Source organism: Nonomuraea sp. AD125B (genome assembly GCF_041402765.1).
In the GTDB taxonomy this organism is placed as follows: domain Bacteria; phylum Actinomycetota; class Actinomycetes; order Streptosporangiales; family Streptosporangiaceae; genus Nonomuraea; species Nonomuraea bangladeshensis.
Genome location: NZ_JBGLOU010000017.1, coordinates 113536 through 168686, shown reverse-complemented (window position 1 = coordinate 168686; position 55151 = coordinate 113536). Strand labels below are relative to the sequence as shown.

Annotated in this window: 53 protein-coding genes and 4 tRNA genes (2 of these 57 only partly in view); 31 read left to right on the top strand and 26 right to left on the bottom strand. The window is 73.5% G+C overall.

The window, feature by feature from the left end; all coding sequences use genetic code 11:
- The 6 genes in view from ACBR40_RS37245 to ACBR40_RS37220 are tightly spaced (at most 52 nt apart) and all read left to right on the top strand, a layout consistent with a single transcriptional unit that may run on beyond the window.
- Positions 1-643: the 3' portion of an ADP-ribosylglycohydrolase family protein gene (locus ACBR40_RS37245; RefSeq protein WP_371251747.1), read on the top strand. Its footprint begins 356 nt before the window's first position; the window shows 643 of its 999 coding nt (coding positions 357-999); its start codon lies off the left edge, out of view; the stop codon is at positions 641-643.
- A gap of 5 nt (positions 644-648) precedes the next feature.
- Positions 649-1614, top strand: a complete 966-nt coding sequence (locus tag ACBR40_RS37240; protein WP_371251746.1) for an ADP-ribosylglycohydrolase family protein — start codon at positions 649-651, stop codon at positions 1612-1614.
- On the top strand, positions 1611-2750 hold the full coding sequence (locus tag ACBR40_RS37235) for an ADP-ribosylglycohydrolase family protein (RefSeq protein ID WP_344218181.1): 1140 nt from the start codon (positions 1611-1613) through the stop codon (positions 2748-2750). The genes ACBR40_RS37240 and ACBR40_RS37235 overlap by 4 nt, the downstream gene beginning before the upstream one ends.
- Positions 2747-4084, top strand: a complete 1338-nt coding sequence (locus ACBR40_RS37230) for an ADP-ribosylglycohydrolase family protein (RefSeq protein ID WP_371251745.1) — start codon at positions 2747-2749, stop codon at positions 4082-4084. Before ACBR40_RS37235 ends, ACBR40_RS37230 begins: the two co-directional genes overlap by 4 nt.
- Positions 4081-4965: a ribokinase gene (gene rbsK / locus ACBR40_RS37225; RefSeq protein ID WP_371251744.1), complete on the top strand. Its 885-nt coding sequence runs from the start codon at positions 4081-4083 to the stop codon at positions 4963-4965. The genes ACBR40_RS37230 and rbsK overlap by 4 nt, the downstream gene beginning before the upstream one ends.
- Before the next feature lie 52 nt (positions 4966-5017).
- Positions 5018-5230 carry a hypothetical protein gene (locus ACBR40_RS37220; RefSeq protein WP_344218175.1) on the top strand — a complete coding sequence of 71 codons (213 nt, stop codon included), beginning with the start codon at positions 5018-5020 and terminating at the stop codon, positions 5228-5230.
- Positions 5231-5246: 16 nt separating this feature from the next.
- Here ACBR40_RS37220 and ACBR40_RS37215 read toward each other — a convergent pair whose 3' ends face one another.
- Complete coding sequence (locus ACBR40_RS37215) at positions 5247-5939, bottom strand: FCD domain-containing protein (RefSeq protein WP_344218173.1); 693 nt, start codon at positions 5937-5939, stop codon at positions 5247-5249.
- Positions 5940-6120: 181 nt separating this feature from the next.
- Here ACBR40_RS37215 and ACBR40_RS37210 point away from each other — a divergent pair, with 181 nt between their 5' ends.
- Positions 6121-7872, top strand: a complete 1752-nt coding sequence (locus ACBR40_RS37210) for a 2-isopropylmalate synthase (RefSeq protein ID WP_371251743.1) — start codon at positions 6121-6123, stop codon at positions 7870-7872.
- Here the strand turns inward: ACBR40_RS37210 and ACBR40_RS37205 are convergent.
- Both ACBR40_RS37205 and pyrF read right to left on the bottom strand, forming a co-directional pair.
- Positions 7832-8263, bottom strand: coding sequence for an SRPBCC family protein (locus ACBR40_RS37205; RefSeq protein ID WP_344218169.1), 432 nt, complete (start codon positions 8261-8263; stop codon positions 7832-7834). The two genes, ACBR40_RS37210 and ACBR40_RS37205, sit on opposite strands and share 41 nt — an antisense overlap.
- Positions 8260-9084 carry an orotidine-5'-phosphate decarboxylase gene (gene pyrF / locus ACBR40_RS37200; protein WP_344218167.1) on the bottom strand — a complete coding sequence of 275 codons (825 nt, stop codon included), beginning with the start codon at positions 9082-9084 and terminating at the stop codon, positions 8260-8262. Before pyrF ends, ACBR40_RS37205 begins: the two co-directional genes overlap by 4 nt.
- A gap of 121 nt (positions 9085-9205) precedes the next feature.
- Between pyrF and ACBR40_RS37195 the strand changes: the two genes are divergently transcribed.
- Together ACBR40_RS37195 and ACBR40_RS37190 are read left to right on the top strand one after the other, a co-directional pair.
- The gene (locus ACBR40_RS37195; RefSeq protein ID WP_344218165.1) at positions 9206-9682 is read left to right on the top strand and encodes a DUF2283 domain-containing protein; all 477 of its coding nucleotides are present in this window, start codon (positions 9206-9208) and stop codon (positions 9680-9682) included.
- 34 nt (positions 9683-9716) lie between these two features.
- Positions 9717-10511, top strand: a complete 795-nt coding sequence (locus ACBR40_RS37190; protein WP_371251742.1) for an HAD family hydrolase — start codon at positions 9717-9719, stop codon at positions 10509-10511.
- A gap of 3 nt (positions 10512-10514) precedes the next feature.
- Here the strand turns inward: ACBR40_RS37190 and ACBR40_RS37185 are convergent, their stop codons facing one another.
- The gene (locus ACBR40_RS37185; protein ID WP_371251741.1) at positions 10515-10862 is read right to left on the bottom strand and encodes a winged helix-turn-helix transcriptional regulator; all 348 of its coding nucleotides are present in this window, start codon (positions 10860-10862) and stop codon (positions 10515-10517) included.
- Between the two features lie 95 nt (positions 10863-10957).
- Between ACBR40_RS37185 and ACBR40_RS37180 the strand changes: the two genes are divergently transcribed.
- Both ACBR40_RS37180 and ACBR40_RS37175 read left to right on the top strand, forming a co-directional pair.
- Positions 10958-11599 carry an NAD(P)-binding domain-containing protein gene (locus ACBR40_RS37180; RefSeq protein ID WP_364444996.1) on the top strand — a complete coding sequence of 214 codons (642 nt, stop codon included), beginning with the start codon at positions 10958-10960 and terminating at the stop codon, positions 11597-11599.
- Positions 11600-11689: 90 nt separating this feature from the next.
- Complete coding sequence (locus ACBR40_RS37175; RefSeq protein WP_371251740.1) at positions 11690-12064, top strand: hypothetical protein; 375 nt, start codon at positions 11690-11692, stop codon at positions 12062-12064.
- Positions 12065-12072: 8 nt separating this feature from the next.
- Here ACBR40_RS37175 and ACBR40_RS37170 read toward each other — a convergent pair whose 3' ends face one another.
- The gene (locus tag ACBR40_RS37170) at positions 12073-12729 is read right to left on the bottom strand and encodes an endonuclease V (protein ID WP_371251739.1); all 657 of its coding nucleotides are present in this window, start codon (positions 12727-12729) and stop codon (positions 12073-12075) included.
- A gap of 118 nt (positions 12730-12847) precedes the next feature.
- On the opposite strand from ACBR40_RS37170, the gene ACBR40_RS37165 reads away from it, so the two are divergent.
- On the top strand, positions 12848-13588 hold the full coding sequence (locus ACBR40_RS37165) for a sulfite exporter TauE/SafE family protein (RefSeq protein ID WP_344218153.1): 741 nt from the start codon (positions 12848-12850) through the stop codon (positions 13586-13588).
- Here ACBR40_RS37165 and ACBR40_RS37160 read toward each other — a convergent pair.
- The 12 genes from ACBR40_RS37160 to ACBR40_RS37105 form a co-directional block, all read right to left on the bottom strand.
- The gene (locus ACBR40_RS37160) at positions 13557-14321 is read right to left on the bottom strand and encodes a type 1 glutamine amidotransferase (RefSeq protein WP_344218151.1); all 765 of its coding nucleotides are present in this window, start codon (positions 14319-14321) and stop codon (positions 13557-13559) included. The genes ACBR40_RS37165 and ACBR40_RS37160 overlap by 32 nt on opposite strands.
- A 30-nt stretch (positions 14322-14351) precedes the next feature.
- A complete protein-coding gene (locus ACBR40_RS37155; protein WP_371251738.1) occupies positions 14352-14852 on the bottom strand; it encodes a hypothetical protein in 501 nt (166 codons plus the stop codon).
- Positions 14853-14926: 74 nt separating this feature from the next.
- Complete coding sequence (locus tag ACBR40_RS37150; protein ID WP_371251737.1) at positions 14927-15691, bottom strand: chitosanase; 765 nt, start codon at positions 15689-15691, stop codon at positions 14927-14929.
- 62 nt (positions 15692-15753) lie between these two features.
- Positions 15754-16380, bottom strand: a complete 627-nt coding sequence (locus ACBR40_RS37145; protein ID WP_371251736.1) for an FMN reductase — start codon at positions 16378-16380, stop codon at positions 15754-15756.
- 22 nt (positions 16381-16402) lie between these two features.
- Positions 16403-17503 carry an LLM class flavin-dependent oxidoreductase gene (locus tag ACBR40_RS37140; protein ID WP_344218143.1) on the bottom strand — a complete coding sequence of 367 codons (1101 nt, stop codon included), beginning with the start codon at positions 17501-17503 and terminating at the stop codon, positions 16403-16405.
- An 80-nt stretch (positions 17504-17583) separates the two neighbouring features.
- The gene (locus ACBR40_RS37135; protein ID WP_364445010.1) at positions 17584-18234 is read right to left on the bottom strand and encodes an NAD(P)H-binding protein; all 651 of its coding nucleotides are present in this window, start codon (positions 18232-18234) and stop codon (positions 17584-17586) included.
- A 124-nt stretch (positions 18235-18358) separates the two neighbouring features.
- Positions 18359-19105 carry an IclR family transcriptional regulator gene (locus ACBR40_RS37130; protein WP_371251735.1) on the bottom strand — a complete coding sequence of 249 codons (747 nt, stop codon included), beginning with the start codon at positions 19103-19105 and terminating at the stop codon, positions 18359-18361.
- Between the two features lie 115 nt (positions 19106-19220).
- Positions 19221-19655, bottom strand: coding sequence for a nuclear transport factor 2 family protein (locus ACBR40_RS37125; RefSeq protein ID WP_344218137.1), 435 nt, complete (start codon positions 19653-19655; stop codon positions 19221-19223).
- Positions 19656-19912: 257 nt separating this feature from the next.
- Positions 19913-19987: transfer RNA gene (locus ACBR40_RS37120), tRNA-Val, on the bottom strand.
- A 5-nt stretch (positions 19988-19992) separates the two neighbouring features.
- Positions 19993-20063, bottom strand: a tRNA-Cys gene (locus ACBR40_RS37115).
- Positions 20064-20078: 15 nt separating this feature from the next.
- A tRNA-Gly gene (locus tag ACBR40_RS37110) sits at positions 20079-20150 on the bottom strand.
- 96 nt (positions 20151-20246) lie between these two features.
- Positions 20247-21428, bottom strand: a complete 1182-nt coding sequence (locus ACBR40_RS37105) for a hypothetical protein (RefSeq protein ID WP_371251734.1) — start codon at positions 21426-21428, stop codon at positions 20247-20249.
- 112 nt (positions 21429-21540) lie between these two features.
- On the opposite strand from ACBR40_RS37105, the gene ACBR40_RS37100 reads away from it, so the two are divergent.
- The 3 genes from ACBR40_RS37100 (at position 21541) to hutH (ending at position 24459) form a co-directional block, all read left to right on the top strand.
- Positions 21541-22092: a hemerythrin domain-containing protein gene (locus tag ACBR40_RS37100; protein ID WP_344218133.1), complete on the top strand. Its 552-nt coding sequence runs from the start codon at positions 21541-21543 to the stop codon at positions 22090-22092.
- Between the two features lie 92 nt (positions 22093-22184).
- The gene (locus ACBR40_RS37095; protein ID WP_371251733.1) at positions 22185-22892 is read left to right on the top strand and encodes an ArsR/SmtB family transcription factor; all 708 of its coding nucleotides are present in this window, start codon (positions 22185-22187) and stop codon (positions 22890-22892) included.
- Between the two features lie 16 nt (positions 22893-22908).
- Positions 22909-24459, top strand: coding sequence for a histidine ammonia-lyase (gene hutH, locus ACBR40_RS37090; protein ID WP_344218129.1), 1551 nt, complete (start codon positions 22909-22911; stop codon positions 24457-24459).
- Here hutH and ACBR40_RS37085 read toward each other — a convergent pair.
- Positions 24440-25630: an NAD(P)-binding domain-containing protein gene (locus ACBR40_RS37085; protein WP_371251732.1), complete on the bottom strand. Its 1191-nt coding sequence runs from the start codon at positions 25628-25630 to the stop codon at positions 24440-24442. The two genes, hutH and ACBR40_RS37085, sit on opposite strands and share 20 nt — an antisense overlap.
- A 58-nt stretch (positions 25631-25688) precedes the next feature.
- Here ACBR40_RS37085 and ACBR40_RS37080 point away from each other — a divergent pair, with 58 nt between their 5' ends.
- The 3 genes from ACBR40_RS37080 to ACBR40_RS37070 are packed head-to-tail and all read left to right on the top strand — an operon-like array spanning position 25689 to position 28413.
- Positions 25689-26606 carry a LysR family transcriptional regulator gene (locus ACBR40_RS37080; RefSeq protein ID WP_344218125.1) on the top strand — a complete coding sequence of 306 codons (918 nt, stop codon included), beginning with the start codon at positions 25689-25691 and terminating at the stop codon, positions 26604-26606.
- Positions 26576-27586 carry a chorismate-binding protein gene (locus tag ACBR40_RS37075; RefSeq protein WP_344218123.1) on the top strand — a complete coding sequence of 337 codons (1011 nt, stop codon included), beginning with the start codon at positions 26576-26578 and terminating at the stop codon, positions 27584-27586. Before ACBR40_RS37080 ends, ACBR40_RS37075 begins: the two co-directional genes overlap by 31 nt.
- On the top strand, positions 27583-28413 hold the full coding sequence (locus ACBR40_RS37070; RefSeq protein WP_344218121.1) for an aminotransferase class IV: 831 nt from the start codon (positions 27583-27585) through the stop codon (positions 28411-28413). The genes ACBR40_RS37075 and ACBR40_RS37070 overlap by 4 nt, the downstream gene beginning before the upstream one ends.
- 56 nt (positions 28414-28469) lie before the next feature.
- On the opposite strand, the gene ACBR40_RS37065 is transcribed toward ACBR40_RS37070, so the two are convergent.
- Positions 28470-29858 (bottom strand): hypothetical protein, encoded by a 1389-nt coding sequence (locus ACBR40_RS37065; protein WP_344218119.1) that lies wholly within the window; start codon positions 29856-29858, stop codon positions 28470-28472.
- A 90-nt stretch (positions 29859-29948) separates the two neighbouring features.
- On the opposite strand from ACBR40_RS37065, the gene ACBR40_RS37060 reads away from it, so the two are divergent.
- Positions 29949-30581, top strand: coding sequence for a DUF305 domain-containing protein (locus ACBR40_RS37060; RefSeq protein WP_371251731.1), 633 nt, complete (start codon positions 29949-29951; stop codon positions 30579-30581).
- 68 nt (positions 30582-30649) lie between these two features.
- On the opposite strand, the gene ACBR40_RS37055 is transcribed toward ACBR40_RS37060, so the two are convergent.
- On the bottom strand, positions 30650-31066 hold the full coding sequence (locus ACBR40_RS37055; RefSeq protein WP_020547189.1) for an SsgA family sporulation/cell division regulator: 417 nt from the start codon (positions 31064-31066) through the stop codon (positions 30650-30652).
- Between the two features lie 483 nt (positions 31067-31549).
- Between ACBR40_RS37055 and ACBR40_RS37050 the strand changes: the two genes are divergently transcribed.
- Positions 31550-31624 (top strand) — tRNA-Val (locus ACBR40_RS37050).
- Positions 31625-31871: 247 nt separating this feature from the next.
- On the opposite strand, the gene ACBR40_RS37045 is transcribed toward ACBR40_RS37050, so the two are convergent.
- The 3 genes from ACBR40_RS37045 to ACBR40_RS37035 form a co-directional block, all read right to left on the bottom strand.
- A complete protein-coding gene (locus ACBR40_RS37045) occupies positions 31872-35153 on the bottom strand; it encodes a BTAD domain-containing putative transcriptional regulator (RefSeq protein WP_371251730.1) in 3282 nt (1093 codons plus the stop codon).
- 119 nt (positions 35154-35272) lie between these two features.
- Entirely contained in the window at positions 35273-36694 is a 1422-nt protein-coding gene (locus tag ACBR40_RS37040) for a flavin-containing monooxygenase (protein ID WP_371251729.1), read from the bottom strand.
- 290 nt (positions 36695-36984) lie between these two features.
- A complete protein-coding gene (locus ACBR40_RS37035; protein ID WP_371251728.1) occupies positions 36985-40164 on the bottom strand; it encodes a S8 family serine peptidase in 3180 nt (1059 codons plus the stop codon).
- A 143-nt stretch (positions 40165-40307) separates the two neighbouring features.
- Between ACBR40_RS37035 and ACBR40_RS37030 the strand changes: the two genes are divergently transcribed.
- The 8 genes from ACBR40_RS37030 (at position 40308) to ACBR40_RS36995 (ending at position 48163) form a co-directional block, all read left to right on the top strand.
- Positions 40308-40886, top strand: a complete 579-nt coding sequence (locus ACBR40_RS37030) for an RNA polymerase sigma factor (RefSeq protein WP_371251727.1) — start codon at positions 40308-40310, stop codon at positions 40884-40886.
- Positions 40883-41755, top strand: a complete 873-nt coding sequence (locus ACBR40_RS37025; protein ID WP_371251726.1) for a hypothetical protein — start codon at positions 40883-40885, stop codon at positions 41753-41755. Before ACBR40_RS37030 ends, ACBR40_RS37025 begins: the two co-directional genes overlap by 4 nt.
- Before the next feature lie 108 nt (positions 41756-41863).
- Positions 41864-42421, top strand: coding sequence for a hypothetical protein (locus ACBR40_RS37020; RefSeq protein WP_371251725.1), 558 nt, complete (start codon positions 41864-41866; stop codon positions 42419-42421).
- Positions 42418-43368 (top strand): phosphotransferase enzyme family protein, encoded by a 951-nt coding sequence (locus ACBR40_RS37015; protein WP_371251724.1) that lies wholly within the window; start codon positions 42418-42420, stop codon positions 43366-43368. Before ACBR40_RS37020 ends, ACBR40_RS37015 begins: the two co-directional genes overlap by 4 nt.
- A gap of 56 nt (positions 43369-43424) precedes the next feature.
- Entirely contained in the window at positions 43425-44981 is a 1557-nt protein-coding gene (locus ACBR40_RS37010) for a phospholipase D family protein (protein ID WP_371251723.1), read from the top strand.
- 15 nt (positions 44982-44996) lie between these two features.
- Positions 44997-45743, top strand: coding sequence for an SDR family NAD(P)-dependent oxidoreductase (locus ACBR40_RS37005; protein ID WP_371251722.1), 747 nt, complete (start codon positions 44997-44999; stop codon positions 45741-45743).
- A 107-nt stretch (positions 45744-45850) separates the two neighbouring features.
- A complete protein-coding gene (locus ACBR40_RS37000) occupies positions 45851-46714 on the top strand; it encodes a hypothetical protein (RefSeq protein ID WP_371251721.1) in 864 nt (287 codons plus the stop codon).
- Positions 46715-46891: 177 nt separating this feature from the next.
- Positions 46892-48163 (top strand): hypothetical protein, encoded by a 1272-nt coding sequence (locus tag ACBR40_RS36995; protein WP_371251720.1) that lies wholly within the window; start codon positions 46892-46894, stop codon positions 48161-48163.
- A 17-nt stretch (positions 48164-48180) separates the two neighbouring features.
- Here the strand turns inward: ACBR40_RS36995 and ACBR40_RS36990 are convergent, their stop codons facing one another.
- The gene (locus tag ACBR40_RS36990) at positions 48181-48753 is read right to left on the bottom strand and encodes a sigma-70 family RNA polymerase sigma factor (protein ID WP_344218403.1); all 573 of its coding nucleotides are present in this window, start codon (positions 48751-48753) and stop codon (positions 48181-48183) included.
- Positions 48754-48941: 188 nt separating this feature from the next.
- Between ACBR40_RS36990 and ACBR40_RS36985 the strand changes: the two genes are divergently transcribed.
- Genes ACBR40_RS36985 through ACBR40_RS36975 form a run of 3 tightly spaced genes read left to right on the top strand, consistent with a single transcriptional unit; the run spans position 48942 to position 54206 of the window.
- The gene (locus ACBR40_RS36985) at positions 48942-49652 is read left to right on the top strand and encodes a Crp/Fnr family transcriptional regulator (protein WP_344218405.1); all 711 of its coding nucleotides are present in this window, start codon (positions 48942-48944) and stop codon (positions 49650-49652) included.
- A 22-nt stretch (positions 49653-49674) separates the two neighbouring features.
- On the top strand, positions 49675-51006 hold the full coding sequence (locus ACBR40_RS36980) for an oxygenase MpaB family protein (RefSeq protein ID WP_371251719.1): 1332 nt from the start codon (positions 49675-49677) through the stop codon (positions 51004-51006).
- Positions 51003-54206: an AAA family ATPase gene (locus ACBR40_RS36975; RefSeq protein ID WP_371251718.1), complete on the top strand. Its 3204-nt coding sequence runs from the start codon at positions 51003-51005 to the stop codon at positions 54204-54206. The genes ACBR40_RS36980 and ACBR40_RS36975 overlap by 4 nt, the downstream gene beginning before the upstream one ends.
- 8 nt (positions 54207-54214) lie before the next feature.
- Here ACBR40_RS36975 and ACBR40_RS36970 read toward each other — a convergent pair whose 3' ends face one another.
- Together ACBR40_RS36970 and ACBR40_RS36965 are read right to left on the bottom strand one after the other, a co-directional pair.
- Complete coding sequence (locus ACBR40_RS36970) at positions 54215-54610, bottom strand: hypothetical protein (protein ID WP_364445043.1); 396 nt, start codon at positions 54608-54610, stop codon at positions 54215-54217.
- 123 nt (positions 54611-54733) lie between these two features.
- Positions 54734-55151 carry the 3' end of an alpha-hydroxy acid oxidase gene (locus tag ACBR40_RS36965; protein WP_371251717.1) on the bottom strand. 749 nt of this gene lie beyond the right edge of the window, so 418 of the gene's 1167 nt are visible here — the last part of the coding sequence; its start codon lies off the right edge, out of view; it ends in the stop codon at positions 54734-54736.

Below are 55151 nucleotides of genomic sequence, written 5' to 3'. Positions count from 1 at the left end.
CTGGTCCGACGGGCTGGCCATGCGCGCCGCCCCGTACGGGATCTTCTGCCCCGGCGACCCGGCCGAGGCGGCCCGGCTGGTGGAGCAGGACGGGCTGGTGAGCGGGTCAGGCGAGGGCATCATCGGCGGCCGCGCGGTCGCGGGGGCCGTGGCCGCCGCGATGAGCGGCGCCGGGCCCGAGGACGTCGTGGACGCCGCGCTCGCGGTGATCCCCGGCGACTCGTGGACCGCCAGGAACATCCGCCGCGCCCGCGCGGTCCTTCGCGACGCGGCGCCCGACGATCTCGAAACGGCGCTGCACGAGGCCGTCGTCGTCCGGCACTACCCGTGGACCGACCTCGCCCCGGAGGCCGTCGCGCTCGCGCTGGCCGCCTTCCTGGCGGGCGGCGGCGAGGTGGAGGCGGCGGTGACGTTCGGAGTGAGCCTCGGACGGGACGCCGACACCATCGGGGCCATCGCCGGGGCCGTCAGCGGCGCGCGGCAGGGCGAGAGCGGCGTGCCCGCCCGCTGGGCGGCCAGGATCGGGCCGGTGACCGGCAAGTGCCTGCCCGTCGTGGCGGGACGGCACGTGCTGGACACCGCCGATGAACTCGCCGACGAACTCGTCGGTCTGCTGACCGGCGAATGCGCGGAAGGACGGTGACCGACATGTCGGGGGACAGGATCAGAGGAGCCGTCGCCGGGCTCGCCGTCGGTGACGCCGCGGGCTGGCCCGCGAGCCGGCACCGCGCGGCCCTGCACGCGCCCTGGAGCAGGCGGCTCCACCGGGAGCTCGACGCCTTCGCCGAGGAGCACCGGGTCACGACGCTGCCGGTGCCGTTCGCGCTCAACCAGCCGACCGCGCCGCTCGCCGTCGGCCCGTCCGACGACGCCGAATGGCTCGCCTGGACGCTGCTCACCGCCGACCGGCCGCGCGCCGCGGCCTTCCGCGAGCTGATCGGCAAGGACCTGCGGGCGCGCGTCTCGGTGCGGACCGCGCTCGACAACCTGGAGCGGGGCGTCGAGCCGCCCGCGTCCGGGCACGACAACCCGCACCACTTCGACGACGCCGCCGCGGTCCGGGCCGTCGCGTTCGGGGTCCTGGGGAGGGACCCGTCCGACGACGCCCAGGTCACCAACGCCGGGGACGGCGTGCTCGGCGCGCGGGCGATGGCCGCCGCCATGACCGCGGCCGTGGCCACCGGCGACGTGACGCGGGCGGTGCGGGCGGCGCTGGACGTGCTGCCCGAGGGCACCGCGATCGGGCACAACGCCCGTCTCGCGCTGCGCGCCGCCGAGCGGGCGGGCGAGGCGTTCGCCGCCGTGCCCGCACTGGACGCGGCGCTGCTCGACCACGTCTACAGCTACGGCGTGGGCGCCGCGCAGACGGTGCCCGCGGCGCTGGCGCTGGCCGCGGCCTCCGGGGGCGACCTGACCAGGGCCGTGCCCGCGGCGGCGTGCCTGGCCGCGCTGGCCGACTCGGCGCCGGCGCTGACCGGCGCGCTCACGGGGGCCTGCGGCGGCTTCGAGGCGATCCCGGAGGGGTGGACCGCCTCGGCCCGTACGCTGGCAGGCTGTTGCCTGCCGGAACTGGCGGGCCAGGATCTGATGGAACTGACGAAAGGACTCGCATGACGCCGCTTGAGGACAGGGCGACCGGCTGCGTGGCGGGGGCGGCGGTCGGCGACGCGCTGGGCGGCGCCACCGAGGGCTGGACCCCCGAGCAGATCGTCGAGCGTTACGGCGGGCGTGTGGAGGGGATCGTGCCGCCGTACAACGACGACTGGCGCAACGCCCGGCCGATCGCGCCGTACCACAAGGGCGACGGCCACATCACCGACGACACCCTCATGACGCACGCGCTGATCCGCGTCTACGAGAAGGCCGGCCGCCACCTCGACGCCTACGCGATGGCCGAGCACCTGGTGCCCGAGCTGATGGGCGAGCGGCGCTGGATCCCCGAGCTGGAGGCCGAGGCGCTGCCGCTGCAGCGGATCTTCCTGGCCGAGAAGTGGATCGTGGCCCGGCTGCACTACGGCCACGCCGACCCGCGCGAGGCCGGCGTCGGCAACATCGTCAACTGCGGCGCCGCCATGTACGTCGCCCCCGTCGGCATCGTCAACGCCGCCGACCCCGACGCCGCCTACGCCGAGGCGATCGACCTCACCGGCGCCCACCAGTCCAGCTACGGCCGCGAGGCCGCGGGCGTCATGGCCGCCGCCGTGGCCGAGGCCATGCGGCCCGGCGCCACCGCCGACTCCGTGGTGTCCGCCTGCCTGCGCCTGGCCAAGGACGGCACCAGGGCCGCCATCGAGGCGGTCTGCGAGGCCGCCGCCGGGCTCGGGCACTGGGAGGGCTCGTTCGAGACGCTGCGGGCCGCCGTGCGCCCCTACGACACGGTCGCCGACACCTACCGCGACCAGGGCCTCGGCGCGCGGCGGCCGAGCCGCGTGCACAGCATCGAGGAGCTGCCGCTGGCGCTCGGCATGCTGGTGATCGCCAAGGGCGACTACCGCGAGACCGTGCTGGGCGGCGTCAACTACGGGCGCGACGCCGACTCCATCGCCTCCATGGGCGGCGCCATCGCGGGCGCGCTCGGCGGGCTCGCGGCGGTGCCGGCGGAGTGGGTGGAGCAGGTGGGGGCGGCGAGCCGTACGGACCTGGTGGCTCCCGGCCGCGCCATCGCGGCGGTCGCGCGCCGGGTGCGCGCGGGCGACCAGGAGCGGCGGCGGGCCGCCGAGGCCGCCTTCGCCGAGCTGGACCACCCGTGATCCGCCTCACCTGGGTGCAGCCGGAGGACCTGGTCGGGCACGAGCTGCGCCAGGCCGCCGAGGACGGCCGCGACCCCGCCCGGGTGCGCGCCGTCGCGGAACGCTGGCACGCGGCGGGCGGTCATGACGCCCCGCCGCGCGCCGGCGCGTCCGAGGCGGGCGCGGCGCGGCTGCGCGGCCTGGCCGAGGAGCTGCTGGACGAGCTGGCCGCCCTGCCGTCGCCCCTGGAGGAGCCGTCGGAGCTGGCCGACATCGCCGCCGCCTGCCCCGACTGGCCGGCCGCCCGCCCTGGCGGCACGGCCGACCCGGAGCGGGTGCTGGCGGCCTGGCGGGGCCGGGCGGCCGGGTGCGTGCTCGGCAAGCCCGTGGAGAAGATCCCGCGCGCGGGCATCAGGGAGATCGCCGAGGCCACCGGCAACTGGCCGATCCGCGGCTGGTTCACCGCCCGCGGCCTGCCGGAGGACGTCGCGCGCCGCTGGCCGTGGAACCGCCGCAGCGCCGTCAACTCCCTCGCCGAGAACATCGACGGCATCCCCGAGGACGACGACCTCAACTATCCGCTGCTCGCGCTGTCGGTGCTGGAGCGCCACGGCCGCGGCTTCACCACCGAGGACGTGGCCCGGCTGTGGCTGGACGAGCTGCCGGCCGGGCGCACGTTCACGGCTGAGCGGGTGGCGTACCGCAACCTGCTGGACGGCGTCGAGCCGCCCGCGACGGCCACCCGGCGCAACCCGTTCCGCGAGTGGATCGGCGCGTTCATCAGGACGGACGTCTACGGATGGGTCAACCCGGGTGATCCGGCCACGGCCGCCGAGTACGCCTGGCGCGACGCCCGACTCACCCACACCGCGAACGGGATCTACGGGGCGATGTTCGCCGCCGCGATGTGCGCGGCCTCGCTGACCGCCGGTTCGCCGGAGGAGGTCGTCGAGGCGGGCCTGTCCGTCGTGCCGCCGGGCTCGCGCCTGCACCGCGCCGTGCGCGAGGCCGTCGCGGACGCCGTCCGTGAGCCGGACTTCGAGCGCGTCGTGGACCGGCTGCACGAGCGGCACGGCGCGCTCCACTGGGTGCACACCATCCACAACGCGGCCCTGGTCGCCGCGACCCTCGTCCACGGGCGGGGCGACTTCACCGCCACGATCGCCGGAGCCGTCGCCGGCGGCTGGGACACCGACTCGGCGGGCGCCACCGCCGGCTCGATCTGCGGCGCGCTCGCCGGGGACGTCCCGGAGCGGTGGCGCATCCGCGACAGCCTGGCCAGCAGCCTGACCGGGTTCGACGGAGTGAGCCTCGGTGAGCTGGCCCGGCGTACTCAGGAGATGATGCAGGCATGATCTCGGTTTTCGGCAGCGCCAACATGGACCTCGTCGCCTACGTCGCCCAGGCCCCCGCCCGCGGCGAGACGGTCACCGGCCACCGCTTCCGCACCGTGCCCGGCGGCAAGGGCGCCAACCAGGCCGTCGCCGCCGCGCGGGCCGGGGCGGAGGTGGCCTTCCTCGGGGCGGTCGGCGACGACGGGTTCGGCGCCGAGATGCGCGCCGCGCTGGCCGCCGCCGGGGTGGACGTGCGCGGCCTGCGCCAGGTGCCGGGACCGAGCGGCATCGCGCACATCGTCGTGGACGACGACGGCGGCAACTCCATCATCGTGGTCCCGGGCGCGAACGGCACCGTCACCGGCCCCTCGGAGGCCGACCTCGCGGCCATCGCCGGGTCGCGGGCGCTGCTGCTCCAGCTCGAACTGCCGCTGCCCGCCGTCGTGGCCGCCGCCGAGGCCGGGCGGGCCGCCGGCGTCCCGGTCGTCCTCACGCCCGCGCCCGCGCAGCCGCTGCCCGGCGAGCTGCTCGACGCGGTCACGCTGATCGTCCCGAACGAGCACGAGGCCGCCGCCATCACCGGCGCGAGCGGCCCGGACGCCGCCCTGGACGCCCTGCTGGAGCGGGTCGAGGAGGCTGTCATCACGCTCGGCGGCGCGGGCGCGCTCTACGGGTCGCGTTCGGGGGAGCGGCTGCGGGTGCCGGCCGTCGAGGTCAAGGCGGTGGACACCACGGCGGCAGGCGACACGTTCGTGGGGGCGCTGGCGGTGGCCCGCGCCGAAGGCCGGCCCATGGCCGACGCCCTCCGCTTCGCCACGGCGGCGGCGGCGCTGTCGGTGCTGCGCGAGGGCGCCAGCACCTCGATGCCGCACCGGCACGAGATCGAGGACTTCCTGGCCTGACGACGCGCCGCCGCGAAGCGGTGGAGCGGCGATACGGGGGAAGAGGAAGGGCATGAGCGAGATGCCCTATGAGCTGCCGGAAGCCGTCGGCGGCGTTGACGGGGAGAGCGACGTGGTGGCCGAACGCTCCGGCTGCGTCACCCGGCACAACCGCCGTCCGGTCTCCGCCGACATGCCCCAGGACCTCGATCCGCCGCATCCGTACGAGGAGCCGGAGGAGAACGAGGAGGACGTCACCCGCCCCGACATCGGCCCCACCGGCTGACCCGCTCCCAGCGGGCTCAGGCGCGGGCGCGCAGGTGGGCGAGCGTCCGCTCCAGCTCGGCCTGCAGGACGGCCTCGGCGGCGGGCCCGTCGCCGCGCCGGACGGCGTCCACCAGGGCGGCGTGCGAGTCGTGCCCGGGGTCGGGGTCGTGCTCGCGCAGGCCGAGCAGCTCCACCAGATCGATCAGCCGCTCCCGCAGCGCCGGGGCGAACTCCGCGAACAGGTCCGTCAGCACCGGGTTCCCCGCCGCCGCCACGACCGCCGCGTGCAACGCGATGTCGGCGTCCACGAATCCGGCGTCACTCCCGGTGGCGGCGGCGTGCCGGGCCGCGAGCGCGGCCTCCAGCGCCGCCACGTCCTCCTCGGTGCGCCGCTCGGCGGCCAGGCGCGCCGCGCGGGTCTCGACCATGACGCGGACCTCGTACACGTCGGTGATGGCGGCGCGGCGCAGCCGGGCCGGCCAGTCCTCGGCCGGCTCGGTGGCGATGACGTAGACGCCCGAGCCCTGCCGGGCCTGCACGAGGCCGGCGCCGGCGAGCGCCCGCAGCGCCTCCCTGACCGTGGAGCGGCCGACACCGAGCGCCTTGGCGAGGGCGTTCTCGCCGGGCAGGCGGGTGCCTACCGGCCACTCGCCCTGGGTGATCTGCTCCCGCAGGTGCTCGGTGGCCTGTTCGACGAGCGGGCTGGGGCGGAGCGAGCCGAGGGGCATCGGAAAGAACCTCTCAGGTTGTCTGAGGACCTGTGGTGTGGTTAGTCTAGCGCCCATGACGTCGTACGGTCTCCTCCTCGGCCGCCGCGGCGGGGCCTGACCGGACCGGCACCCCGTCGCGGTGGCCCGATCGTGCCGGTCTTTCCCCACCGGAGACGGACGACAAGGAATCCCGACCGCCATGTACCCATGGAACCGGCAGCGCCCCAGCGGCATGCCCTCCCACCGCTACCGCCCCGCCCACGAGCGCGTCGAGGTCCCCCTCGCCGCCGACCGCTCCTGGCCCGCCCGCCGCCTCGCGCACGCCCCGCTCTGGGTGCCCGTCGACCTGCGCGACGGCAACCAGGCCCTGGCCGAGCCGATGGACCCGGCCCGCAAGCGCACGATGTTCGCGCTGCTGACGCGCATGGGGTTCAAGGAGATCGAGGTCGGCTACCCGTCCTCCAGCCGGCTCGACTTCGACTTCGTCCGCGAGCTGGCCGCGCCGGGCGCGCTGCCCGAGGACGTGACGCCCGTGGTGTTCACCGCGGCCCGCGCGGACCTCATCGAGCGCACCTTCGCCGCCATGGAGGGCCTGCCGCGCGCGGTCGTCCACCTCTACACCGCCACCGCGCCCACCTGGCGCGAGGTCGTGCTCGGCCACGACCGGCGCGAGCTGCGCGCCCTGATCATGGAGGCCGCCGGGCAGATCGCCCGGCTCGCCGACGGCCTGCCCGGCGTGCGCTTCGAGTTCTCGCCGGAGGTCTTCAACCTCACCGAGCCGGACTACGCGCTGGAGGTGTGCAACGACCTGACCGCCCTGTGGGACGCCTCGCCGGACCGCCCGGTGATCCACAACCTGCCGGCCACGGTCGAGATCTCCACCCCGAACGTGTACGCCGACCAGATCGAGCACATGCACCGCCACCTCGACCGCAGGGACGCGGTGATCCTCTCCGTGCACCCGCACAACGACCGCGGCACCGGCGTGGCCTGCGCCGAGCTGGCCCTGCTGGCGGGGGCGCAGCGGGTGGAGGGCTGCCTGTTCGGCAACGGCGAGCGCACCGGCAACGTCGACCTGGTCACGCTCGCGCTCAACCTGCACACCCAGGGCGTCGACCCGATGATCGACTTCTCCGACCTCGACGGGATCAGGCGCGTGGTCGAGCACTGCAACCGCCTGCCGGTGCCCGACCGCCACCCGTACGCGGGCGACCTCGTCCACACCGCCTTCTCCGGCACCCACCAGGACGCCATCGGCAAGGGCCTGGCCCACCACGCCAAGCGCGCCGCCGAGCTGGGCGTGCCGCCGGAGCAGGCGCCGTGGGAGGTGCCGTACCTGCCGATCGACCCGGCCGACGTGGGCCGCGGCTACCAGGCGGTCATCCGGGTCAACAGCCAGTCGGGCAAGGGCGGCATCGCCTACCTGCTGCGCAGCAGGTACGGCCTGGAGCTGCCACGCCGCCTGCAGATCGACTTCGCGGCCGTCGTGCAGCGGGCCACGGACGGCAGCGGCGAGGAGATCACCGCCGAGGAGCTGTGGGAGCTCTTCCGCGCCGCCTACGTCGCCCCGGGCGAGCCCGGCGCGCTCGCCGACTGGACCACGGCCCCGGCCGGGCCGGGCGAGCACGTCTTCACCGGCACGCTGCGCTCCGGCCGTCGCCTGCACGGCACCGGCAACGGCCCGCTGTCGGCCCTCACGGCCGCCCTGGCCGCCGACGGGCTCGACGTGGAGATCCTCCACTACGCCGAGCACGCGCTCGGCACGGACGCGGCCAGCGAGGCCGTGGCCTACGTCGAGGCGCGCGTCGCGGGCCGGACGCGCTGGGGCGTGGCGCTGGACACCTCGGTGCTGACCGCGTCGGTGCACGCGGTGCTGTCCGCGGTCAACGCCGCCCTGGCGGGCGACGGGGTCAGCCCGGAGGCTCCAGCTCGCAGCGGCGCTTCAGGCTGAGCGCCTCCGTACGGACGTAGCGGCGGGTGCGGGCGCCGGTCAGCAGGGCGAGGACCGGCGCCAGCAGCCCGCTGCGGCTGATCGACAGCTCGACGGCGGCCCCGCCGCGCGCGGCCGCCTCCACGACGTGCCCGGCCGCGATCGTCACGCCCGCGGCCACCGTCTCCCAGACGAACGAGCGGCCAGGGGTGAGCGCCGTCACCATCCAGTCGAGGGCCGGCATGCCGGGCTGCTCGATGCGCACCCGGCTGCCGGCGCCGAACGGCTCGTCGTCCAGCAGGCGCACGCTCGTCATCGTCGGCGTGAACTCCGGCCAGCGGGTCACGTCCGCCATCGTCCGCCACACCAGCTCGGCGGAGGCGTCCACGGCCACGCGGGTGCGGAAGGTCATCTCCTGCCCGCCGCCTCGGGCGTCAGGTGGGCCGCGCACTCGTCCCGGTAGTGCAGGACCCGGCCGCGCAGCCGCTTCGGGTCGGCCAGCACCGCCCGCGAGACCGACGGCAGGACGGCGTGCCGCACCGGCGCGAACAGCCGCGCCACGTCGGCCGGACTCGCGCCCTGCGCGCCCACCCCGGGGACCAGGATCGGCCCGTTGAGGTCGGTCAGCGGATGCTCCACCTCGGTCAGCGTGGCGCCCATCACCAGCCCCACCGGCCCGAACGGCGTCGCCCCCGCGTTCGCCGCGGTCGCGCCCGCGACGACCTGCCCGGCCACCAGCCGCTGCAGCTCCGCCGACTCCGGGTTGGAGGTGCGGGCCAGCACGAACACGCCCGCGTCGTTGGCCACCGCCGAGGCGATCGCGCCCGTCAGCGAGCCGAACCCGAGGTAGGGGCTCAGCGTCACGGCGTCGGCGGCCAGCGGGCTGCCCCGGTCGAGGTACGCCTCGGCGTAGGCGGTCATCGTGCTCGCGATGTCGCCCCGCTTGACGTCCAGCAGCACGAGCGTGCCCGCCTCGCGGAGGTCGGCGATGGCGCGTTCCAGCACGGCGACGCCCCGGCTGCCCCATCGCTCGAAGAACGCCGACTGCGGCTTGACCACGGCCGCCACCTCCGCCACGGTCTCGACGACCGTCCGGCTGAAGCGTTCGAGCCCGGACGGCGAGTCGTCCAGCCCCCAGGCGTCCAGCAGGGCCGGGCTCGGATCGATGCCGACGCACAGCGGCCCGCACGCGTCGAGCCTGGCTCGCAGGCGTGCCCCGAACGACTCGTTCATGGTGAACCCCTTCGCACGGTTATGCGGCGACCCTACGGGACGGGCCGCTCGGGTGAACAGGAGACCGACCGTTCCCGTTCACCAGTCTTCCGCCGGCGGCGGCAGGGGTAAGGCAGCAAGCATGTACGAGATCGCCCACCGGGTGCTGGCGCTGCGCAGCGATCCGCCCCGTGACGTGGTCGTCACGGTAGGCATGCCGTACGAGGAGCCGACGGGGGAGTGGTCGTGCCCCTACCGCATCGACGGGCTCGACGGATGGGAGCACGAGAGGAAGGTCACGGGACCCGACTCGCTGGGCGCGGCCGAGCTGGCGCTGGCCATGGTGCGGGCCGCGGTCACCGGCTCCCACGAGGCCAGGGAAGGTCTGCTGAACTGGGACGACGTCTCGCCGGGGCCGCGGGCGCAGACCGTCTGGGTCACCTGGGACAAGGAGCACGACCTCGCCTACATCGCGATGAAACGCGAGATCCTGCCCGGCGAGGCCACCCGGCAGGTGGTGGCGGAGGACGCCGTGCTCGACTACGGGGAGAAGGGGCGGCTGATCGGCGTGGAGCTGATGAACGCCGCCGCCCGGCTGCCGTCGGAGATGCGCCTGTGAGCCGTCCTGATCAGGGGGGCTACGGTTACATGCCGTGAACTCTCCCCGTATCGTCGCCACCGACCTCGACGGCACCCTGCTGACCTCCGACCGCACCGTCTCGCCCCGCACCAGGGACGCGCTCCGGCTGGCCCGCGAGGCCGGGGCCGTGATCGTCTTCGTCACCGCCAGGCCGCCGCGGGGCGTGCGCGAGATCGCCGAGCAGGCGGGGGTCACGGGCACGGCGATCTGCAGCAACGGGGCCATCGTTTACGACCTGGACACCGACGAGATCACCGAGAGCCTGCCCCTCGATCCCGGCGTCGCGAGGCGCGCCGCGCTCGCCCTGGCCGAGGCGCTGCCGGGCGTCGGGCTCGCCGTCGAGACGGGCCGGGGCGTGCTGGCCGAGGCCGCCTACACCCGGCGCGTCCCCGAGGACATGCCGTTCTACCGCGAGGTCGTCTCGGTCATGGAGGAGGCGGAGCCCTTCGTCAAGCTGCTCGCCCACTCGCCGGCGCACACCGCCGACGAGATGATCGCCGCCGTGCTGGCGACCATGAAGGGCCTGGCCGAGGTCACCCAGTCGGGCGACGGCGGGCTCGTCGAGGTCAGCGCGCCGGGGGTGACCAAGGCCGCCGCCCTGGACCGCGTCTGCCGGGCGCACGGCGTGCCGGCGGGCGAGGTGGTGGCCTTCGGCGACATGCCGAACGACCTGGCGGTCCTGACGTACGCGGGCCAGGGGTACGCGATGGCCAACGCGCACCGGACGGTGCTCGCGTCGGTGCCGCGCCGCACCCTCTCCAACGACGAGCACGGCGTCGCGGCGGTGCTGGAACGCCTGTACGGCTGACGCTCACGGGGTCGCGTCGCTCCAGCGGTCCTGGGCCCGCATGACCTCGTCGGCGTGCGCGAAGGCCCACTCGCCGACCGCCCCCACCGGGCCGAGCAGGCTGCGGCCGAGCTCGGTCAGCTCGTACTCGACGCGCGGCGGCGCCTCGGCGTAGGCGTGCCGGGTGACGAGACCGTTGTACTCCAGGCGGCGCAGCGTCTCGGTGAGCACCTTCGTGCTGATGCCGCCGATCTCCTCGCGCAGCCGTCCCGGGCGGCGCGGGCCGTGCCGCAGGGACCACAGCACGACGGCGTTCCAGGTGTTGCCGAGCAGGTCGAACGCCAGCCGGGCTTGGCAGTCGGCGAGGAACAACGCGGACCCTCCCGTCGTCAGGCACCGAACGGTGTGTATCGGGCTTTCTAGTGTGCTCCCACCGGAGGAAACCCTTTCACAGGAGGAGGACGTACGTGCGCATCGGGATCCTGGGCGCGGGTGGGATGGCGGACGCGCTCGGCACGCAGTGGGCCGGGGCGGGGCACGAGATCATGATCAGCGGCAGGGACGCGGCGGCGACCGCCGCCCGCGCCGCCCGGAGCGGGTTCCGGGCGGGGAGCTGGGCCGAGGCGGCCGCGTTCGGTGAGGTCGTGGTGGTGGCGGTGCGGGAGGCGGGGCTCGTGGACGTGCTGACCGCCTGCGGCGGCGCGCTGCGCGGCAAGCCGCTCGTCGACGTCACCAACGCGGCCGACCCGTCCGCCTACGACCCGGCCCGCTCGCCGGCCCTGCTCATCGGCAGGCTCAGCGGCGGCCACGTGGTCAAGGCGTTCAACCTGTGCAACGTGGACGTGTGGCGGATGACGCCGCCGGTGTTCGGCGGGCGGCCGCTCGCCGTGCCGCTGTGCGGGGACGACCCGGCGGCGCTGGCGGCGGCCCGCACGCTGGTGTCCGTCCTCGGCTGCACCCCGCTGGACGGCGGCGGCCTCGCCCGGGTGACGCAGCTCGAGGCAACGGCGGCGTTCATGATCGGGCTGTGGTTCGGCGGCGCGGACGCCCAGGCCGTGCTGCCCCCGCTGGAGCAGTCCGGCACCCACGGCGTACGCCCCGGGGCGTAGCGGTGACCACCACCCACGGCGGATGCCCGGCTGCTCTCCTCGGATGATCCTGGTGGTCACGTGTCGGCGGGAGTTCGAAGGAGAGTGTCCGTGGTGACCACGCAGGTGACCGTGAGGAACGGGTACGTGACCGCGTTCCGGGCCGTGACGGTGCTGAACACGCTGGCCGTGCTCGCGCAGGGGGTGACGGCCGGGCAGCTCCTCAGCGGGGGCGGCGCGGGCCTGCACGCGTCGGGGGCGCTGGCCGTGCACGTGCTGGGCCTCGCCCAGCTCGTCGCCGCCGTGCTGCTGTGGCGGCCGGGACGCGGCGCGGGCCGGCCGGCCCTGGTGGCGCTGGGGGTGCTGCTGCTCGGGTTCGTGCAGTCGATGCTGGGCGGGACGGGGGCGGTGGCCGGGCACGTGCCGCTCGGGATGGCGCTGCTCGGCCTCAGCGTGTGGCTGCTCGTCGCCGCCTGGCGCCGCTGACCCGGAGTTCAGGGGTGGCGGGCGAGGTGGTCGGCGCGGCGGATCGGCTCGGGGAGGCGGTAGCGGGGGGCCAGGCGGAGGACCTGGGCGGTGACGGTGTCCAGGGAGACCCGGTGGCCCTGGGAGACGTACACCGGCTTGACGCCCGGCCGGGTGCGCAGGGCGCGGCCCACCACGGCGCCGTCGTAGGTGATCGACGTCCAGTCGCCCCGCTCCGGCCCCGGCGGCTCGTGCGTCCCGACGAACGGCGTCTTGCCCACCCCCAGCGCGGGCAGCCCGGTCAGCACGCCGAGATGGCAGGCCAGCCCGAACCCGCGCGGGTGCGCCAGGCCGTACCCGTCGCAGACCAGCAGGTCGGGCGTGACGGTGAGCCGTTCGAGTGCCTCGACGAGCGCGGGCAGCTCGCGGAAGGCGAACAGCCCCGGCACGTAAGGGAAGGCCGCCTTCCCGTGCGCCAAGACCTGCTCGGCCACGGCGAGCGTGCCGGCGTCCATGACGACCACGGCGGCCGTCAGCTCGCCGTCGCCGTGGTAGTGCACGTCCAGGCCCGCCACCAGGTCGAAGGAGTCGGGCCCGGTGAGTTCGACGCGGGGGCGGAGCCGATCCTGGACCGCCTCCGCCTCCTCGACGGTGTCCGGCCACGGATGGAGCTGCTGTACCTGCACCCGGCACAAGGTACGCCCTGACCGCGCCCGGGGCCTACTTCGCGACGGTCAGCCCGCGTCCTGCCGGGCCGCGGGACCCGACGGCGCGGACAAAACGGACAAGCCATAGCATGACCGGGTGATCGTCGGAGATGTGCTGGGCCTGCTCGGCACCGGTGTCGCGGCCGGCGTGGTGAGCACGGTCGTCAGCCTCGCCTCGATCGTCTCCTACCCCGCCCTGCTCGCCTTCGGCCTGCCCCCGCTGACCGCGAACGTCACCAACACCGTCGCCCTCGTCTTCACCGCCGTCGGCGCCGCCGCGGGCTCCCGCCCGGAGCTCGCGGGGGAGAGCCGCCCGATGCTGCGCCTCGGCCCGGTCGCCGCGCTGGGCGGCGCGACCGGCGCGCTGCTGCTGCTGGTGACGCCGGGGAGGACGTTCGAGCTCATCGCACCCTGGCTGATCGGGATGGCCTCGCTCCTGCTGGCCCGGCCGCCCTCGGGCAAGGCGCGCGGCGAGCACGGGGTGCTCGGGAAGCTCGCGCTGTTCGCCGTCACGATCTACGTCGGCTACTTCGGCGCGGCCGGCGGCATCCTGCTGTTCGCCGTGCTCTCGGCGATGTTCGCCCATCCCGCCGCGAAGCTGAACGCGATGAAGAACGTGCTGTCCGGCCTGGCGAACGCGGTCGCCGCCCTCGGGTTCGCGCTGTTCGGCCCGGTGGACTGGGCGGCGGCCGCGCCGCTGGCGGCGGGCTTCCTGATCGGCGGCTGGATCGGCCCCAAGATCGCCCGCCGCCTGCCGGGCCACAGCCTGCGCTACCTGGCCGCCGCCTGCGGGGTCGCCGTGGCGGTCAAGCTCGGCTGGGACTCCTACGCGGGGTAGCCGCCGCCCGCGCCGCCGCGTGCTCGGCGACCAGGGCCGCGAAACGCAGGGTCACCTGGTGCCAGATCGGGGTGGACACCGGCTCGTCGGCCACCGCCCGCGCGTGGACCTCGTCCGGGTCGAAGCCGTCGGCCTGCCACTCGCGGATGCGCGCGGGCAGCACCTCGGGATGGAACTGCACCCCCCAGGCCCGCTCGCCCACCCGGAACGCCTGGTAGGGGCAGGCCGCCGTCTCGGCCAGCCACACCGCGCCGGGCGGCAGCCCGGTGACCGCGTCCTTGTGGTGCTCGACGGCGGGCACCACCGGGGGCAGCCCGTGGAAGAGCGGGTCCGTCGCCGCCTCCGGCCGGATCGTGACGGGCAGGCTGCCGTTCTCGGGGGCTCCCGCGTCGCCGGTGACCTCGCCGCCCGCCACCTCGGCGATCATCTGGCCGCCCAGGCAGATGCCGAGCAGCGGGACGCTCTCCGTGAGCGCCTGCCCGACCAGCCGCCGGGCGCCGGCCAGCCAGGGGGCCCGGTCGTCGTCGCCCGGCAGGTAGCCGCCGCCGAGCATGATCATGGCGTCGTGCTCCAGCCGGTCGGGGAGCGGGGCGCCCTCGTGGGCGAGCACGACGTCCAGCTCGTGGCCGGCGTCCTCCAGCCAGCCGCCCACCCGGCTCGGACCGCCGCTCCTGCTGTTCTGTACCACCAGCACCCGGCCGGCCGGGAGGTCATGGATCTTCGTGTCGCGCATGGCCAAGCATTCTGCCAGGCCGCGCGCGGCCTACTCGCGGAACATCGGCCTCGTTGCGTCCTCCGGCAGGTACGGCGAACTGCCCTGCCCGTACGCGGGGGAGACGGAGAGCGGCTCAGGGACGCTGGCCCGCCACCGCGAGGGGAACAGCGAGACGGCCAGCAGCAGCACCCCGACGAACAGCAGCATCCCCGAGTGGCCGAGGGCCAGGTAACCGTCGTTCACGCGCGCGGGCAGCCAGTCCTGCCTGAGCACCGGCCCGCCCGCGTACTCCAGGAGGGGCAGCAGGCCGAGCGCGGTGTAGGCGAGCCCGCCGATGAGCGAGGCGACGGGCGAGAGCCGCGAGCCGGCGAGGAAGGCCAGGACGATCGCGGCGGCGGCCAGCACGCCGACGGCGTGCCACGGCAGCTGGAACGTGGACCGCGACTGGACGAGGATCTCGCCGATGCCGTAGAGGAAGCCGGCGAGCGCCAGAGGAGGAAGGAGCAGCCCGGCGACCACTCCGAGGGCATGACGGGCACCATTTGACATGATCTAACCCCGTTTGTTGGCTTGGTGCCCAACCTACCCCGCCCGTCCCGCGAGTGCGGGCGTACCGTGACCGATCAGTTCTTGATCGTGTAGCTGTCGCCGTAGACCTTCCACTTCAGCGGCGGTTTGAGGTCGAGGTTGCCGTTCTTCAGGAAGACCCGCTGCATGGTGTCCACCCGGGTGGTGTCCTCGTGCGCCTCCTCGGCCTTCATCGCAGCCTTGCGCGCGTCGAGGAAGGCGTTGAGGTAGGCGACCTCGTTCCCGCCCTGCGCCGGGGTTTTGGCCTTGGCGAGCGCGGCCTTCCTGATGCCGCCGAAGCTGAGCTTGTCGGCGCCGGGGCCGTGCATGACCATCGCGTCGTAGTAGACGAACTGGCCGAGCGCCCGCAGCCCGTCCTTCTCGGCCCGGCGGACGGCCGGGTCGAAGTAGACGCGGTCGCGCTCGTCGTCCTGGGCCCGCTGGAAGACGGGGTCCTTGGCGGCGGCCTTCCAGTCCTTGGTGAAGGCAGGGCCGAGGCCGGCGTGGGAGTCGGTGCCGTTGACCTTGCGCAGGGCGGGCAGGTACTTTGCCAGGACGTTGCCGGGCTTGCGCTTGGTGTAGAGCTCGACCAGCTCCAGCATGTCGCCCGTGCCGGAGCAGAAGCCGATGATGCCCGCCGTGTAGCCGCGCTCGTCCTTGATGTCCTCGATGTAGCCGTACTGGGCCTTCCAGTCCAGCGAGGAGTTCTCCGCGCTGGACACGAGCCGCATCGCGATGTCCTTCTTGTGGGGATCGCTGAGGCCGGGCGCGGCGCTGCCGGTGACGGCGAGGGAGAGGGTCAGGAGGGTGGCTGTGAGCACGAAAGCTCCTGGTTCGTTAGGAAAGTTTCCGAACGGACCCTACTCCGGCGACGCGCCCGAAACTACCGCTTCGGGCGAAGTGCGGCGAGTTGTTCCTCGAACGGCACGACCTCCTCGGCGACCTCCTCGCCAGGGTCCGCCGCCGCGGGGGCGCGGTGCGTCAGCAGGCCGGCCAGCTCCCCGGCGGCGCGCTCCACGCGCTCGCCGAGCCCGTCGGTGAACGCGTCCTGCCCGCCGCCCCAGTCCTCCGCCGCCGCGTACACGGCGGTCGGGACGACCACCGCCCGCAGGTACGCGAACAGCGGCCGCAGCGCATGCTCCAGCGCCAGCGAGTGCCGCGCCGTGCCGCCGGTCGCCGCGATCAGCACCGGCTTGCCGGTCAGCGCCGTGTTGTCGAGCACGTCGAAGAACGACTTGAACAGCCCGCTGTAGGAGCCGCTGAAGATCGGCGTGACCGCGACGAGCCCGTCGGCCTCGGTGACCGCGTCCAGCGCCGCGCGCAGCCGCGCGTTGGGGAACCCGGTGACGAAGGCGTTGGCCACGTCGCCGGCCAGTTCGCGCAGCTCGATCACCCGCACGTCGGGCTCGTGCCCGGCCAGCCGCCGGACCGCCGCCTCGGCGAGGCGGTCGGCCAGCAGCCGGGTCGAGGACGGCTGGGTCAGTCCGGCCGTGACGACCGCGAGCTTCATGATGTCTCCTTCGTACGGGGGGTCAGGCTTCCACGGGGGCGATCTCCGCCTCCTGCTTGGCGGCGAGCAGGGAGGCGTGCGTCGGAGCGTCCGGCACCTCGGCCGGCCGGTTCTTGGCGAACTCGGCGCGCAGCACCGGCACGACCTCCTCGCCCAGGAGGTCGAGCTGCTCCAGCACGGTCTTCAGCGGCAGGCCGGCGTGGTCCATGAGGAACAGCTGGCGCTGGTAGTCGCCGAAGTAGTCCCTGAACTCCAGCGTCCGCTCGATGACCTGCTGCGGGCTGCCGACGGTCAGCGGCGTCTCGGCCGTGAACTCCTCCAGCGAGGGGCCGTGGCCGTACACGGGGGCATTGTCGAAGTACGGACGGAACTCCCTGATCGCGTCCTGGGAGTTCTTGCGCATGAACACCTGCCCGCCGAGCCCGACGATCGCCTGCTCGGGGGTGCCGTGGCCGTAGTGGGCGTAGCGCCGCCGGTAGAGGGCGATGAGCCGCTGGAAGTGCTCCTTCGGCCAGAAGATGTTGTTGGCGAAGAAGCCGTCGCCGTAGTAGGCGGCCTGCTCGGCGATCTCGGGGCTGCGGATCGAGCCGTGCCACACGAACGGCGGCACCCCGTCCAGCGGCCGCGGCGTCGAGGTGAAGCCCTGGAGCGGCGTGCGGAACTTGCCCTCCCAGTCGACCACGTCCTCGCGCCAGAGCCGGTGCAGCAGCGCGTAGTTCTCCACCGCGAGGGGGATGCCCTGGCGGATGTCCTGGCCGAACCACGGGTAGACCGGGCCGGTGTTGCCCCGGCCCATCATCACGTCCACGCGGCCCTCCGCCAGGTGCTGGAGCATCGCGAAGTCCTCGGCGATTTTCACCGGGTCGTTCGTGGTGATGAGGGTCGTGGAGGTCGACAGGATCAGCCGCTCGGTGCGCGCCGCGATGTAGCCGAGCATGGTGGTGGGGGAGGACGGCACGAACGGCGGGTTGTGGTGCTCGCCGGTCGCGAACACGTCCAGGCCGACCTCCTCGGCCTTGAGCGCGATCGTCACCATGGCCTTGATCCGCTCATGCTCGGTCGGCGTCCTGCCCGTCGTGGGGTCCATGGTCACGTCGCCCACGGTGAAGATCCCGAACTGCACTTTAGTCACCATCCATGACTGTTGAAACTTTAACGGTTACGGTAGCGCTCAGGCCCTCGTGGTTATTCCATCATCGTCGTTCAGAGGGCGTTGATGCCCGCCGGGCCGAGCACCCGCTCGGGCGCCCCGTGCTCGGCCACGGCGATCATGGCCTTGCCGATCTGCTCGGTCGTCGTCATCGCCGGGCCGAACATCCGCCGCAGGAGCGGATAGACCGGGCGGGTGACGATGTAGCCGAGGCGGTAGAGCCGGGTGCGCGAGGTGATGCCGTGCATGGGCTGGATGTAGCCGGGCCGGAACATGTAGGCCCGCAGGTCCATCGCCAGCAGCGCGTTCTCGGTCTCGCCCTTCACCCGCGCCCACATGGCGCGGCCGTGGGCGTCGGTGCCGGCGCCGGAGACGTAGACGAAGACCGAGCCGGGGCTGAGCCTGGCCAGGACGCGGCCGGCCGTCACCGTGTAGTCGTAGGTGACGTGCCGGTAGTCCTTCTCGTTCATGCCGGCCGAGGAGACGCCCAGGCAGAAGAAGCAGGCGTCGTACCCGGCCAGGCGGTCCTCGATCGGCGACAGGTCGGTCAGGTCGCCGTGGACGAGCTCGCGCAGCTTGGGATGGGCGACGCCGGTCGCCGTGCGCCCGACGGTGAGCACGTCCGTGACCCTGGCGTCGAGCAGGCACTCGCGCAGCACGCCCCGGCCCACCATGCCGGTCGCCCCGAAGATGATCACTTTCATGGCGGCCCGCCCCGATCGTCTCGCCGATGTCGTCAGGGGAAGGATAGGGCCGGGCGGCAGGGTGGGCGGCAGGGTGGGCGGCAGCGTGGGCGGCAGGGCGGGCGCGCGGGCGGGCGGGGGAGGGCTACGGGCCCCCGAGATCGCGGGCCGCCTCGGCCAGCAGGGCCACCGCCGGCGCCGGGAGCTCCAGCCCGCGGGTCGAGATCCCGATCGCCCACGCCGTGCCGGCGACCACGGCCCCCGCGCACGCCACCTGCTCGCGGAACTGCCCGTGCTCCTCCACCACCACCTGCCCCGGAGGCAGGCCCGCCAGCTCCTCCTCCACGTCCTCCAAGGTGGCCGGGGTGGCGGAGGTGAAGCGGGGCAGCCGGCCGTACCCGAGCAGGATCTCCCGCCGGTCCCGCGCCGGCAGCGCCCGCAGCAGCGCCTTGCCCAGCGCGGTCGCGTGCGGCGCGGTCTCCAGCCCCGACTGCAGGTCCTCCAGCCACGGCGAGCGCGGCCCCTGGACGACGTCCACCACCAGCAGCCGCCCGTCGGCGAGCTGCGCCAGGTACGCGGTGTGCCCCGTGACCTCCGTCAGATGCCGCAGCACGGAACGGGCGCGCGGCGGCCGCTCGAAGGCGTCCAGCATGTCGTGGAAGCGCTCGGCCACCTTCGAGCCCAGCAGGTAGTCGCCCTCGGGCCGCCGGTGCAGGTAGCCCTCGTAGCACAGGGTGCGGACCAGGTGGTACGACGTCGACAGGTTGAGCCCGCAGCGGCGGGCGATCACCTTGACCGGCAGGGGCCGCTCGGCCCGCGCCACCTCCTCCAGCACGCGCAGGGCACGCGAGACACTGCGGATCAGATCGCTGGGCTGTGCGTCACCTGTCATCGCTCCAGCATCTTCGCCGGGTGGGATCGGCACGCCTGACCCGGCGGACATACCCGCCTGACGGTGAGGACAGGCCGGTGATATCGCAGTGCGCCAGTGGGGCGCGCGGGACAGGTCAGCGGGCGGTGCGCCAGCTCTGCTCCTCCACCAGCTCCACGCTGCGCCAGCCGTCCGGGGTGCGGCGCAGGCGGTGGTGGTACCAGCCGCCGCCGTGCAGGAAGCCCGCCGTCCCGGCCGCGACCATCTCCCGGCTCGGCGCGAGGGTGTCGGTGAACGGCGCGCTCACGCGGGCCTCCCCGTCACCGCTGAAGTCGATCACCGGTGCGCCGATCAGGTGCAGCCGGCCCGGCCAGTGCGCGAGCACCTCCGCGAGCCACGCCTTCACCTCCTCCCGCCCGCCCCTGACGCCGCCCGCCGAGCTGTAGTCGATGACGGCGTCCTCGGTGAACACCTCGTCGAGCCGCTCCCAGCGGCCCGAGTCGACGGCGCGGGTGTAGCGGGCCAGCAGGTCCGCGATCTCCAGGCGGTCGGCGAGCTCTCGTGCGTCCATGCGGTGATCGTCGCGCCGGGACGGCGTTCCCGCCAGACCCGGTGCACACCGGCGCGCTCAGAGCAGCCAGTTGACCACCACGGTCAGCACGATCGACAGCAGGACCGACACGATGATCATCAGCAGGCAGCCCGTCCAGCCGCCCAGCGGCCGCACGTCCCAGTTCCCGAACCTCATGGCCCGCGCCTACCCCGGCCCGGGGGCCCCAGACAAGCACGAAGCCCCGGCCTGTCGGGACCGGGGCTGTGGCGTCGTGCTGGTGGACGATACTGGGATTGAACCAGTGACCTCTTCCGTGTCAGGGAAGCGCTCTCCCGCTGAGCTAATCGTCCTTGTGAGGTGGCGACGGGATTTGAACCCGTGTGGACGGCTTTGCAGGCCGCTGCCTCGCCTCTCGGCCACGCCACCGAGCCGGAAGCTCCGAGCGGAAGACGGGATTCGAACCCGCGACCCTCACCTTGGCAAGGTGATGCTCTACCACTGAGCCACTTCCGCATCCGCCCCGCTCGCGACCCGGGGCGACGAGAGAACTGTAGCGAATCTCGGCCGAGTACCCAAACTGGATAAGCCGCGCCCCTCGCCCCGCCGGGCTCAGGCTGGACGCGGGCCCGCCGTCTCCAGGCGGTAGTCCTGGCCGGAGACCCGCCGGTTGTCGTCGATCACCTGCTCGGACGCCGGTTTCACCCCGTCCACGACCGCGTCCTGCCGCTGCTCGAACCGCTCGTGGGGGCCGGGCGCGTAGCCGGTGCCCAGCGTGGTCCAGCCGGCCTGCGCGGCGAGCAGCTGCCGCAGGTACGCCTTGTTCGGCTCGAACGTCACCGGCGGCGGCAGCGCCGGGGCCAGCACCTGGTCAGGATCGCGCCCGTCGAAGCGCCGGAACAGCTCGGCCGCCAGCCGCAGGTGCTCCAGCTCCATCCCCAGGTGCAGCTCCCAGAGGCGCTTCACCTGCGGGTCGGACTCGGTCTCCATGAAGGAGTAGTAGAGGTAGCACTCGTTGTACTCGTGGTTGAGCAGCCGCTCCCACCAGCTCTGCCCCGGGTCCACCAGGGACTCGTACAGGGTGACGTGCTCCTCCTCCACCATGCCGATCTCCTGGTAGAGCCCGCGCGCGACCGGCTCCATCTGCTGGGGGCCGGCGTTGAGGTAGTAGTTCATGGTCTGCTGCTCGGTCGCCGCGATCGTCAGGGCGTGCAGGCGGGACAGCGGCTCGGTGCGGCCCCGGTCGTAGGCCTCGCGCACGTCGTCCACCGGATCGCGGTGCTGCAGGTGCGTCGGCCGCCCCGGCATGATCTCGGTCACGTCGCCGACGATCTTCTCCGCCTCGCGGTGCTCGAGCAGCTCGTACAGGTTGGCGTACCGGTAGAGGTGGTCGACCTCGTCCAGCACCCCGAACTCGTACGCCTGCCGCAGGTACGGGTCCGGCTCCATCCGCGCCACCCACGCCGTCAGGTCCACGGCGACCTGCTCGTAGGCGATGGTCGTCTCCAGCACCGACGACACCCCGGGCAGCAGCCAGTTCACCGCCTTCTGCTGCTGCGCCTCGACGGCGCGGACCTGGGCGAGCCGCCGTCTGAGCTCGGCGTCCGGGCAGTGCCGGGCCAGGTGGTGGCTGAACAGCACCGCCTCCACCTCGATGCCGTTCATCGTGATGATCCGGCAGCGGGTGTACGGGTCGGCGCGGTCGGGGTCGATGGGCGTGCGGTGCAGCTCGCGCCAGTCGCGCAGCTGCCTGTCCAGCGGGATGCCCCGCTCCTGCAGCGGATCGAAGGCCATGTCGCGGGCCGTACCCGGAGGCCGGGCGGGCAACCTCCGCGTTGGGTCCCCGGACGGCCCGCGTTCGGTAAGGAGGCGCGTGGCAGAGGGGAGGCCGGGTAGGCCGCCTGGCGTGGCTGAACACGATGTGATCGACCTGCTGGTGGCCCAGCACGGGAGGATCAGGGACCTGTTCGACGAGGTCGAGCAGGCGCCGCCGGACAAGGTGGAGGCGGCCTTCGCCCGCCTGACGCGGATGCTGTCCATGCACGAGACCGCCGAGGAGGAGATCGTCCATCCGTACGCGCGCAGGAAGCTCGACAACGGCCCCGGCGTCGTCGCCGACCGGCTGCGCGAGGAGAGCCTGACCAGGCGGCTGCTGCAGGATCTGCACCACGACGGCGTGGACCACCCCCGGTTCTGGGACCGCCTGGCCGAGCTGCGGGCCGCTGTCACCGCGCACGCGCGCGGCGAGGAGCGCTACGAGTTCGCCCGGCTGCGCGCCCGTACGACGCCCGTCGAACGCCGGGCGATGGGCGCGGCGCTCCGGGCCGCCGAGGGCCTGGCGACGATCCGCCCGCACGCCGGTGCCGAGTCCGCCACCAGGAACCTGCTGGTGGGCACCCCGAGGGCGGTCGCGGAGCGGGCCCGCGACGCGATCCGCAGAGCCCTCGGGAGAAGCTGAGCCTTCGGCAGGAGCTGAGCCCTCGGCAGGAGCTGGCCCTCGCGCGCACCCTTCGACGCGGGCCGAAATGTCCGCGTACTACCGTCGTGAGCATGGAACACATCGCCCGGGACGCCGACATCGCCCCCGTAGCCGCGCTCATCGCGGACCCGACCCGGGCGGCCATCCTCACGGCGCTCCTCGACGGCCGCGCGCTCGCGGCGGGGGAGCTGGCGAGGGTCGCCGGAGTGAGCGCCGCCACCGCGAGCGCCCACCTGGCGAGGCTGCTCGACGGCCGGCTCGTGGACGTCGTCCGGCAGGGCCGCCACCGCTACTACCGCCTGTCCGGCCACGAGGTCGCCGAGGTCCTGGAGGTCCTCGCCAGGATCAGCGCCCGGCCGCCGGTCCGCTCGCTGCGCCAGTCCCGCCAGGCGCGGCTCCTGGAGGAGGCCCGCACCTGCTACGACCACCTCGCCGGTCGCGCCGGCGTCGGGCTGCTCGACGGCCTGCGCGCCGGCGGCTACTACGCCGGCGCCGACCTCACCGGCGAGGGCGAGCGGCTGCTGACCGGTCTCGGCGTGGACGTGGCGGGCGCGCGGGGTTCGCGGCGCAGGTTCGCCCCCGAGTGCCTGGACTGGACCGAGCGCCGCGCGCACCTCGGCGGTGCGCTCGGCGCGGCGGTCACGGACGCGCTGTTCGAGCGCGGCTGGTACCGCCGGGGCACGGTCCCACGTGCGGTGATCCTGACGGACGAGGGCAGGGAAGGGCTGGCCGCGTTGTTCCCGAGTAAGGAGCTAACATCGCACTCACCAGTTACCTGACGAGGGAGTGCCCACCATGCGCGACAACGGAGTCGTGGCCGTAGGCCCGGAGCCGCTGAGCTTCCAGGACGTGATCGACGTGGCCCGCCACGGTGCCGCGGTCAGGCTCACCGACGACGCCGTGGCCGCCATGGCCGCCGCCCGCCAGCGGGTGGACGAGCTGGCCGAGAGCCCCGTCCCCGCGTACGGCGTCTCTACCGGGTTCGGCGCCCTCGCCACCCGGCACATCGACCCGGCGCTGCGCGCGCAGCTCCAGCGCTCCCTCGTCCGCTCGCACGCGGCCGGCAACGGCCCCGAGGTCGAGACCGAGGTCGTGCGCGCCCTCATGCTGCTGCGCCTGCACACCCTCGCCACCGGCCACACCGGCATCCGCCCGGTCACCGCCAAGACCCTGGCCGCCCTGATCAGCGCCGGCCTCACCCCGGTCGTGCACGAGTACGGCAGCCTCGGCTGCTCCGGCGACCTCGCCCCGCTCGCGCACGTCGCGCTCACCCTCATGGGCGAGGGCGTGGTGCGAGACCGCGACGGCGACCTCCGGCCCGCCGCCGAGGCGCTGAAGCAGGCCCGCATCGAGCCCGTCGAGCTGGCCGCCAAGGAGGGCCTGGCGCTCATCAACGGCACCGACGGCATGCTCGGCATGCTCGTCCTCGCCGTCCACGACCTCACCCGCCTGGTCCGCACCGCCGACGTGAGCGCCGCCATGAGCGTGGAGGCGCTGCTCGGCACCGACCGCGTCTTCGCCCCGGAGCTGCAGGCCCTGCGTCCCCACCCCGGCCAGGCCAGCTCGGCCGCCAACATGGTGAAGGTGCTGCGCGAGTCGGACATCATGGCCAGCCACCGCGACCCGGAGGCGTGCACCCGCGTCCAGGACGCCTACTCGCTGCGCTGCGCCCCGCAGGTCGCCGGGGCGGTCCGCGACACGCTCGCGCACGCCGCCACCGTCGCCGAGCGGGAGCTGGCCAGCGCCGTGGACAACCCGGCCGTGCTGGCCGACGGCCGGGTGGAGTCCAACGGCAACTTCCACGGGGCGCCCCTCGCGTACGTGCTGGACTTCCTCGCCGTGGTGGCCGCCGACCTGGCGTCGATGTCGGAGCGGCGTACCGACCGGTTCCTCGACGTGGCGCGCAACCACGGGCTGCCCGCCTTCCTCGCCGACGACCCCGGCGTGGACTCCGGTCACATGATCGCCCAGTACACCCAGGCCGCGATCGTCTCCGAGCTGAAGCGCCTGGCCGTGCCCGCCAGCGTCGACTCGATCCCCAGCTCGGCCATGCAGGAGGACCACGTGTCCATGGGCTGGTCGGCGGCGCGCAAGCTGCGCAGGTCGATCGACGGGCTCACCCGCGTGCTGGCGATCGAGGTGCTGACCGCCGCCCGCGCGCTCGACCTGCGCGCGCCCCTGCGGCCCGCCCCCGCGACGGCCGCCGTGGTGCGGGCGCTGCGCGAGACCGTGCCCGCCCCCGGGCCCGACCGGTTCCTGGCGCCGGAGATCGACGCCGCCGTCCGCCTGGTCGCCGACGGCGGCGTGGTCGCCGCGGTGGAGCAGGTCACCGGCCCCCTGGCGTGACCCGCGAGGGCAGCGCCACGATCAGGTCCACCTCCAGCAGCAGGCCCGGCATGAACAGCCGCGACACCTCCACGGTCGTGCTGGCCGGGGGCGTGCCGGTGATGTACTTGCGGCGCACCGCGCCGTGCTCGGCGCGGGCGTCCATGTCCGTCAGGTACGTCCGGATGAACGCGATGTCGCCGAACCCCGCCCCCTGGTCGGCGAGAATGCGCTCGATGACCTGGTAGACGTGCTCGGACTGGGCCGTCATCGAGCCCTCGCCGACGATCCGGCCCTGCTCGTCGAAGGCCGCGACCCCCGAGACGTAGAGCGTGTCGCCGGCCCGCACCGCGTGGGAGTACATCCCGTTCGTGGCGGGGACCGTCGCCAGGTTGAGCGGCACCGCCCGCGTACCGGCCCGGTGGCCTCCCACGTGGGCGGCGATGGCGGTCAGGTCGCGCTCGCCCAGCCCGGCCGCCCGCGCCTCCTGCAGCCGGGCGCGGGCGGCCCCCGCCACGCTCGCGCCCTCCCACGCCCCCAGCTCCAGGTCCTTGGCGGCGTGCGCGAGGGAGTAGCGGGTCTCGGCGGCGGGCACGCGCAGCCGCTCGGCCAGCGCGCCCAGCGGGGTGGCCGCCAGCACGCCGAACAGCTCCTCGCGATCGACGCCGTGCGCCTCCCCGTACGCCAGCGTCTCGGCCAGCAGCACCTGGGCGGGCACCAGCGCGTTCATCACGGCCAGCTTCATGGCCGCGCCCGCGCCGAGCGGCCCGAGCTCGCGCACCGTGCCGAACACCGACAGCACCTCGCGGCAGCGCGCCAGGTCCGGGCCGTCGCCGCCGGCCAGCACGGTCAGTGAGCCCTCGGCCGCCGGGCCGACGCTGCCCAGCACCGGCGCGTCCACCAGGCCGACCCCGGCAGGCAGCAGCGCGCGCAGCTCCCGGACCGCCTCCGGGCCGATCGTGGACATCTCGACCACCGTCGTGCCCGGCCGCAGCCCCGGCAGCGCCGCCGTCAGCACCTCGCGAACCGCCGCCGGATCGCTCAGCATCGTGATGACCAGGTCCGCGCCCTCCACCGCCGCCGCGGCGGTGACGCCCGTGCCGCGCCGCCAGGTGGTCACGTCGTGCCCGGCCGCCGCCAGCCGCCGGGACATGGGGACGCCCATGCGTCCCTGTCCGAGAAAAGCAATCATGCGGGCCAGTGAAGCGGTAAGTCCGGTATTCCACCACCGACTAGATTGCATGCCAGCCATGCCTGACACGAATGCCTTCGATGCCGCCACGCTCCGCCTCTTCGACGAGGTCGCGCGGAGCGGATCCTTCACGGCCGCCGCCGAGCTGCTCGGCTACACCCAGTCCGCGGTCTCGCGCCGCGTCGCCGCGCTCGAACGGGCCGCCGGCGGGCCGCTGTTCGAACGGCTGGCTCGCGGCGTCCGGCTCACCCCGGCGGGGGCCGCGCTGCACCGGCACGCCGTCGCCGTGCTCGACCGGCTGGAGCGGGCCGGGGAGGAGCTGGCCGCCCTGCACGCGGGCCGGGGCGGCACGCTGCGGCTCGGCGCGTTCGCCACGGCGAACGTGGACCTGGTGCCCGGCACGCTCAGGCGCTTCGCCGCCCGCCGCCCCGACGTCGAGCTGCGCCTGGTCGAAGGGCTGACCACCAAGCTGCTGGAGCGCCTGCGCGCCGGGGCGCTGGACGCCGCCGTCATCAGCGACTACCCGGCGGGGCTGCCCGCCGCGGACGCGGGCCGCCTGGTGCCGCTGCGTGAGGACCGGCTGCTGGTCGCCCTGCCCGCCGGGCACCGGCTGGCCGCCGAGGCCGAGGTGGACCTGCGCGACCTGGCGGGGGAGACGTGGATCGAGGCCGCCCCGCGCGGCCAGCCGACGCTGCTGCTCGCCGCGTGCGCCGCCGCCGGGTTCGCGCCGCGCGGCGGGCTGCGGGTGGCCGAGTGGACCGGCAAGTTCGGCTTCGTCGCCGCCGGGCTCGGCGTGACGCTCGTGCCCGAGCTGGCGGCCCGCGCCGTACCGGCCGGGCTGGTGCTGCGGCCCCTGCGCGGGCAGGCCCCCGCCCGCAGGGTGTACGCGGCCCTGCCGGACGACCCCCTCCCCGCCGCACTGGAATTCGTCCAACTCCTGGAAGAATGGGAAGCGTGTACGGATTCGCCCACTTAGGTCATATGTTGGCCACCGGGCTACGGGACGTGACCTCCGACCTCGCCGCGCTCGACGGCGAGGGCTGGTGGGCTGTCGTCGTGGACTACGAGGGCAAGGTGACGTGCGCCCGCTTCGACCAGGTGCGCCCCGCGCCGCTGCCCCGCCCCGCCGTTCCTTGGCACGGTCCAAAGCCGGATGAGTGGCGCAGTTCGCTCGACCGTGACGCCTACGAGAGCGGCGTGCGCGCCATCCGCGCCCTCATCGAGCGGGGCGAGGTCTACCAGGCCAACCTGTGCCGCGTGCTGACCGCTCCGCTGCCGTCCACCGCCGACCCGCTCGCCCTGGCCGTACGGCTCGCCGAGGGCAACCCCGCCCCGTACGGCGGCGTGGTCCGCGTCCCCGGCCTCAGCGTGGTGACCGCCTCGCCCGAGCTCTACCTCGCGCGCGACGGCGACGTCGTCGAGTCCCGGCCGATCAAGGGCACCGGCGTCACCGCCGCCGACCTGCTGCCGAAGGACCACGCCGAGAACGTGATGATCGTCGACCTGGTCCGCAACGACCTTGGCCAGGTGGCGGCCGTCGGCTCGGTCGAGGTCCCGGAGCTGTGCGTGGTCGAGGAGCACCCCGGGCTGGTCCACCTCGTCTCGACCGTACGCGCCCGGCTCGCGCCCGGAGCCGGCTGGCCGGAGCTGTTCGCCGCGACGTTCCCGCCGGGCTCGGTCACGGGAGCCCCCAAATCGTCCGCGCTGCGCATCATCAACGAGCTCGAACCCGCACCTCGGGGCCCGTACTGTGGCACGGTGGGCTGGGTCGACGCCGACCGACGCAGGGCGGCGCTGGCCGTCGGCATCAGGACCTTCCAGATCTCGGCAGGCGAGATCCGGTTCGGCACGGGAGCGGGCATCACCTGGGGCAGCGATCCCCGGCGCGAATGGCTCGAGACCGAGCTCAAAGCAGCCAGGCTCATAGCCCTGGCATCCACAGGAGGAAACGCATGAACATCCCTGTCTGGGTCAACGGGGAGCTGATCGACCCCGCGCAGGCCACCGTCTCGGTCTTCGACCACGGGCTCATGGTCGGCGACGGCGTCTTCGAGACCATCAAGCTCGTGCACGGCCGGTCGTTCGCGCTCACCCGGCACCTCGACCGGCTCAGGCTCTCGGCCCAGCGCATGGACCTGCCCGAGCCGGACGTCGCCGCCATCGCCGACGGCATCGGCCGCCTCCTGGAGCACGCCCCCGACTGGGCGCTCGGCCGCATCCGCGTCACCTACACCAGCGGCCCCGGCCCCCTCGGCTCCGACCGCGGCAACGAGGGCACCACGACGGTCGTCATCGTGGACGAGCAGAAGCCGTTCCCCGCCACCGCGAACGTCACCGTCGTCCCCTGGCCGCGCAACGAGCGCGGCGCGCTCTCCGGCGTCAAGAGCACCTCCTACGGCGACAACGCCAAGGCCCTCCTCTACGCCAAGAAGCGCGGCGGCGGCGAGGCCGTCTTCGGCAACCTCGCCGGCAACCTGTGCGAGGGCACCGGTTCCAACGTCTTCCTCGTCCTCGACGGGCGCCTGGTCACCCCCACCCTGGAGGCCGGCTGCCTGGCCGGCGTGACCCGCGGGCTCGTGCTGGAGTGGTTCGGCGGCGAGGAGACCGACGTCCCGCTGTCGGCCCTGTACGAGGCCGAGGAGGCCTTCCTGACCTCCACCACGCGCGACGTGCAGCCGATCAAGCTCGTGGACGACACCGAGCTGCCGATCGCCCCCGGCCCGATCACCAGCAAGGCCATGCGGGTCTTCGCCGAGCGCTCGGCCTCCGACCTGGACCCGTGACCGGCGTACGCCTCTGACGAGCTCCGGCCGCGCGTCGGCGCGGCCGGAGCCGGAGCTCAGTAGCTCTTCTGGGTCTGGACGTTGAAGTCGTCCATCTTGACCTTCTTAGCGGGGTTCGTGAGCGGGTCGTCGATCTCCAGGACGTCCAGGCCCTCCATGATGTCGCTGGAGTAGATGTAGCCGTTGTAGTAGTAGGCCGACCAGGAGCCCGCGATGGTCGGCGGCTCGTGCGGGCCGCGCTCGAAGAAGCCGATCTCCTTCGGGGCGGAGGAGTCGGTGAAGTCCCAGACGGACACGCCGCCCTGATACCACGCCTGGACCATGACGTCCTTGCCCGGCACCGGGATCAGCGAGCCGTTGTGGGCCACGCAGTTCTCGTCCTGCTGCTGCTCACGGTCGATCTTGAAGTAGCCGCGCAGCTCCAGTTTGCCGTTCACCAGGTCGTACACCGCGTTCGCGCCCTTGGTGCGCGGCGTGTTGCGGTCGCAGGTGGCCTGGCCGCCGCCGCCGAGCTCGTCGCTGAAGACGACCTTGGTCGCGTCGTTGTTGAACGTAGCCGAGTGCCAGATCGAGAAGTTCTCGGTGTCGGTGAGCTGCTGGAGCACCTTCGGCCGTACCGGGTCGGCGATGTCGAGCAGCACGCCGTCGCCGAAGCAGGCGGCCGCGGCCAGCTTCTTCTCCGGGTAGGCGGTGATGTCGTGGCAGCCCGAGAGCATCTCGTCGTGCTGGCGCTCGGGGAAGATGTCGGGCTTGGCCACCACCCGCGCCGACTGCGGCGCCCCCATCGGGATCTCCACGATCTGGATCAGCTCATGGGGCGGCGGGCAGGTCCGCGACTCCGGCTCGGGGCCGGGGGAGGAGACGTAGACGTACAACGTCTCGCCGGCGGGCACCATCGTGTGCGTGTGCGAGCCGCAGTCGGTCGCGACGGCGCCGACGTAGCGCGGGCTGGCCTTGTCGCTCACGTCGAAGATGCGCAGCCCTTCCCAGGCCGGCTCGTCGTCGTCCGCGTCGCACTCCGGGCCGGAGACCGGCTCGTCCACGGACAGGATCAGCAGGTTCCGGTAGATCGACACGTCGTTCTGCTGGCCGGGACAGGCCACCTGGGTGACGGTCTTGGGGTTCTTCGGGTCGCTGATGTCATAGATGGCGAAACCGCCGAAGTTGCCCTGGAAGGCATAGTCGCCCTGGAAGGCGAGGTCGGTGTTGATGTCGTCCCGTCCGTCGAACGGGGCGGTCCTCGGCACCTGCGCGACCTGTTTGATGTTGTCGCTGGTCGTGACGCCGTCCCCGGACGGGGATCGGCCCCCTGGAGCGCTGGTCTCCTGCTGGGAGGTGTCCGAGCTCGCCGGCTCCCCTGAGGCCGACGGGCCGCCCGCGCACGCGGCGGTCAGCAGCAGCATCGCCGCGACAGACACCGCTCCGCGCAGCTTGGCAGAGATCAACGCGCATTCCCCTTTGTCTCGTAGCTCACTATGGAAGGTATGTCAGCAGGTTCGCGGCCGTGTACGGCATTCATCACAGTTAAGGAGCTTTTGGCGCTGGCCTCCTGCGCCCTCCTGGCCGTCTCCTGCGGGGCCGAGCCCGTACGGCAGCCGTCCGCGATCGGCACGGACGCGCCCGTCATCGTGCCCGGCAGCCCCGGCGCGCCCGCGCGGACCGCGACGCCGGGGGAGCGGGTGGGCCGGACGCCGCAGCCGACCGTGGCCGCCGACGTGCGCTTCGCGGAGGGGATGATCCCGCACCACCGGCAGGCGCTGGAGATGACCTCACTGGTCGAGGAGCGCACGACGACGGACGTCGTACGCAGGGTGGCCCGCGCGATCACCGCCGCCCAGACCCCCGAGATCAGGGCGATGACGAGCTGGCTCGCGGACCTGGGCCGCCAGGCCCCCGCCGGGCACGACCACACCTCCACGGGCCCCGGCTACGGGATGGCCTCGGAAGAGGAGCTGAACGCGCTGCGGGCCGCCCGCGGCCACGCCTTCGACCGCCTGTTCCTCCAGCTCATGACCCGCCACCACGAGGGCGCCGTGAAGATGGCGGAGGAGGAGCTGGCCGGCGGCCGTGACCACCGCATGCGCCTGCTCGCCAAGGACGTCTACTCGGGACAGAGCATCGAGATCGCCCGCATGCGCGCGGCCATGAAGTCCCTGCCGCCCGCGTGAGGCGGCACGCGAAAGGGGCGGGCCCGTCAGGCGGGCCCGCCCCTTTCGCGGTTCTGTCGTCTAATGGCTCAGGACGGCCACAACATGTTGGTCAGCTCGGCGTCGAGGTCCATGAAGTCGGTCTCACGCCCCGCCGGCACCTTCTCGTAGGTGCGGTGCAGGAACTCCGTCAGCGGCGCCAGCGGCACCTCGAACAGGGCCTGGCCGAACGGCGACGTGAGGCTGATGTGAAGCGTGCGCTCACCGTCGGCCCGCGCGGGCCACACCTGCACGTCTCCGTCGCCGACACGCCTGACGATGCCCACGGTCAGCAACTCGCGGGCGAAGATCCACTCGACCGGTTCGTCATTCCCTACGTGGAAGGCCATGCGGATGGCGTAAGGGTCGTCGGCTGTGTAACTCAGTCCGGCGAGCAGGGGGACGGTTGTACGGTCGGGGACCACAAGCCGAAGGCCAAGCTCGGCGGAGACGGTGGTGCTGTTCATCGTCAGCCAAACCTTTTCGTCGTAGGTCCCCTCTTCGGGGCTTTCACTGCTCTGACGGACTTCGTCCTGAGCTATGACGCGGAACGAAGAAACCCGTAGGAAAGATTCCGCCCCAGGGGCCTTCTGTAACGCACATCACAGCTGGACATTCAGGCATCTACCAGGCTAAACGGCACCAATCAGGGTCGCATTTGCAAGGGTTTTGCGTGCTGTCGAGCCTGCCCCGGAACGGCCGACCATGAACGTTTCTCAAGAAAGATCGCGACCGCCCACTTCCGGGACACGACGATGGTATGTCACCGACCCCACTCGTCGGTGGGCAACCGCCGCCTTTCACCCTGAATCCCTCCGCCGCAACCGCCGGACACCCCCGCAACCCGCCTGACACCCGCCCCCCGACCGCCCCCCGACCGCTTCACTTCGCCAGCAGGTGCCGGAGTGCGGTATGGTTTTCCCCGTCGGCACCGCGAGGGACCGGCAGGAGGGCGATTAGCTCAGCGGGAGAGCGCTTCGTTCACACCGAAGAGGTCACTGGTTCGATCCCAGTATCGCCCACCAAGCTCAAGGGCCACACCCCAACACGGGATGTGGCCCTTTTGATCTTCCAAGTGATCAACTGAGCGACTGTCCCGCACCACCCTCCTTACCTGACAAGATCCGATCGATGACGATCAGCGCTGTCCTGGACGACGGGCTTGATCTGATGACGGCAGACCTTTTCGGCGCGCGACCTTCTCACCGGCACGCCGTCCGCTGACAGCGCTGGTGGCGCTCGCCCTGAGCGCCGCATGCTCGTGCACGCGCTTCACTGCCCGAACGGCTCCTGACCGGTCGCGCGCGCCTGCCACCAGGTGAGCCCGTTGCGGGCGGCCAGCTCGTGCAGCGTGGCCAGGTGCCGGGTGGCGGCGTCGCGGTCGCCCGCGGCCGTGGCGAGCCGGGCCAGGAAGTGGTCCACGGGCCCCAGCGTCACCACCGCGGAGCTGACCGCGATGTAGCCGCTGTAGGGCAGCAGCTCGGCATAGGTCCTTCGGCAGGCCGTGACGTCGCCGACCGCCGCCTGCGCGGCGCCCCGCAGGCAGGTCATGGTCAGCCACGACCAGTCCCGCACCAGCGGCGACCAGCCGCCGGCCACCAGCCCGCGCGCCTCCGCCACCCGGCCCTGCTGGCACAGCGCCAGGACCCGCAGGTCGCGGTCGAAGGACGGATGGATGCCGGCGACCGCGTCGATGAGCGGGGCGGCCCCGGCCAGCGTCCGCTGGTGGAAGTGCTGGATGAGCCGCCCGGCGGTCACCACCGCCTCGGCGTGCCACACCCCAAGCTGGGCGCCCTGGCGCCCGGCCTCGCGGTACTGGGCCTCGGCGTCGTCGAACCGTCCCGCCAGGGCGAGCCTGTTGGCCCGCCACAACGTGTGCTGGAAACGGGGCCAGGGCAACGGCAGCCGCTCCAGCATGGCGTCGCAGCGCCCGGCGGCCAGGTCCGCGCCCGCCACGTCGAACAGCTCCAGCCGGTGATGACTGTAGATCATGTACGCGAGCAGCTCGAACGCCGGCTCCTCGGCGCGCCGTGCCGCCTCCAGCAGCTCGCCGGCGAGCTCCAGCGGCTCGGTGGCGTGCGCCGCGAAGGCCGGCAGCGACAGGTACCGCGCGTTGAGCATCCGCAGCAGCAGGTGGTCGTCGCCCAGCCGGCGGGCCATCTCGACCGCCTCCAGTGACAGGGCGTCGCGGCGCGGGTCGTCCGTCGCGTCGTACAGCTCCTCCACCAGGCCCCCGAGCAGGCGGGCCCGCTCCGGGCTGTCGGCACTCGGCAGCGCGCGCAGGGCCGCCTCGAAGCGGTGCACGAGCTGCAGGTCCACCGCCTCGTACGGGTCGCGCAACGTCCAGACGGCGGGCGCGTCGAGGGCGGTCAGCGCCCGGGTGGTCGCCTCGGGGCCCGCGCCGGCGCGGTCGGCGGCGCGGATGGCCGCGGTCCTGGCGTGCCGGGCGCCGATGGCGTCACCCGAGTCCAGCCGGGCCCTGACCTGCTTGAGCAGCAGCTCCAGATGGTCGAGCGGGTCGCCCGCGGACGCGCCGTGGGCGCTGATCGCCCGGTCCCACCACAGGGCTGCCTCCTCGTACGCCAGACGCAGGCCGGCCTGCTCGGCCGCCGCCTTCGCCCAGTGCACCGCCTCGCCGTACGCCGCCGGGCCGGCCTCGACGGCGTGGTGGGCGATGACCGCCACGTCGGTGCCCGGCCGGGCGGACAGGGAGGCCATCACGGCGCGGTGGATCGCCGCCTTGCGCAGCGGCGGCAAGCCGTGCGCGAGGGTCTCGCGGACCAGGTCGTGGGCGAAGGCCATCCGCCCCCCGCGCGGCACGACCAGCCCGGCGCCGGCCGCCTGGTCCAGCAGGCCGGACGTCTCCGCCGTGCACTCCTCGGAGGCGTGGACCTCCGCGACGACCGCGGGGTCGAAGTCCCGGCCGATCACCGCCGCGATGCCGAGCACCGCCTCGACCTGCGGCCCGAGCGCGCCGACCCGCTGGCGGACCACCGCGGCCACGGCGCCGGGCACGGCGTCGATCGGGCGGCCTTCGGCCAGCAGGCGGACGCTCTCGCGGACGAAGAACGGGTTGCCGCCGGTGCGGTCGGTCAGCCGCTGGGCGGTGGGGTCGTCCACCTTCGCCCGCATGCTCGCCGCGATGGCCTGGACGGCGTCCACGCCGAGGCCGGGCAGGTGGATGTGGTGCAGGTCGTAGCGGACCAGGCGGGCCAGCAACTCGTCCACGGACGGGCCGTGCGCGCCGTCCCTGCCGTCCGCGGTGTCGCGGTACGCCGTCACGATCTTGAGCGGCGCGTTTCCCACCAGCATGATCACGTCGCGGAGCAGTTCGAGCGAGGCCGGGTCGGCCCAGTGCAGATCGTCCAGGACGACGATCACAGGCCGAATCCTCGCCGCCGCCACCAGCCAGTCGGCGACGGCCTGGTTGCGGCGCAGCAGCGCCGCGTCGGTGGAGCCGAACGGCTTCTCGTCGTCGAGGAGCCCGGCCAGCGCCGCCCGGTTCGACAGCGGATGGTGCTCGGCGAGCGTGCCCAGCACCTGCAGCCACGGCCACAGCGGGGGAGCGCCCCGCAGGTCGTGGCAGCCGCCCCGCAGCACGAGGTAGCCGAGGTCGGCGCAGTGCTCAGCGAACGCCTCCAGCAGGAACGTCTTGCCGATGCCCGGCTCGCCGGTCACCGTGGCTACCGCCACGCCACCGTCGTCGAGCAGCGCCTGCAGGGCCGCGAACTGCCGCTCCCGCCCGAGGACGGCCCGCCGTGGCGCGGACGGCGCCGCGGACGCCAGCACCGTCGCGGCCCGCATGGGATGCAGCGACTCCACCTGCCGCAGAATGTCATCTTCCAGAGCGCGCAGCTCGGGGCCGGGATCGAGGCCGAGCTGGTCGGCCAGCAGTTCCTTGGCGCGGCGCAGCACGGCCAGCGCGTCCGCCTGGCGTCCCGTGCGGTAGAGCGCCAGGGCCAGCAGGCTCCACAGCCGCTCGCGCAGCGGATGGCCGAGCGTCTCGGCCTCCAGTTCGCTGATGACCGGCTGCGGGCGGCCGAGGTCCAGCAGCGCCTGGGCGCGCCGCTCGACGGCCAGCAGGCGTAACTCCCCCAGCCGGTTGACTTCCGTCAGGGCCCACGTCCGGTCGGCGAACTCCCCGTACGGCACGCCGCGCCAGAGCCGCAGCGCCCGGTCGAGCGAGGCGAGCCGCTCCTCGGGCGCGTGGAACTCCGAACGGCCGACCAGCTCCGCGAACTCGCGCGCGTCCACGTCGGCGCAGGCCAGCAGGTAGCCGGGCTGCCGCGCGACGAGCACCTGCGGCGGGGCGTTGCGGGGCCGCCCGGGCTCGATGGCCCGGCGTAAGTTCGAGACGTACGACTGCAGCGACGACACCGCGCTGGCCGGGGGCGAGCCGTCGTAGACGTCCTCGATGAGCGTGTCGGTGGAGACCACGGAGCCCTGCGCGACCAGCAGTCGGGCCAGCACCGCGCGCTGCCGCCGGCCGCGCAGTTCCACGAAGGTGTTGTGATCGTCGTACGCCTCAACCGAGCCGAGAACGCGAAATCTCACGTGCGCCGCCCCTCCATCGGCGCCAGTTTAGGCAGATGATCGGCGAGCGTTCCGGCCTGGCGGCGAGTGACCTTGTTCACAGCCGCGAGAACCGCGTGGGTGCCAGGCCGGGTGCCAGGTCACAAGCGGCGCTCTGCACGATGGGCGGCACGTAGACCGGACGTGATCCTGCGGGACCCGGCGACGCTGCCCGTACGGCTCCGGTCCTGGGCCGGGGACGCGGCTTTCACGATGCCCCGGCGGGCTCTGCGCCGGCCGGCCCGCAGCTCGTTCTCCACGACCGAGCGGTACGCCACGGGGTCCAGCAGCATCCCGGCCCGGCGGTCCGCCCCGAACATGCGCTCCGCCCGCGCCCGGTCCCGGATGAGCTGGCGGGCGATCTCGTGCTCGCCGGGCAGGGCGTAGCGTCCCGACAGTCTGGCCGCGACGAGGCGCGCCTGCCGTTCGAGGGTGGCGGGCGCGGCCCCGAGGACCTGCACCAGCCCGACGAACGCCAGGTCCGTCGCGGCCGGATGGAACACCCGCCGGAACAGATCCAGCCCGTCGCGCGGCGGTGCGATCGCCGGGTCCAGGAAGGGGAACGACGGGCGGTAGCCGGTGCACAGGATGACGGTGTCGTACGGCTCGACCGATCCGTCCGCGAACACGACCGCGTCCTCCTTGAATCCCTTGAGCGCCGGCCGCACCGCCAGGTCGCCGTGGGACAGCCGGGTCAGCAGGTCACTGGTGACCGTGACGGCGGCGTTGCCCAGCGGCCGGTCAGGCGCCGTGATCCCGTACCGTTCCTGCGGTCCCCTGGACAGGCGCACAGCGAGCCGCATCACCTTCCACCGCAGCCATCGCGGACGCGTGCGCACGGGGAAGGTGTCGAAGGGGCGGCCGAACAGGTGCTTGGGCACGATGTGCACGCCGCCGCGCACCGACACGGCGGTCCGGGCCGCTGTCCGCGAGACCTCGCAGGCGATGTCGGCGCCGCTCGCCCCGAGGCCGACGACGAGCACGTTGCGTCCGGCGAAGCGCTCGGGCGAGACGTAGTCGTGGGCGTGGAGCACCTCGCCCGCGAAGAAGTCCGGGATGCGCGGCATGACCGGCTGGCTGAAGTGACCGGCCGCGACCACGACCGACGCGTAGCGACGGCGCTCCCCGTCGGAGGTCTCCACGGTCCATCCGCCCGACGGCTCCCGCTTCAGCGAGGTGACCTCGGTGCGCAGGCGCACGCGGGACGACAGGCCGAAGTGCTCGGCGTACCTGACCAGGTAGCGGCCGATCTGCTCCCGGGAAGGGAACTCGGGGTAGTCCGGTGGGATCGGAAGACCGGACATCGCCATGAACTTCGCGGAGGAGTTGACGTGGAGTGCCCGGTAGGCGGGCCCGTCCTCCCGTTCGGGGTCCTGTGACCACAGGCCGCCGACATCGGGGCGCCGGTCGAAGCACTCCCAGGTGACGCCGGCGTCGTCGAGTGCCTTGGCCGCGGCGAGCCCGCCGATCCCGGCGCCGATGATCGCGACGGCCGGTGTGTGCTCGTGGTTTCCGATCGGCATGATGCGTTCCATCCAGTTCGAGGTCCGTGCGGGTGATGGAGGCGGCACGCCCTTGGTGCAATCGCGCGGTCTGCCGTGCGTGCGCGTGCCGCGTGCGTGAAAGCGATCGGTCCGGACGCAGACAGCCTGAGCGGTCGCGCTCATGATTCGCTTGGCGCGCTTGGAGGACCTGGGAACGGATGGAAAAAGCCGGCCCGGGCGACAGGTGAGCGGGTCGGGCAGGCCGTCGGCGGCGCGCGCGCACTCCGGCCGTAGCCACGTCGCGCCCGCGCCGCCGGAGTGCGGAAGCGTCACCCGATGGCGTACGCCCGGGTGATGGTCTGGGTCACGCGGTCACCCGCCGCGTCCGTGACCTTGGCGCGCAGGGAGACGAACCCGGGGGCATCCGGGTTCGCGACCCGGGCCGTCCATCCGGAGCCGGCGCGGGTCAGCCGGACCGGCCACCAGCGCGCCCCGTCGTCGAAGGAGGCCTCGACCGTGATGGAGGTGGCGCGGGGTGCGGAGGCGCCGGGGTTGCGGTGGAGGCTCACCGGGATGACGGTCGTGGACCCGATCTTGGCGCGGTTGTGGTCGTCCAGGCCCTCGGGGGCGTAGCGGACGGCGGTCAGGGGCAGCGGCCGGGGCTGGGCCGTCCGCTCCGACCGGAACGTCCAGGCCGACTCGACCTTGGTGGACAGCGCCGACGGCCGCCGCGCCGACGCGGTCAGCGTGTAGGTCGCCGGCTCGGCGGGCAGGCGGACGTCCAGCCGGCAACTTTCCGTGTACGCGGGCTCGCAGGTCGCCAGATCGGTCTCGGCCAGTTTCTCCGCGCCGCGGGCCAGGGTGATGCTGCCAGTCATGTCGTAGTCGCCGCCCGTCAGCCCGGCCCGCCCGTCGGCGAGGAGGCCGTCGATGTTGAAGTTCAGCCAGTCGCCGTCGCGGCTGCCCGCGGACGTGCCGAGAGCGGGGCCGGTCACGGCGGCGTTCCACAGCTCGGTGACGGGCCGCCGGCCGAGCACCTGACTCACGCCGGACACCCAGTGGGTGCCCGTCATGATGTCCGTCGCCCAGGCGAAGCCGGGAGTGCGGTAGTGCGTCATGGTGGACGGCAGATCCACTTCCGGGCTCTCCGACAGCCAGGCGCCCCCCTCCCAGGACCCGCCGGGGAGCACCGGCCCCACCATCACGTAGGCCGCGCCGGGCGCGCCGGGCGCCCGGTACGTCGCGCTCACCTTCACCAGGTCACGCGTGCGCGCCGCGTACGACAGATCGTCCGGAATCCCGCCGGTGTGGTGGGCGACCAGGTCGTAGCGGTACGGGCTCGGCGCGGCGTCCTTCTGGTGCCAGGTGCTCCCGGCCAGGTACGTCAGGCCGGGCTGGCGCACCGGGAGGGCGTAGACATCGTCGCCGAAGCTGGACCAGCCCTGGCCGAACCAGCCGTTGGCCACGGTGATCTGCTCGCTGCCGTCCTGGACGGCGGTCGGCTCGTCCACCGTGAACGTGATCTCCTTGCCCTGGCGCGCGTCCACCGTCACTTCCTGGTCCGCGCCGTCGATGGTCACGGGCCGGTGCGCGGTCGTGGAATGGTCTGAGTCGTACACGTTGACGTAGAGGTTCCACTCGCCCTCGGGCACCCGTACGCGTGCGACGCCCTGGTCGTCGAACGAGAGCGTCCTCTGGGTGCCGGTCTTGAGCTGGTAGAGGTATCCCATGGCGGAGCGGGGCGTCTGGCCGTTCCTCTCGATGGTCCTGACGGTCAGGGTGTGGGTCTCGGCCGCCACGGACGCGCCCGCGAGCGTGCGCACGACGGTGTCGCCCGACCTGGCGGTGACGATGCCGGGATAGTCCCCGGGCGCCTTGCCCTCCGCGCGGATCGTCAGCTCGACCGACGCCTCGCCCTTGGCGGGCACCTCCAGCCGCTCGGCCCCCAGCTCCAGCACCTCGCCGTCCGCGGCGAGGTCCAGGGTGAGCGGGGTGTCGCCGGAGTTGGCGTACGTGAGCGTCCTGGCCGCCACGCGCTCGCCGGCGCCGTCCCAGGGGAAGGAGGCCCAGACGTTGCCGGTCGTCGCGGCCACCGGCTGGGAGACCGCGCGGGCCACGTCCACGCGCCCGGCGCCCTCCTCGTAGACGGTGGCGCTCCCGTTGGGGGCGGCGCTGCCGATGAGGGCCGCCTTGAGACGCTGTCCGCTCCAGTCGGGATGGCGCTGGGCGAGGATCGCGGCGGCTCCCGCCACGTGGGGCGTGGCCATCGAGGTGCCGCTCATGGCGACGTACGGGGCGTCGGCGCCGCCGCCGGCGTTGGCGGCCCTGATGGCGACGCCGGGAGCGGTGAGGTCCGGCTTGACGGCGTGGTCGGCGAGGCGGGGGCCCCTGCTGGAGAAATCGGCCACCTTGTCGTCCCGGCCGACGGCGCCGACCGTGAGGGCGGCGTCGGCGCTGCCGGGGCTCAGGACCGAACCGGGCGTGGCGTCGTTGCCCGCGCCCACGACGAAGAGCGCGCCGGTACGCTCCGACAGCGTGTCGACCGCCTGCTCGACCGGGTCCACGTCGTCCGTGTCCGGACCGCCGATGCTCATGTTGATGACCTTGGCCTTGACCTCGGCCGCGGCCCACTCCATGCCGGCGATGACGTCGGACTCCTGCATCAGGAAGTCGCCGATCTTGCCGATGGCGAGTTTCGCGCCGGGCGCCACGCCGCGCTGTTTCTCGCCCGCTCCCGCGACGATCGAGGCGACGTGCGTACCGTGCCCGTTCCTGTCGCGGACGTCGTCGCGACCGGTGAAGTCGCGGGCCTGCGTGACGACGTCCTTCAGGTCGGGGTGCGCAGGGTCGTAGCCGCTGTCGAGCACGGCGACCGTGACGCCCTCACCGGTGAGGCCCTGCTTCCACGCCTCGGTGGCGCCGATCTGCTTGACGCTCCGGTCGAGGGTGAAGGAGCGGTGGCCGTCCAGCCAGATCTTCGTCCGGCCGGCGGCCAGGGTCCGGACGCCGTCCGTGATGCCCTTCCAGGTCTCGGCGGCGCTCGTCTTGGGCACCTCCACGGCGGACATGCCGAGGGAGGACAGCCGCCGGTCCTGGCGGGCGCTCCGGAGCGCGGGCACATCGTCCTCGGCCGAGCGCGTGATCAGCGGGATGTCGCTGCGCTTCGCGTCGCCGTACCCCCAGGCCAGGAGCTGTGTGACGTCGAACAGCCGCTCGTCCAGAACACCTCTGGCCACCAGCGGAAGGGCGTCGGACGGGTAGACGTGCAGACGGCCGTCGCGGTACTGGCTGCTGTAGTGCACCCGCCTGCCCGCTCCCGGCTCCACCCGGTGCCCGGCGGCGGTGACGACGACGCGGTCGCCGGTGATCAGCGTCACGGTGCCGGTCGGCCGGGTCGTCGCGCCTTCTCGCCTCGCGGGTCCTGGCGTCGCGGCGGCGGGTGCGGGGGCGGCCGTGACGCCGGCCGTCACGGCCAGGACGGCGGCCACCAGGCTTCTGCCTAACCTCATGCGTTTCCTTTCGGTTGAGCGGCAACGCATGGGCAAATGTCCGGACCAGGCGGGGTGTTACCCGGATTCCCGTGAAAGCTGGGCCTCTCGGAAAATGGTCTTCATCGTGAAACAGGGCTGCTAAGCCGGACATCTGCTGAGTTGTGTCCAAACAACGGAGAGAAGGCGACATCGGGCCCCCGGCGCCGGAGCAACGCTTCGAGCAGCTCTACCTGGCGCACTATCCCGCCATCGCCGCCTATGTCGCGCGACGTACCGATTCCACTGACGACATCGCCGACGTGATCGCCGAGACGTTCACGACCGCCTGGCGCCGGCTGGACGACGTTCCCGCGGGGAACGAGGCCCGGCTGTGGCTGTACGCCGTCGCCCGGCGGGTCCTCGCCAACCACTTCCGCGCCGAGGAACGCCGATCGGCGCTGGCCGCCCGGCTGCGCGAGGAACTGTCCACCTGGTCCAGGCCGGCGGCCGACCGTTACGACGAGGCCGCCCGCGAGGCGTTCGGACGCCTGACGCCCGACGACCGGGAACTGCTCGCCCTGGTCGGCTGGGAAGGGCTGGACAGCGCCGAGATCGCCAAGGTGCTCGGCTGCTCACGCGGAGCGGCGCGCCTGCGCCTGCACCGCGCCCGCAAGCGGCTTGCCAGGGAACTGGCGGCCGCCGACCTCGACCTGACCACCTACGGCCTGCGCGCCGTCGCACTCGCGGAGGGAAAATCATGAAGAACAGCGTGGACCGCGTGGTCGCCCACCTGTCTCCCGGTGACGGGCCCGGCATGACCGAGGCGGTCCACGGGCTCATGCGCGACATCATGGCCGCCGAACCCGCGTCCGGGGCCGTCGCGCCGGCAGGGCGGCGCACGCGCCGACCGTTGATCCTGCGCGCCGCGGTGCCGGGCGTGGCCGTGCTGGCCGCCGCGTTCCTCGCTCTGGGCTGGCTCCTGCCCGCCGGGCTCGGCCTCGGACCCGGGACGGCCGCGGCGCTGGACATCAAGAAGGAGGACGGGTACTACGTCATCGAGATCAAGGACCTGTACGCCGACGCCGGCACCTATCAGGCGCAGCTCCGTGACGCCGGGCTGAACGTGACCCTCAGGGTCATCCCCTCGACGCCGTCGGGGGTGGGCTCCATCTTCCCCACCTCGCCCACCGAGGGCCGCTACCTCGACGAGATCAAGACCATCGAGCAGCCGGGGACCTGCGACAAGATGGGCGGCTGCCCCATCGGGGTGAAGATCCCGGAGAACTTCCAGGGGCCCGCCGACATCACCCTCGGGCGCGAGGCCCGGCCCGGCGAGCCGTTCGAGAACGTCACCGCGATCGACAGTCTGGGCGAGCCGCTGCACTGCGTGCCCTACATCGGCCGGACCGTGGCCGAGGTGCGCGGCATGCTGCAGGAGCGTGGCGTGACCATCCAGAGCTTCGAGGACCTGGACCCCGTGTCCGGCGGGACGAAGCAGTCGGTGCCGGACTCGTGGCTGGTGGAGGGCGGCTCCATGAGGGAGCCGGGCAAGGCGACCCTGACCGTGTACGAGGGGTCCGAGCCGCAGGAGCCAGGAGGCCGCCGCGGCCAGAACTGCCCGACCTCCTAGACACGCGAGCTGACTCAGGAGGGCCGTTGCCCGTACGGGCGCCGGGCAGCGGCCCTTGTCGTGGAAAGTGGTTGCGAGGTGGTCGCCCGCCGGTCAGGATCCGACTTCGTGGACGAGGATGAGTGGCCGTGGCGGGGCGAGCCGTGGCGTTTCTGCGGGGTGAACGGGTTCTACGGGCCGGAGCACCTGCTGGTGCGGGTGTTCCCCGGCAAGGGGCGGCGGGCGCTTGAGCGGCTGCTGTGGACGTTGGTGGGTGACGACTTCGTCCTGGGGGAGCTGGGCGAGGGATACCTGATCGTCCGGGGGAGTTGTGAGGGGCGGGTGCGGGCCGGGTTCGGGGTGTGGGGGCATCGGCTCGACGTACGGCGCTTGCCGCCGCCGCTCCCCGGTGACGAGGAGCCCGTGACGGGGCGGGGTGACGGGGCGGAGCGGGCGGTGGAGCGGCTGCTTGAGCGGTATCGGCGGTACGGGTACGCCCACTCCGCCGGATTACGGGACCATCTCCTCGCTCAGGTGCGGTGGCACGGCGAGGGCTCCCTGGATCGGACCACCGTGGGGCTCATGCCGGGGATGCGGGAGTGCGAGGACGTGCTGGAGCCTCGGCGGTGGATGAAGCGGGAGTACCGGCGGAGGCGGCGGGCGAAGGGCGCCGGGAGTCTCGCGTGAGCGGGGTGCCGGTGGAGGCGGTGGCGGCCGCGTACGGGCTGGGGGAGCCGGTCGGGGCCGCCGTGTACGCCGCGCGTGGCGAGCTGGGACGTATCTGGCGGCTGGACACGCGGCGTGGCTCCTGGGCGGTCAAGGAACTGCTCGTGCCCGTGCGCGAGGAGGACGCCCGGGCGGATGTGGCGTTCCAGATCGCGGCGGCGGAGGCGGGGGTACGGTTGCCGCGGCCCGTTCTGACCGGGAGTGGGGACGTGGTGGCCGGGGGGCGGTGGCGGGTCTACGAGTGGGTGGATCTCGTGGAGGGGGCGCAGGTCACGGCGGCCGAGCTGGGGGCCGTCACGGCCGGGCTGCATCGCATCGGGCATCCGGCGGCGGGGCCGGTGGCGGCCTGGTTCGCCGAGCCGGTCGGGCGCGCCGGCTGGGAGGCCCTGGCGGACGCCGCGGCCGGTTCGAAAGGAGGGTGGCGGGAGGCGTTACGGGAGTCGGTGGGCGAGCTGGTCGCGCTGGACGAGCTGATCGTGCCGCCCGACCCGGCCGCCGTCGTCACCTGTCACCGTGACATCACCCCCGACAACATCCGCCGGGCCGCGCACGACGGCGGCATCGTGGTGCTGGACTGGGAGAACTGCGGCCCGGCGAGCCCGGCCTGGGAGCTGGCGAAGGTGCTCGCCGATCTGCCCGACGGGGCCGCGACGCCGGCGTACCGGGCGTACCGGGAGGCGGGCGGTCCCGGCCGGGTCACGGAGCCGGCCGACTTCTCGATGGCGATCGCCGAGCAGGGGCATCTGCTGGAGTTCTACGCCCGGCGGGCCATGAGCCCGGAGGAGAGCGAGGAGAACCGGACCCGGGCCGGGGCGCGGTTGCGGGCGATGCTCGCCCGTCCCCTCACCAGGGCCAGGGTCGAGCGCCTGGCCGAGGAGTGCGCGCGAGCAGACGTTCCCGCGCCTTGACCAGGCGCGGACGTACAGGAACACATTTTGACCCCCAAATGGGTAACCGGTACGGAATGCGGATCGAGGACTGGTTCCTGACCGAGGAGGAACGCGGCAACGGCGCGACCAAGCTCGGCCCGTGGACGACCGGCAACGACGTACGCCCGCTCGTCCACGGAGCCACCTACTTCGCCGAGCTGCGGTCCTGTCTGGAGCAGCTCGGCAAGGACGACCTGCTGCTGTTCGCCGACTGGCGCGGCGACCCCGACGAGCGCCTGACCGCCGGCGGGCCGACCGTGAGCGAGGCCATGGCCGCGGCCGCCCGGCGCGGCGCCCTCGTACGCGGCCTCATCTGGCGCTCCCACATGGACCTGCTGCGCTTCAGCTCGGCCGAGAACCGCAGGCTCGGCAAGGAGATCGAGGACTCCGGCGGCCAGGCGCTGCTGGACACGCGGACCAAGCCGGGCGGCGCGCACCACCAGAAGTTCGTCATCCTGCGCCACGACGATGACCCGACCAGGGACGTCGCCTTCGTCGGCGGCATCGACCTGTGCCACAGCCGCCGCGACGACGCCGACCACCTGGGGGACCCGCAGAGCTGTCCCATGCCCTCCGTGTACGGCCCCCGCCCGCCCTGGCACGACGTCCAGGTCGCCATCCACGGGCCGGCCGTCGCCGAGGTGGAGACGGTCTTCTGCGAACGCTGGGAGGACCCCGCCCCCGAGACCCGCGACCCGCTGCGCCGCCTGCGCGACCACGTCGGCCGGCTGGACGACGCCCCGCCGCTGCCGAAGCCGGGCCCGCCACCGCCGCCGGCGGGCCGGCACGCCGTGCAGTTGTTGCGTACGTATCCGGCCCGGCACGACCGCTACCCGTTCGCGCCGGACGGCGAGCGCAGCATCGCCCGCGCCTACCGCAAGGTGCTCGCCCGCGCCCGCTCCATCGTCTACCTGGAGGACCAGTACCTGTGGTCCACGGACGTCATCGAGCCGTTCGCGGAGGCGCTGGAGCGCGAGCAGGACCTGCGCATGATCGTCGTCGTGCCGCGCCACCCCGACCAGGACGGCCTGCTGGCCGGCCCCGCCAGCCTGATCGGCCGCGCGGACGCCCTGGCCCGGCTGCGGGCCGCAGGCGGCGACCGGGTCGCCGTCTACGACCTGGAGAACCACCAGGGCACCCCGATCTACGTGCACGCCAAGGTCTGCGTGGTGGACGACGTGTGGGCCACGATCGGCTCCGACAACGTGAACCTGCGCTCGTGGACGTACGACTCGGAGCTGAGCTGCGCGGTGCTGGACGAGCGGGAGGACCCGCGCCCGCCCTACGGCGCGCTGCGCTTCGCCCGCGACCTGCGGCTGACCCTCATGGCCGAGCACCTGGACCTGCCGGACGGTGAGCGGGACGAGCTGTGCGACCCGGCGGCCGCCTTCGCGGCGTTCGAGCGGGCCGCGTCCCGGCTGGAGGCGTGGCACCGGGGCGGCGAGGAGGGGCCGCGCCCGCCGGGGCGGCTGCGCCCGCACCCGGCGCCCACGCTGTCGAGGCTGCAGAAGGCGCTGGCCATGCCCCTCTACCGGTTCGCGGTGGACCCGGACGGGCGGCCGGCCGACCTGCGGCGGTCCGGCCGGTTCTGAGCTAGGGTGCGGCGGGTGAGCAGCGGACGTGGAGTGCTCGTGACCGGCGCGTCGCGGGGGATCGGGCGGGCCGTCGCGGCGGCCTTCGCCGGGCAGGGCGACCGGGTGGCGGTCCATCATCGCGACTCGGCGGCGGAGGCGCACGGGCTGCTGGAGGAGCTGCCCGGGGACGGGCACGCCGTCGTCCGGGCCGACCTCGCCGATCCGGCCGGGGTCCGCGACATGGTGGACGCCGCCGCCGGCGCGCTCGGGCGCATCGACGTGCTGGTCAACAACGCCGGGGTCTTCTTCCACCATCCCGTGACCGAGGTGTCGTACGAGGAGTGGCAGGACGCCTGGCGGCGCACCCTCGCGGTCAACCTGCTGGGGGCGGCCGACGTCACCTATTGCGCGATCCGCCACATGCCCGCCGGCGGCCGCATCGTCAACGTCTCCTCGCGCGGGGCCTACCGCGGCGAGCCCGACGGCCCGGCGTACGGCGCCGCCAAGGCGGGGCTCAACGCGCTCGGGCAGTCGCTGGCCGTCGCGCTCGCGCCGCACGGGATCGCGGTCGCCTCGGTGGCGCCGGGATTCGTGGAGACCGACATGACCAACGAGCATCTCAAGGCGCCGCGCGGCGACGCCATCCGGGCGCAGAGCCCGTTCGGGCGGGTGGCGCGGGCGGAGGAGGTCGCGGCGGCCGTCGTCTTCCTGGCCTCGCCGCAGGCCGAGTGGGCGAGCGGCGCGGTGCTCGACCTGAACGGGGCCTCCTACCTCCGCTGACGGCCTTCCGGCGGCCCCGAGAAGGCGCGGTATCGCCGCGGATTGTCGGAAGTGGCGGCTATTGTGGCATCCAGGGCACTGCGGGTACTCGCTTCGGAGGGGACGGCGTGGCCAGAGGATGGGGTTGGGCGCTGGCGTCGCTCGTCGCGTCCGTCGGGGTCCTGCTGACCGGTTTCACCCTCTTTGTCGAGTTAGGCCCGATCGCCGCGGTCATCGTGGTGCTGCTCGCCCCCATCATCCTGTGCGGCTTCGTCGTGGCCCACGACGTGCTCCGCCACCGCGCCCTCAGCCAGGAGGAGGCGCTGCGGCTGGACCGCGAGCGCGAGCACGTACGGCGCACCGTCGACCTGGTGCTCGACCCCGAGCTGAGCGCCGAGCAACGGCTCGCCGTGCTCGACTGCCACATCCCCCGGCTGGGCCGCGACCCCCGTTCCTCGCCGCTGCGCGAGCGGTTCGTGGCCGTCGCCGAGCTCTCCCCGCCGGGCCGCGCCCTGCTGGAACGTGCCCGCCGCGCCGTCAACATCGCCCAGCGGTCAGAGGCCATGCGCCGCCACCTGCTCGACGTCGTGGCCAACGAGGTGCTGCTGCCCCGGCAGGTCTGGGAGATCGCCCGCCTGCTGCGCGTCCAGCACGAGCTCCAGCACGAGCAGGACACCGCCCGCCACGGCCTGGTCACCGACGAGCTGCGGGCCGTGCTCGACCCGCAGCAGGAGGCGCTCGACCGCTCCCTGGCCGCCGTCACCGCCCGCGTCGAGGGCCTGGAGCGGTACGCCCGCCGCGTCCAGGAGGCCGACGCCGCCCTGCGCGCCCGCGAGGCGCTGGACAACAACCACAAGTACCGCGCGCTGCTGGCCGCCACCGACGACGCCGAGGGCATGGCCGCGCTGACCGCGCACGGCGACGCGCTGGAGGAGACGCTGGCGCGCAGCGTCCGCGAGGCCATCGAGGCCGGCCAGACCCTGGCCCTCTGAGCCGCAGGGGTTCACCCGGCGCTGATCAAGCTGCAAGAACTTCGCAAGCGGCCCCTTTTACGCTCGACGCCCCCGGTGGCCACGGGGAGTCAAACCGGCCGCCGGGCTGTATCTGACGCCCTCGGGGACGCTCTGAACTCTTCGAGGCGAGGGACCAGCGAACGGGAGACACCCCCCATGCCCGAGACCCGGATGACCGCGGACGACGTGCTCCGCATCGCCGCCTACCAGGACAGGAGCCCGGCGCTCGAGGCGATGGTCATCGCCTACGCCTACCACCGGCTCGCGGGGGACCTTTCCGAATATCTCGGCCAGGCGTGCAACAACTGGTACTGCTACGCCACCTGGACCTCCAAGGCGGTGGGCGAGAGCCTCGACCTCACGCCCGACTCCCCCTTCATCGAGGACTTCGGGCGCCGCCTGCGGGTGCCGCGCCGCCTGCGCCGCCTCTTCCGCGCCACGCTGCTCACCCTGCTCGGCCCCAGCTATCAACTCGGCCTCGCGCTGGCCAACCGGGCGATCTTCCTGGAGACCGCCAGCCTCGCCGTCAACCTCTGGCGGGACGACACCCCCGACGGGTTTCTCAAGGTCAGCCCCGAGTCCGAGCTGACGCCGTCGCCGCCGGAGTTCCTGGCCGCGCTGCTGGAGCCGGCCGACCCGCGCTACCTGCGCGACGCCGCCCAGCTCCTGCTGGAGGCCCGGGAGGCGAGCGACCCCGAGGTACGCGCCGAGCTGATGTTCGGCGCCAACGTCGCGCTGTCGGCGTACGAGCAGAAACGCGCGCAGAAGGCCCTGGAGCTGGTGCTCTACCGGCCGGTCCGGTGGCTGACCCGGGGATCGTGGCGCTCGCTGCGCGCGCTCGTGACCCGCCGCCCGTACGCCCCCTTCCCCCTCTACTCCGCCCGCCACGAGGACCAGCCCTGGCTGACCCGCAGGCTGGAGGAGCTGTGGGCGGGGCTCTACACCCGCCACCTGTTCGCCGTGCGCACCCCGCTCAGCGACATCAGGGTGGGCCGCCCGCTGACCGCCCCCGAAGGCGTCGACCTGGACCGGGCGTGGGCGCCGATCCAGGACGAACGGGTGCGCAAGCTCGCCGAGGAGTTCATCACCGAGGACCGCGAGGCGTCCACGGCCGGGGTGACGAACTGGGTGTCCTACCCCGACCGCATGCGCTTCATCGTCAGCTATTTCCGCGTCTACCAGACGGTGGCCGCCCTCTACCGGGTGCCCTTCGACCAGAGGATCGCCGACGGCCTCGCCGAGGAGATGCGGCGCGGCCTGGTGCCCGACGCGATCGGCGAGATGTTCGACCGCGACCCCGGCCTGCCCGGCATCCGGCGCAGGCTCTACCGCTACCCGGCCGAGAGCGACCCCGACGCCTTCGAGATGGCCACCTTCGACCTCGAGCCGTTCCTGGAGGCGATCCCGTTCGACCGGAGCGCCACGTAGATGAGCGGCCGGGTGGATCAATCGAGGAAGTCCCTGGTGATCTCGCGGGCCTGGAGCATCCCGCGCAGCTTCGCGAAACAGCGGGCACGGGTGGGCCCGATGCTCCCGACCGGCCTGCCCAGCCTGCGCGCCACGTCCACGTAATGCGGCTCGGAGGTCTCCGTGAGCGCCCTGAACAGCACCCGCTGTGCGTCCGGCAGCCCCTCGACCAGCTCTTCGAGGGTCCCGGCGAGCCAGATCCTGGCCAGCTCCCTGTCCACGTCGTCGGTGCTGCCGACCGTGTCGAGGTCGGGGGTGCAGATCTCGCGCGTCCTCTTGGTCAGCTTGAGGCACTCGCGGAAGGCGATCGTGGCCAGCCAGCCGGCCATGCGCTGGCCGTCGGCGACGCTCTTGAGGTTCTGCCAGGCCAGCAGCCAGGTCGTCTGCAGCACGTCCTGGGCGTCCTCGTGGCCGAGCCTGAAGCGGCGGATGCGCGCCTTCAGCATCGGCGTGAACTCCTCGACCAGCCGTTCCCAGGCGCCGGCGTCGCCCTGCTGCGCGGCCGCCACCAGAGCGCCCGTGTCGAGGCGGTCGACGGTCTCCAACTGCATGTTCCACTCCTCGCCGGCACGGCTACTCGGGGGGCCTCTTCCGACCGGCCCTCCCACGGTCCGCCTGAAGATCCGCGGCGTCTGTCGCGCTTGTGACAGTCCGGATGTGTTCCTCGTCACATTCGCGACGTGGAAGAGATCGCTTACCGGTTACTGCCGGGCCGCCGATTGCGGCCTAGAGTTCTGGCATGAACGGGTTCAGCGGGCCCTCGCGGGACGGTCAGCAGCTCGCCGCCGCGCTGGCGGAGATCCCGTTGTTCCGCGTACTCGGAGAGGACGGCGTCAGGAGCGCGCTGCGGGCCGGGCTGGCCCGCCGCTACCGGTCGGGGCAGATCATCTTCCACCAGGGGGACCCGGGGGAGTCCCTCTACGCGATGCTGGACGGCCTGGTCAAGGTGGTGTTCACCACCGAGCACGGCGACGAGATCGTGCTCAACATGCTGAGCAGGGGCGACACCTTCGGCGAGCTGGCGCTGCTCGACGGCTCGCCGCGCTCGGCGTCGATCGTCACCGTGCGCCCCTCATGGGTGTTCGCGCTGCCCAGGGCGCGGCTGCTGGAGCTGATGCGCGAGCATCCCGCGCTGGCGGACGAGTTCCTGCACCTGCTCGGCCACCTCGTCCGCCGGCTCACCGGGCAGGCGGCCGACCTGGCCTTCCTCGACCTCGGCGGCCGGCTGGCCAAGCTCCTGCTGGAGCTCGCCGGCAAGCACGGCACGGCGGACGCCGTGGTGGACCTGCCCGGCCTGACGCAGTCGGACCTGGCCGCGCTCATCGGCGCGACCAGGCCGGCGGTCAACCGGGCGCTGCAGTCGCTCGTGTCACGGGGGCTCATCGCCATCGAGGGCCGCACGATCACGCTGCTGGACGTCGCCGCACTGCGCAGGCGGGGCGGCCTCTGACCGAATCTGGAGTACGGGGACCATGAACCGACGCGAGGATGCCCACGATCGCTGGCCGGAGGAGAGGTTCCGGCAGCTCAGGCAGATGGCCGACCCCGAGATGGACGAGGTCGTCGCCCGCCACCTCAAGGAGCGCGACGACGGCCTCGGCCCGCTGGAGCTGGTGAAGGCCGTGGTCAAGGAGCTGGGGGAGGCCAAGAAGGAGGCCAGGCAGCCCTCGGGCGCGCCGCCCGCCTCCGAGATCTTCGACGCCCTCGACTTCGCCGCCGACCTGCCCGAATGGGGCCGCGACGCCGAGCTGCTGGCCAAGGGCCAGGCGGTGTTCGCCGACTACGGGCTCTACCAGTCGGCCGCATTGTTCTGCAAGTGCCTGCCGATGGCGTACGTCGAGGTCTCCAGCGCCCGCGTGCTGGCCGGGGTCTCGCAGCTCGCCACGCACGGCCTCACCCGCCGCGTCGCCGAGACCGGGCAGATGCTGGTGGACGTCATGGGGCTCAAGGCCACCGACAGCCTGCTGCCCGGCGGCCCCGGCCACACCACGGCGTTCGGGCTGCGCATCCTGCACGCGTTCGTGCGCGCCCTGGTCGACGAGCGCTATGGCGACCACTGGGACACCGAGCGGTTCGGCCCGCCCGTCAACCAGGAGCTGCTGCTGGCCACCCTGTTCGACTTCACGGTGGTCACCTGGGAGGCGCTGGAGACGATGGGCGTCACGCTGACCGACGAGCAGCGCGAGGCCCACCTCTACACGTGGAGCGTCTTCGGCCATCTCATGGGCGTGGAGGCGTGCCGCGACCGGCCGCTCACCCTCGACGACATCGCCCCGGTGAGCGAGCGCATGGGCCGCCTGTACGAGTCCAGCCCCGAGGGCCGGCTGCTCATGTCCATGCTGCTGGCCGAGATGGAGGAGTTCATGCACCTCGGCTGGCGCAAGCTGCCGCGCAGCCTGGTGCACTGGGTCTTCCGCGACGCCCGTCACGGCGCCGACCGGGTGCCCGAGCTGCTGGAGGTGCCGCCGCCCGCGTGGTGGTTCACCGCGCTGTTCGCCCTGGCCAAGGCGGCGCACCGGCGGCCGTGGCTGGGCCGCGCGGTCGACCGCGTGGTGCGCGGGCTGGTGCGCAGGGTGGGCCGGCACCTCGTGGTCGCCCTGGTCGACCGCCACTCCGACGGGCAGGCCGCCTTCCGCATCCCGCCCGAGCTGGCCGGCGCCTGGCGGATCAGGCAGACGAAGACCGCGGTCAAATCACGTGAGATCCGGCGCGCCGTCCGTAAGAATGTCCGCAAGACTGTCCGCAGAAGTGTGCGCAAGACCGAACGAGCGCCCGCGCAGGGGCGAAAGGGGCTGCGCGCGTGAGTGTCCCGCACGAACCAGGCACCCTCACCACGGCGACGATCCTGTTCACCGACGTGGTGAGCTCGACCGCGCTGCGCGTCAGGCTGGGCGAGGAACGCGCCAACGACGTCTTCCGCCGCCTCCGCCGGCTCCTCGGCTCGGTGGCGCAGGCCAACGGCGCCACCTTCACCAAGAGCCTCGGCGACGGCCTCATGGCCGTCTTCGAGTCGGCGACCGCCGGCCTCGACGCGATCATCGCCGTCGAGCAGGCGGTCGCCGACGAGAACGAGCGCGCCATGGAGAAGATCTCCATCAAGGCGGCGCTCGCCGCCGGCGACGTCTGCTGGGGCCATGACGACGTGTCCGGGCTGCCCACGGTGGAGGCGGCGCGGCTGGTCGCGATCGCCGAAGGCGGCCAGGTGCTCTGCACCGACCTGGTGCGCCGCCTGGCCCAGGGCCGCAGCCGGCACGAGTTCAAGGACCTCGGCCGGATGTCCGGCAAGGGCCTGCGCGAGCCGATGCACACCTACGAGCTGCACTGGCAGAACGCCGACCACCACCAGAGCGGCGCGCTGCCGACCTGGCTGTCCGGCGAGCGGGAGCTGACCTTCGTCGGCCGGGGCGAGGAGCTGCGGGCGCTGGAGTCCGAGCTCGCGGCGGCCGAGTTCGGCAGCGGGCTGGTGATCCTCCAGGGCGAGCCGGGGGTGGGCAAGACCCGGCTGGCCTCGATGGCGGCGCGGCAGGCGCTCAAACGGCAGTTCACCGTGCTGGCCGGGCGGTGCACCGATCCGGCGCGGCAGGCGTACGAGCCGATCGCCGGAGCCGTCGAGCGGCTGGCCCGCACCTCGCCCGCGCTGCTGCTGCGGGCCGGGATCGACCAGCAGTGCGGCCAGCTCGTCCGGCTGGCGCCGTCGCTCGCCGCGCCGCCGCTGTCGCTGGAGGTGCCGCCCGCCACCGAGCCGGTCTCCGAGCGCTACCACCTGATGGCCGCCGCGCGCACCCTGATCGAACGGCTCACCACCGTGCGCCCGGTGCTGCTCGTCATCGACGACCTGCAGTGGGCGACGCTGGAATCGCTGCAGATGCTCAACGCCCTCATGTACGATGCCGACGCCCTGCCGCTGCTCATCCTGGCCACCTCCCGCCCGGCGCCGGTCGAGACGGCCATGCCCGAGCTGCTCAAGCTGACCGCCGACGGCCGCGTGCTGCAGGTCGCCTCGTTCGGCCTGGAGGAGGTCGCCGGCGTGCTGGCCGAGGTGCGCCCCGGCGCCGACGCCGAGTTGCTGCACCGCGTCACCGGCGGCAACGCCTTCCTCGTCAGCGAGATGGCCCGCGAGCTGACCGCCGGCAAGGAGCTCGACGCGCTCGGCGTGCCCGACTCCGTCACCCGCATGGTGCGGGCCCGCCTGGCGCAGCTCCACACCGACGCCCGCGACCTGGTCAGCATGCTGGCCGTGGGCGAGCACATGGAGTCGGCAGAGCTGCGCGCCGCCCTCGGCCTGGACGAGGCCCGCTTCGTCGCGGCGGCCGAGGAGGCGCTGGGCGCCGGCCTGGTCGCCATGTCCGCCCGCGGCGCGTGCAGCTTCCCGCACGAGCTGACCAGGAACGCCCTCTACGCCACGCTCTCGCCGCCGCGCGCCGGGCTGCTGCACGGCAAGGTCGCCGACGCGCTGTGCCAGGCCGATCCGCGGGCCATGGAGACGCGCCCGTACGTCGTGGCGCGGCACCTGATGGCCGCCGCCGAGCACGGCCGCGACCCGGCCAGGGTGAGCGCGGCGGCCGAGGCCGGGGTCCTCGCCGCCGGGCACGCGCTGAAGGGCCTCGCCCACGACGAGGCCGTCACCTGGTACCGCCGGGTGCTCGACCTGCTCGACGACACCCCGGGCACGTCCCCGGAGCGCCGCGCCGAGCTGCTGGTCGGCTGCGGGCGGGCGATGTGGCTGGCCGGGCACCCGGAGGCGCGGGCCACCCTCGGCCAGGCCGCCGACCTCGCGCTGGAGTGCGGCCGCGGCGACCTCGTCGTCACCGCGGCGCTCGGCGGCGTCGCCTTCTCCGGCATCAACGCCGCCCTCGACCGGCAGCGCATCGCGCTGCTGGAGGAGGCGCGCAGGCAGGTCGACTCGACCGACGTCAGCACCCGCGCGCTGCTGGCCGCCAACCTGGCCGCCGAGCTGATCTGGGCCCCCGACGGGGAGCGGCGCTTCGCGCTCAGCGACGAGGCGGTGGCGCTGGCCCGCAAGTCGGGCGACCCGCGCACCCTCGCGCTGGTGCTGGGCCTGCGCAGCCTCACCATCATCCCGGCCGACCCGCTGCACCAGCGCCACCGCGACGGCGACGAGATGCTGGAGGCGGCCCGCCGCACCGGCGACGACCTCGCGCTGTTCCACGCCTACGTCCAGCGCACCCCGCCGGTCCTCGACAGCGGAGACGCCGCCCGCGCCGCCACCCTGCTCGACCGTGCCGAGGAGCTGGCCCACCGGCTGGCGCAGCCGCACCTGCACTGGCTGGTCGGCTACTCCAGGGCCGGGCTGACCCTCATGCAGGGCGACCTGGCGCAGGCCGAGGCCGAGGCAGAGGCGGCGCTGCGGCTCGGCTCGCAGATCGGCCGCCGTCTGGAGGCCGTGGCCATCTACGCCGAGCAGATCGCCGAGATCCGCCGGCTCCAGGGCCGGCTGTGGGAGCTGCGCGACCGGCTGCGCCGCGCCGCCCAGGCGCCCCGCGCGGACCCCGTGCACGCGGTGCTGCGCTATCTGAGCGAGCTGGACGACGAGGAGGCCGGGCCGCTGCTGGAGCGCATCCTCGCCGACGGGGGCGCGGTCCCGCCGCGCAACATGGCGCACCGCCCCGCGCTCGACAACCTGACCGTGGCCGCCGGCCGGCTCGGCCGTCCCGACCTGGCCGCGCGGCTCTACGACGCGCTGTCCGGCGAGGGCGACACGTTCGGGCACTCGACGGTGGCCCACCACTGCGGCCACCACTACCTGGCCCATCTGTCCGTGATCATGGGCGAGCCGCGGCGGGCGGCCGAGCACTTCGAGGCCGCCGCCGAGGTGCACGAGCGGCGTGAGGTGCCGCTCATGCTCGCCGAGTCGCTGCTGGACTGGGCCGACCTGCTGGACGGCGGCCAGGTGAGCGGGCCCAGACCGGCCGACCTGCGCCGGTGGTGCTCCTCGCTGCTGGCCGGACGGGGCGCGCTGCTCCTGGACCGCCGTCTTCGCTGACTCCGCCGTCACTCCTTCACCATGATCTTGCTGAGCACCACGAAGCCGCCGAGCGCCCCCGCGGTGCCGGCGGCGGTCATGGTGGTGAGGTTGACCACGAGGTCATAGGTTCCGGGGGCGAGCTGGCCACGCATCGGGATCGAGGCGGTATATCGGCCCGACCCCGGGGTGAACGTCAATTCCACGGGCGGCGAGGGATGCCGGCTCTCGCCGCCGCCCAATAAGTCGGCGATGATCTCCAGCTGCCATCGGCCCTGCAACCAGTCGATGAGCTCACCCGACACCTCCCAGCTCACGTCCACGGTCCACCCCTCGCCGCATCTGACGACGGTCGTGGGCTGCGCGCCCGGATCGACAACCTGGCCGTGAAGGGCACCGGCCAGCTGCTCCGCCGGCACTTTCATCACTTGGAACTCTCCGGTCGCCATATGCTCTCCTCTCCGGGTGAGGACCAGGTCCCCGTGTGAAGGAGCAGAGCGGCGGCACCGCCGCCCAGATACGCGTGCTTTTCGCGGCAACGGCGGCGGTCAGGGACGCAGGCGCACCAGGTCGCGGTCCAGGCCCTCGACGCCGGGCGCGCCGAGGAGCTGCAGGGTCCGTACGAGCTCGGCGCGCAGCAGGTCGAGCACCCGGGTCACGCCGGGCTCGCCGCCCGCCATCAGGCCGTACAGGTAGGCCCGGCCGACGAAGCAGGCCCGCGCGCCCAGAGCGACCGCCGCCGCGACGTCCGCGCCGCTGCGCACGCCGCCGTCCAGGAACACCTCGGTACGGTCGCCGACGGCGTCCACCACCTCCGGCAGCAGCTCCAGCGGGGTGGGGGAGCGGTCGAGCTGCCGGCCGCCGTGGTTGGACACGACCAGCCCGTCCACGCCCACGTCGGCCAGGTCCTTCGCGTCGTCCACCCGCTGCACGCCCTTGACCAGCAGCGGTCCCCGCCACGCCGAC

What these genes read in the sequence shown, in the direction of transcription:
- ACBR40_RS37240 (WP_371251746.1), top strand. Translation starts at nt 649, where the DNA reads ATGTCGGGGGACAGGATCAGAGGAGCCGTCGCCGGGCTCGCCGTCGGT.
- ACBR40_RS37235 (WP_344218181.1), top strand. Translation starts at nt 1,611, where the DNA reads ATGACGCCGCTTGAGGACAGGGCGACCGGCTGCGTGGCGGGGGCGGCG.
- rbsK (WP_371251744.1), top strand. Translation starts at nt 4,081, where the DNA reads ATGATCTCGGTTTTCGGCAGCGCCAACATGGACCTCGTCGCCTACGTC.
- ACBR40_RS37220 (WP_344218175.1), top strand. Translation starts at nt 5,018, where the DNA reads ATGAGCGAGATGCCCTATGAGCTGCCGGAAGCCGTCGGCGGCGTTGAC.
- ACBR40_RS37215 (WP_344218173.1), bottom strand. Translation starts at nt 5,939, where the DNA reads ATGCCCCTCGGCTCGCTCCGCCCCAGCCCGCTCGTCGAACAGGCCACC.
- ACBR40_RS37210 (WP_371251743.1), top strand. Translation starts at nt 6,121, where the DNA reads ATGTACCCATGGAACCGGCAGCGCCCCAGCGGCATGCCCTCCCACCGC.
- ACBR40_RS37205 (WP_344218169.1), bottom strand. Translation starts at nt 8,263, where the DNA reads ATGACCTTCCGCACCCGCGTGGCCGTGGACGCCTCCGCCGAGCTGGTG.
- pyrF (WP_344218167.1), bottom strand. Translation starts at nt 9,084, where the DNA reads ATGAACGAGTCGTTCGGGGCACGCCTGCGAGCCAGGCTCGACGCGTGC.
- ACBR40_RS37195 (WP_344218165.1), top strand. Translation starts at nt 9,206, where the DNA reads ATGTACGAGATCGCCCACCGGGTGCTGGCGCTGCGCAGCGATCCGCCC.
- ACBR40_RS37160 (WP_344218151.1), bottom strand. Translation starts at nt 14,321, where the DNA reads ATGCGCGACACGAAGATCCATGACCTCCCGGCCGGCCGGGTGCTGGTG.
- ACBR40_RS37155 (WP_371251738.1), bottom strand. Translation starts at nt 14,852, where the DNA reads ATGTCAAATGGTGCCCGTCATGCCCTCGGAGTGGTCGCCGGGCTGCTC.
- ACBR40_RS37145 (WP_371251736.1), bottom strand. Translation starts at nt 16,380, where the DNA reads ATGAAGCTCGCGGTCGTCACGGCCGGACTGACCCAGCCGTCCTCGACC.
- ACBR40_RS37135 (WP_364445010.1), bottom strand. Translation starts at nt 18,234, where the DNA reads ATGAAAGTGATCATCTTCGGGGCGACCGGCATGGTGGGCCGGGGCGTG.
- ACBR40_RS37130 (WP_371251735.1), bottom strand. Translation starts at nt 19,105, where the DNA reads ATGACAGGTGACGCACAGCCCAGCGATCTGATCCGCAGTGTCTCGCGT.
- ACBR40_RS37125 (WP_344218137.1), bottom strand. Translation starts at nt 19,655, where the DNA reads ATGGACGCACGAGAGCTCGCCGACCGCCTGGAGATCGCGGACCTGCTG.
- ACBR40_RS37105 (WP_371251734.1), bottom strand. Translation starts at nt 21,428, where the DNA reads ATGGCCTTCGATCCGCTGCAGGAGCGGGGCATCCCGCTGGACAGGCAG.
- ACBR40_RS37095 (WP_371251733.1), top strand. Translation starts at nt 22,185, where the DNA reads ATGGAACACATCGCCCGGGACGCCGACATCGCCCCCGTAGCCGCGCTC.
- hutH (WP_344218129.1), top strand. Translation starts at nt 22,909, where the DNA reads ATGCGCGACAACGGAGTCGTGGCCGTAGGCCCGGAGCCGCTGAGCTTC.
- ACBR40_RS37085 (WP_371251732.1), bottom strand. Translation starts at nt 25,630, where the DNA reads ATGATTGCTTTTCTCGGACAGGGACGCATGGGCGTCCCCATGTCCCGG.
- ACBR40_RS37080 (WP_344218125.1), top strand. Translation starts at nt 25,689, where the DNA reads ATGCCTGACACGAATGCCTTCGATGCCGCCACGCTCCGCCTCTTCGAC.
- ACBR40_RS37075 (WP_344218123.1), top strand. Translation starts at nt 26,576, where the DNA reads ATGGGAAGCGTGTACGGATTCGCCCACTTAGGTCATATGTTGGCCACC.
- ACBR40_RS37070 (WP_344218121.1), top strand. Translation starts at nt 27,583, where the DNA reads ATGAACATCCCTGTCTGGGTCAACGGGGAGCTGATCGACCCCGCGCAG.
- ACBR40_RS37055 (WP_020547189.1), bottom strand. Translation starts at nt 31,066, where the DNA reads ATGAACAGCACCACCGTCTCCGCCGAGCTTGGCCTTCGGCTTGTGGTC.
- ACBR40_RS37040 (WP_371251729.1), bottom strand. Translation starts at nt 36,694, where the DNA reads ATGCCGATCGGAAACCACGAGCACACACCGGCCGTCGCGATCATCGGC.
- ACBR40_RS37035 (WP_371251728.1), bottom strand. Translation starts at nt 40,164, where the DNA reads ATGAGGTTAGGCAGAAGCCTGGTGGCCGCCGTCCTGGCCGTGACGGCC.
- ACBR40_RS37025 (WP_371251726.1), top strand. Translation starts at nt 40,883, where the DNA reads ATGAAGAACAGCGTGGACCGCGTGGTCGCCCACCTGTCTCCCGGTGAC.
- ACBR40_RS37010 (WP_371251723.1), top strand. Translation starts at nt 43,425, where the DNA reads ATGCGGATCGAGGACTGGTTCCTGACCGAGGAGGAACGCGGCAACGGC.
- ACBR40_RS36995 (WP_371251720.1), top strand. Translation starts at nt 46,892, where the DNA reads ATGCCCGAGACCCGGATGACCGCGGACGACGTGCTCCGCATCGCCGCC.
- ACBR40_RS36990 (WP_344218403.1), bottom strand. Translation starts at nt 48,753, where the DNA reads ATGCAGTTGGAGACCGTCGACCGCCTCGACACGGGCGCTCTGGTGGCG.
- ACBR40_RS36985 (WP_344218405.1), top strand. Translation starts at nt 48,942, where the DNA reads ATGAACGGGTTCAGCGGGCCCTCGCGGGACGGTCAGCAGCTCGCCGCC.
- ACBR40_RS36980 (WP_371251719.1), top strand. Translation starts at nt 49,675, where the DNA reads ATGAACCGACGCGAGGATGCCCACGATCGCTGGCCGGAGGAGAGGTTC.
- ACBR40_RS36970 (WP_364445043.1), bottom strand. Translation starts at nt 54,610, where the DNA reads ATGAAAGTGCCGGCGGAGCAGCTGGCCGGTGCCCTTCACGGCCAGGTT.